The following is a 53,718-nucleotide window of genomic DNA, read 5'->3' as shown; positions in this document are numbered from 1 at the left end:
CGAGGCATTGGAAGAACAGGTGCAGTTCGTCGAGAAACTGGCCCGGACGCTCGAGTTCAACGACTACGACCCGGATGTGGTCAAGGCCGCCGAGGAACTGGAAGAGCGCTATGCCGACCTCGCGGCCGGAGCGGCGGAGAGGCTGAAGCAGCTTTTGGGCTGAGGCGTCGAGCCGGCCGCCGCATCAAATCGCAAGGCGTGCCCCGGGCCGCCCGGCAAGGCTCCCGAGGCAACGCGTATCGGCAGACCTATTTGCGGGTCGCGGCGTCCATCTCGCGAAAACGGTCGACCGCTTCGAGGTCGCCAAAATCCTCCAGCTCGAACAACTGGCGGATCTCGATCTCGCCGTCCCCCATATGCGGGTTGGGAAAGCGGCTTGCCCATTCGCGCGCTTCCTCGACCGAGTTCACATTGATGATCGTGTAGCCGGCGATCAATTCCTTGGTCTCGGTGAAGGGGCCGTCGATCACGGTCTTCCCGCCGCCCGACCATTTTATACGCCAGCCTTTCGAACTGGGCTGCAAGCCGTTGGCGTCCACCAGAACGCCGGCCTGGGCAAGTTGCTCGTGATAAGCCGCCATTGCCGAGAAGAGCTCTTCGCCGGGCATCACGCCAGCTTCCGAATCCTTGCTGGCCTTCACCACGATCATGAAACGCATTCTCATACTCCATCGGTTCGCGTGCCGGCCATCCGGCGCGCCATGCGAGCATGACGAACGATAGTGGCCAAAGCCGACATTCGGGAACGAGAATTCTTCAACGGCTCACACCGCCGTCACGAAACTATCGATCACCCGCTTTTGCCCGGCCTTGTCGAAGTCGATGGTCAGCTTGTTGCCCTCGATTGCCGCGACATTGCCGTTGCCGAATTTCTGGTGGAACACGCGGTCGCCGACCTTGAAGGGCGAGGGCGTGTCGGCCACCGACTTGGCGACGAGTTCGCCGTCGATGGTGCGGCTCTTCACCGAGCCACGGCCGGCGCCATAGCCGGAATCGGTCTCGCCATAGCCGATGCGCTCGACATGGTGGCCGGAGCGCGAGCCCCAGTTGCGGTCGGTCGCCTCGTTGCGGTTTTGTTGCGCGCGCTGCCAGCCGGGCGTGGCATAGGTGTTGGAGAAGGATTTCTGGTCCGAACCTATGCTGTCGAAGCGCGAGGCGCCATAGGGGTTCTGGCGGCCGCCATAGCCACCGCCGTAGCCGCCATAGGAATCGCCGGCCTCGGCCACTTCCACATGCGCTTCCGGCAATTCGTCCAGGAAGCGAGACGGGATGGTGGATTGCCAGAGGCCATGGATGCGGCGGTTGGAGACGAACCAGATGTGCAGGTTCCGCTTGGCGCGGGTGAGCCCGACATAGGCCAACCGCCGCTCTTCCTCGAGCCCGGAACGGCCGCCTTCGTCGAGCGAGCGCTGGTGCGGGAACAGGCCTTCCTCCCAGCCCGGCAGGAACACGGTCTCGAACTCCAGGCCCTTGGCCGAGTGCAGCGTCATGATGGTGACGGCGTCGAGCTCCTCGTTCTGCTCGCTGTCCATGACCAGCGCGACATGCTCCAGGAACGAACGCAGCGACTCGTAGTCCTCCATGGAGCGGATAAGCTCCTTGAGGTTTTCGAGCCGGCCCGGTGCCTCGGCCGAGCGGTCGTTCTTCCACATGTCGGTGTAGCCGCTCTCCTCCAGAATGATCTCGGCAAGCTCGGTGTGCGGCGTGTTGTCGAGCGCCTTCTGCCAGCGTTCGAAATTGGCGACCACTTCGCGAAGAGCGGCGCGCGGCTTGGGCTTCAGCTCGTCGCTCTCGGCAAGATTGGCCGCTGCCTCCAGCATGGGGATGCGCAGGGCGCGTGCCGTGTCGTGGATCTGGCGGATGGCCGCCTCGCCAAGCCCGCGCTTGGGCACGTTGACGATGCGCTCGAAGGCGAGGTCGTCGGCCGGCTGCGCGACGACGCGGAAATAGGCCATGGCGTCGCGGATTTCCTGCCGCTCATAGAAGCGCGGGCCGCCGACGACGCGGTAGTTGAGGCCGAGCGTGACGAAACGGTCTTCGAACTCGCGCATCTGGAAGGAGGCGCGGACCAAAATGGCCATGTCGTTGAGCGCATGGCCCTTGCGCTGCGCCTGCTCGATCTCCTCGCCGACGGCGCGGGCTTCCTCTTCCGAATCCCAGGCGGCGTGGACATGCACCTTGGCGTCGTCCGGGTCGGCGATGTCGGTGAACAGCGTCTTGCCGAGCCGCCCTTCATTGTGCGCGATAAGATGCGAGGCAGCCCCGAGGATATGGGCAGTGGAGCGATAGTTGCGCTCCAGCCGGATCACGACCGCGCCCGGAAAATCCTTTTCGAAGCGCAGGATGTTGTCCACCTCCGCCCCGCGCCAGCCATAGATGGACTGGTCGTCGTCGCCTACGCAGCAGACGTTCTTCTTGCCCGGCGCGCCGGTTTCCTGGGCCAGCAGGCGCAGCCACATATATTGCGCGGTATTGGTGTCCTGGTACTCGTCGACGAGGATGTATTTGAAGCGGCGGTGATATTCCTTCAGCACGTCCGGATGGGCGCGGAAGATGCGGATAGGGTGGCAAAGCAGGTCGCCGAAGTCGCAGGCGTTCAGCGTCTGCAGCCGGTCCTGATATGCCTTGTAGAGTTCGCGGCCCTTGCCGTTGGCGAAGGCGCGGGCGTCGCCTTCGGGGATCTCGGCGGGGCCGAGCCCCTTGTTCTTCCACGCGTCGATCATCATGGCGAACTGGCGCGGCGGCCAGCGCTTGTCGTCCAGCCCCTCGGCCTGGATGAGCTGCTTGATGAGGCGGATGACGTCGTCGGTGTCGAGGATGGTGAAGTCGGAGCGCAGGCCGGCAAGCTCGGCATGACGGCGCAGCATCTTGACCCCAATGGAGTGGAAGGTGCCGAGCCAGGGCATGCCCTCAATGGCTTCGCCCACCAGAAGGCCGACGCGCTGCTTCATCTCGCGGGCGGCCTTATTGGTGAAGGTGACCGCCAGGATCTGCGAGGGGAAGGCACGGCCCGTGGCGAGGATGTGGGCGATGCGGGTGGTCAGCACGCGCGTCTTGCCAGTGCCGGCGCCGGCGAGCACGAGCACGGGGCCCTCGGTGGTCTCGACCGCCAGCCGCTGTTCTTCGTTGAGGCCCTTCAGATAGTCAGGCGCGGATGCCTGGCGTGCGGCCATGGCGCGGGCGGCGATGCCGCCGGGCGCAGGCGCGCCGGCAGGGCGCGGAGCGGGCGCACCAGGCTCGTCGAAGAAGGGGATGTCGTCGGGAAAGTCTGACATTTCCATCGAATGTAGTGATTCGGGGCCGAAAGGCCAGCTATGTTGCCGTTTTGTGCCCATGGTTGGGCGACCGATCCCCCACTGAGGTTGACGGACCCTTGATTGCGGAGGGTTTGCTGCAGCGATACAGTCGCACGGTCAGCTTTGCCAGGGGAGGGGTATGATGAGGACGGTCGACACGATTTTCGGGGTTTTACTGCTGATTGGCGCAATCCTCCACAGCTACGGCACCTTCATTGGCTATCCGCTGGGCTCGGAGGTATTCGTCTGGTCGCTTGCGGGTTCTCTGGCGGCCGGGCTCATCGCCGTGCTCAATATCCTGCGCAGCCGCCGGCCGGGCGACCGGGCGCTCGCCTGGATATGCCTGGTTTCCAGCCTGTGCTGGGCGGGAGTGGCGCTGGCCTTCGGCCGGGCGATCGGCAATGTCGTGGACCCGCGCGTGCTGTGGCACGCCGTCGCCGCACTGGTTCTGGCTGGCTTCAGCCTGCGGACACTGATGATGCGCGCATAGCTCCCCCGTGCCGGGAGCCGGTCGCGGACAAATTTTCAGCTGCACGGCCGAGGGCCGCGCGCGTGCTAGTGGGTCGTCAACCCGAGCTGGCCCTTGAGCCCCGGCACGGCGTCGACGATCTGCTTGATCGTATCGGGACCGGCGGCTTCCTCGGCCTGCTGCAGAAGGGTCTCGCCTGCCTGCTTGATCTGCTCGGCATCTAGGCCGCTGGCCCGCAACTGTGCGAGACCGTTGACCAGCGCGCCGGCCCTTTCGCCCAGCAGTCCACCGAGAACGGAACTGATGGAGCCGAGCAGTCCGCCGCCTCCGCCGCCGGCCTGGCTTGCCGGCATGACGTCGTAGCTGTGGGCGAGGTCCTCGGTGCCGGGGACGCTGCTGAAGAGGCCCGCAACGCGGTCCTCGCCCGCTTCATGCTCCAGCACCGACAGGATGGTGCCCACGGCCATTGCGGTCTTGGTGGAATCGAGACCGGTCTTGGTCGAAACCGAGGTGATGATGTCTTGTGCGTTCATGATTGTGGCCTCACTGGTGGGGATTCAGGCGTATGTTGCAATCCTTCCAATAGTCGCGCCATGTTTCCCTGTCCGATATCTTGCCGGCTGCCTTGTCGGCCTTCCACTGGGCCTTGCATTCGTGCACGCGTTGCCGGAAGCCCATCTTGCGCGGCATGGGCTCGTGGCCGCTGGGGGCTGCCGTCGTTGCCGCGGCGAGGACCAGCGGAGCGCCGGTCATATCGCCGGCAATGCCGCAAGTGGGAAACGTCAGGAATGCCGCGCCGATTGCCAGGGCGCTCGCTGACATCAGGGTCTTGAAGGTCATTGCACTTCTCCTTCGTTGACGTTGTCGCGTTGTCCGGCACGAACAAGCTGAACCAACCCGACACGCATCTGCGGGACATCGGAATACGGCAGTGGTTCGCCGAGGGTGCGGTGCGCTGCCGGCAAGGCGAGCCCGCAATCGAAAGCCTTGTCCTTGAGATGTAGCGATGCCGCCGGGTGGACAGCGATTGACGAAAATTTGATGTGCTGGCCCCTGCCGGTCGCCCGCATATTTGTCCGATGAACGAGAGGAAGGAGGAGCGAAAGTGGACAAGCCGACCATCACACAGGCGATGATCGACGCCTATGACGAATACACGCATCTGACCCTGGACCGCCGCGGCTTCATGGAGAAGCTGACGAAGCTGGCGGGCTCCGGCGCGGCGGCAGTTGCGATCGCGCCGCTGCTGGCGGCGAATTCGGCGCAGGCGGCGATCGTGGCCGAGGATGATGCGCGGGTGAGGGGTGAGGACATCACCTATCCGGGCTCCAAAGGCGAGATGAAGGGCTATCTCGTGCGCCCGGCAGCCGAGAGCGGCAAGCTCGGCGCCGTCATCGTCATCCATGAGAACCGCGGCCTCAACCCGCATATCCGCGATGTGGCGCGACGCATCGCGCTGGAAGGTTTTGTCGCGCTGGCGTCCGACTTCCTCTCGCCGCTCGGCGGCACGCCGGCTGACGAGGACAAGGCACGCGAAATGTTCACCCAACTTGCGCCCGAGCAGACGATAGCCGACGGGCTGGCGACTATCGCCTATCTCAAACGGATCGACGGCGGCAACCGCAAGGTCGGCGCGGTCGGGTTCTGCTGGGGCGGCGGCGTGGTCAACGATCTGGCGGTCAATGCGCCGGACCTCGACGCGGCGGTGGCCTATTACGGCCGCCAGCCGAAGAGCGAGGACGTGGCGAAGATCAAGGCGCCGCTGCTGTTGCACTACGCCGGCAAGGACGAACGCATCGACGCGGGGATCGACGCCTACAAGGCGGCACTTGAGGCAGGCGGCAAGAGCTTCACGATCTATGTCTACGAAGGCGCCCAGCATGCCTTCAACAACGACACCTCGGCGGCGCGCTATGACAAGGCGGCGGCAGATCTGGCCTGGGGTCGCACCACCGCGTTCCTCAAGGAAAAGCTGGACGGGTAGGGTGCGGGCTTCTCAACCTTCGTTAACACGCGGCGAATCGCTTGGTTAACATGAAGGGGCAGGAGAGACGCGATTCTCCCGGCTGCTGTTGCCGCGCCGGACCCGTTTCAGGGCCGGCAGAAGCTGCGTGGGTGCTCGCGCAGCCGTAAGAAGAATTTCAGTTCATCTTCGAGCGGCGCTGGTTTCTTGCAGATGTAATGATGGCGCGTGCGTAGATCATCTTCATAGGTATAGGAAGCTGAAGACGTTCGATGCGGTAAAGCTCGTTGTTTATCGTCTTCAGCGCGCGCCAGAAGTCGTAATCGCTTATCGTATGGTCGGATGCCAGGCGGCTGGACATCTGAGAAACGTCTATCTTCATGCCAATCCTCTAAACGGCGCCGCCCCTCACCGTTCCGGTAATTGAGTCGAGTCGTCTCGGATTTTGCCCGCCAGACCGGTGGGATCAATCCGCCCCTTCGCTCAAACTGTGCAAAAACCCTTAAGGTTAACGTGTCAGTCTCCGTTAAAATTTTAACGATTGGCGCGATTTCCCGGGTAAATGCAGGATGCGGCGGGCATCGAAAAGATGCCCGCCGTCAGCATGCCGCCGGGTGAGCGACGCGGTGTCGCAGCAGGTGTTGGAAGGGGATCAGCCGTTCTTGCGCTTGATGCCGATCGAGCGGCCCGCACGCTCCGGCACCGGCAGGGTGGCGTGTGCCGCGGCCATGCCGTCGACCTGGGCCTGGATATCTTCGGGGAAGGAAGCGACCTTCGGACCCGACATGTCGATATGCAGCGACAGCGTCTCCGAGGTGGCGGCCAGCCAGCCGTCGACATGGCGGATTTCCTGATAGGCGCGCAGGCGCTTCTCGTCGTGGTCGATGAGCTGGAAGCTGACCGTGACCTTGTCGCCCAGATGAAGCTCGCGCACGTAGCAGATGTGCACTTCCGCCGTATAGATCGTGAGCTTGCGGTCGCGGGCGTAGTCCGCCCCCACGCCCAGAAGCTCCAGCGCGCCGTCGGAGCCACGGTCGAAGATCACGTTGTAGTAGGCCATGTTGAGATGGCCGTTGTAGTCGATCCAGTCTTTCTCGATCTCCATCTCCTGGGAGACGAACGGGGCCTGGATGGTCATTGACAGCTTCCTTGTTTGGCGATTGTTGAGTGGGAGTATCCTTAAACCCATCTCGCCGGCCACTCATGGTCCAATAGCGGAGGAAAGCATGGCTCTTAGCGACGTGGCGGCGGTTCAGCGCAACGAGGATGGCATCGCGGCGGTGCTCAGCATCCTCAAGCAGCGTTTCGGCGAGCGCTTCCAGACCGGCGCGGCGATGCGCGAGCAGCATGCGCACACCACCACCTATATCCCCACCCAGGCGCCGGACGGGGTGGTGTTTCCTGAAACCACCGAGGAGGTGCAGGAGATCGTGCGGGCCTGCGCGGCGCTCCGCGTGCCGGTGATCGCCTTCGGCACCGGCACCTCGCTGGAGGGGCATGTGAATGCGCCGGGCGGCGGCATCTCGCTCGACACCTCGCGCATGAACCGCGTCCTCGCCGTCCATGCCGAGGATCTCGATTGCGTCGTGGAGCCCGGCGTGACGCGTGAGGCGCTGAACACACATCTGCGCGACACCGGCCTGTTCTTCCCGATCGATCCGGGCGCCAATGCCAGTCTGGGCGGCATGGCGGCCACGCGTGCTTCCGGGACGAATGCGGTGCGCTACGGCACCATGCGCGAGAACGTGCTGGCGCTGACGGCGGTGATGGCCGACGGCCGCGCGATCACCACCGCCAGGCGCGCCAAGAAGAGCGCGGCCGGCTACGACCTGACGCGGCTTCTGGTCGGGTCCGAAGGTACGCTCGGCATCATCACCTCGCTGACCCTAAAGCTCTACGGCATCCCGCAGGCGATTTCGGGCGGCGTCTGCCCGTTTCCCTCGGTTGAGGCGGCGTGCAACGCGGTGATCGCGACGATCCAGATGGGCATTCCGGTGGCGCGCATCGAACTGGTCAACCAGTTACAGATGCGGGCGATCAAGCAGCATTCGCACCTCGACTATCCCGAGAGCCCGTGCCTGTTCGTGGAGTTCCACGGCAGCGAGGCGAGCGTGGCCGAGCAGGCCGAGAGCTTTGGCGAGATCGCGGCCGAGCATGGCGGCGGGCCGTTCCTGTGGACCAGCGTGGCGGAGGAGCGGGCGAAGCTGTGGAAGGCGCGGCACGAAGCCTATTGGGCCTCGCTGACGCTGCGGCCGGGCGCGAAGGGCCTTTCCACCGACGTCTGCGTGCCGATCTCGCGTCTGGCCGAGTGCATCGCGGAAACCGAAGCCGACATTGCCCGCATGGGGCTGATCGCGCCGATCGTGGGGCATGTCGGCGACGGCAATTTCCACGTTCTGGTGCTGATGGACGCGAGCGACCCGAAGGAAGTCGCGCAGGCCGAGGAATTCGTCGGCAGGCTCAACATGCGCGCCATCTACATGGACGGCACCTGCACCGGAGAACACGGCATCGGCCAGGGCAAGATGGGCTTCCTCGCACACGAGTTGGGTGACGCGGTGGACGTTATGCGCTCGATCAAGGCCGCGCTCGATCCGCAGAACATCCTCAATCCGGGGAAGATCCTGCCGCGCTGACGCCCTTGCCCCTTGACCGCTCCCGCATCGTGCCAAACATTTTCTTTTTCCGGCCCCGAAATCTGGAAGAGCGCACAGCCGAGGAGCAAGCGACATGGCGATTTCACGCAAGGAAGAAGCCCGGGCCCTGAATGCCGACGAGCGCGAGCTGGTGGAAAAATCCCACCACCCCGAAATCCAGCATCTTTCCGACGCGGAACTGCAAGAGCTGGTCAAGCTGATGCGCGACAGGCGCGACAAGGCGCAGACCGATGTGTTTCGTCGCCGCCGCGAGATTCGCGGCAAGGGCGTGCCGAGAGGCGCCAAGCCCGTCACCGGCGATGCGGGTTCGCGCACCAAGCTTGCCGTTCTGGCCATGGCCATGCGCCGGGTGAACACCGAGGTTGAGCGTCGCCAGCAGCTCGCGGCCAGTATGCAGCAGATCGAGAACTCGCGCCGGGCGCTGGCCATTAAGAAGAAGGCGCAGACCAAGGCGGCGGATTTCAACACGCGCCATGCGCATAGCGGCATGCGGGCGGTGGAAAGCAGCAAGACCAAGGACCTGATCCGGCCGATGGAGCTGGGCCGCCAGCGCAAGGCGGGCCAGGTGGCGCAAGCCAAGCGCGACTCGCGCGGACATCACGCGCTCTGAGACCGAGGCGTCGGCAACGAGGCCCGTGGGGGCTGCCGGCACCGCGCGGCCGGAGGGTTTTGTGCATCCGGCCAAGATGCCTCTTTATCGACACGCTCATCCGGGTAGAGTGCAGGCTCTTTTGGGGCGATTTGTCGGAGTGAGATGCTGGCCCGACTCTTTGTATTCGTGGGCGGATTGATCGTGCTGGCGCTGACGGCGGCGCTGGTGGCTCCGTACTTTGTCGACTGGACCTCCTACCGCGCCGATTTCGAGCGCGAGGCGAGCGTCATTCTCGGGCGCAAGGTGACGGTGGAGGGGGCAGCCACGGCGAGGCTGCTGCCATTCCCGTCGGTGACCTTCTCGGATGTGACGGTGGGCGGCTCGGCCGACGGCCAGCCGGCGATGACGGTCGAGAAATTCTCGATGGATGCCGAACTGGCGCCGTTCATGCGCGGCGAACTGCTGATCTTCGACATGCGGCTGGTGCGGCCGAAGGCCGTCATCGACATTGCGGCCGACGGCACGGTCGACTGGGCCATGCGGCCGTCCTCTCCCTTCGATCCCAGGCGCATCGCGCTGGAGAAGCTGACCGTGACCGACGGCCAGGTCGAGATTCGCCATGCCGCCGGCGGGCGGGAGCATCGACTGACCGAGATCAATACCGAGATTTCGGCCAAGTCACTTGCCGGCCCTTGGCGGGCCAACGGCACCGCGCTGGTGGACGGAATGCGCACGGCGATTGCCGCCTCCACCGGAACGCTCGACGAGGAAAACGGCCAGCTGCGCGTGAAGGTGAGGGCCGAACCCGAGCTTTATCCGATTGCCATCGAGGCCGACGGCAATGCGCGCATCGAGAAAGGCGCGGCCCTCTATTCGGGCCAGTTCAAGATCACCGGCCAGGAGCGCGCGGCGGAAAAACTGCGCGGTAGCGACGGCGAAATGGTCAAGGCGGCGGGGCTGAAGGGCGAGCCGGGCTTCCGGCTGAACGGCCAGTTCTCGCTCGACCACCGTAAGCTCGACATCGGCAATTTCCGCTTCGAGACCGGACCGCTCGACGACCCGTATACGGCCGACGGCACCGCTTTCGTCGACATTGGCACCGCGCCGCACTTTGCCGTCGAGGCCAAGGGCGCGCAGGTGCGCTTCGACGAGGCGGTTGCGGGCAGCGACACGAGCGCAGGCCTGACGCTGGCCGAGCGGATTTCCGCGCTTGAGAAGGCGCTTTCCAACCTGCCGAAGCCCGGCATGCCGGGCAGCATCGACGTCAACCTGCCGGCGATCGTGGCCGGCGACACCACAGTGCGCGACGTGCGCCTGGCAGCCGAGCCCACCGAGGGCGGCTGGGCGGTGAAGTCGCTGGCCGCGACATTGCCGGGCCGAACCACGCTGGAAGCCAACGGCCTGCTGCGCACCGAGGGAGATTTCGGCTTCAAGGGCTCGCTGCTGCTCGCCGTCAGCCAGCCTTCCGGCTTCGCCGCCTGGGTGGCGTCCGAAGTGGACGAGGCGATCCGGCGCCTGCCGGCCGCCGGCTTCAAGGCCGATGTCGACATGACCGAGCAGCGCCAGAGCTTCGACCACCTCGAACTGGTTCTGGGCAAGGCGAAATTTTCCGGCCGCATCGACAGCCGGCAGCCGGCCGACATGCGCCCCTCGGTGGAGATCAAGCTCGACGGCGAGGCGCTGGATTTAGACGGGCTTTCGGCCTTCGCCTCGCTCTTCGTCAGCGACAAGGGCGACAACCGCTTCGCGGACCGCGACCTCGACTTCGACATCAAGGCGGGGCCGGTTTCGGCCGGCGGGCTCACCGCCGACAGAATTGACACCGCGCTGAGGCTGCGCAGCGGCCTGCTGGAGATCGACCGGCTGTCGGTCGAGGGGCTGGCGGGCGCGTCGCTGAGCGCGACCGGTCGGATCAAGGATTTTCCAAACAGCCCTACCGGCAATCTGGACGCTTCGATCGTTGCTGTCGACCTCGCGCCGCTGATCGGTCTCGTGGGCGAACGCTATCCGGACAATGCGCTGCTGGCAGGGCTTGCCTCCCGCGCGGCGACGCATCAGGGCCTGTTCGAGGACGCCCGCATCGATGTGGTGGCAAGTGCTGCCGCCAACGATGACGGCAGCACCGGGGTCGCGCTGAGCGTGCAGGGCAATGCCGGCGGTTCGGCTATCTCGGCCTCGCTGAGCGGCAAGGGACGGCCCGAAGAGCTGGACGGCGCGACGCTCGACCTGTCGCTTTCGGCGCGCAACGACGACGCCACCGCACTGATGGCGCTTGCCGGCCTGCCGACACTGCCGCTCGGCCTCACGGGCCCGGGCGAGCTTTCCCTCTCGGCCAAGGGCTCGGCCGCGAACGTGCTCGACACGACGTTCAGCCTGGGCGGAGATGACTTTTCCGCTTCGTTCGAGGGCACGACGGGCTTTGCCGGCGAGCATGCGCGGGCAAAAGGTACGATCAAGCTCGACACGCGCGACATCGAGCCCTGGCTGATCACGGCTGGCTACGGCCTGCCCGGAATGGGCATGGGGACGCGGATGACACTCGCCGCCGAGGCGGATTACGAGGACGGCCTGCTGGTGCTCGACGACATCGCGGGCACCGTCAACGAGGGTGCCGTCTCGGGCGCGATCAATGCCGAGGTCAAGAACGGCGTGTCGGAGCTGACCGGTGCGCTGGAGCTGGACGAGTTGAATCTCGAGCCGGCGATTGCCATGGTGCTCGGCCAGGAAGCGATCGCGCCGGCTGGCAAGGCTTGGTCGGCCATTCCCTTCCAGCCCAAGCCGCTGTCGCCTTTCGCCGCCAATCTCGACCTCACGGTCGGCACACTGACGACGGTCGGCGCGGCGACGGCCCACGATGCGCGGATGCTGCTGAAGCTGGACGGGGAGGGCCTTCGGCTTTCGGACGTGAAGGCCAAGCTCTTCGACGGCGAGCTGGACGGACTGTTCGAGCTCAAGAACGACGGGGGGACCGGCCTGTTCTCCGGCCAGATGAAGCTCGACGGCGTCGACCTTGCGGAGGCTCTGCCCGATACCGGGCTTGCCGGCCGCGCCGACATCGCCACCGCGCTGACGGCGAGCGGCAAGTCGGTGGGCGGTCTCGTTGCTGCGCTGTCCGGCTCGGGCACGGCCACGCTGAAGGGGCTGGTCGTTCCGGGGTTCAACCCCGATGCTCTCCCGGCCCTGATCGAGAAGGCCGACGCGATCGGCCGCGACATCAATGCCGAGCGCACGGCCAGTTTCGGGCCGGGGATCGCCGGTTCCGGCAATTTCCCGGCCGGGGATGCCGACATCGCCTTCACGGTCGCCGGGGGCGTGCTGCGCGCGCCGCCCTTCAACTTCGAGACGCCGGCGGCCAGGCTTTCGAGCGACCTGCGCGCCGACCTCAACGCCGGAACCGTCGCCGCCGACGGCACGCTGGCCTATGCGCCGGGCGACGAGGCGCTGGTGGGCTCGGAGCCGAGCCTGCGCTTCAGCCTTTCGGGCACGCCGTCGGCGCCGGTGCGGACGCTGGACAGCGATCCGCTCGGGCAGTTCCTGACGCAGCGCGCGCTGGAGCGCGAGCAGGCGCGGGTGGAGGCGATGCAGGCGGAGGTGCTGGAGAAGCAGAGGCTGCGTCGCGAAGCGCGCTACTACACCGCGCTTCAGCACGAGCGCGACCGCGCCGCCGAGGAGAAGCGCCGCCGCGACCAGGAAGAAGCACGACTGAAGGCGGAAGCCGAAGCGAAGGCACGCGCTGAAGCGGAGGCGGCGGCCAAGGCGGAGGCGGAAGCGAAGGCTGCGGCAGAGGCGAAAGCCAAGGCGGAAGCAGAAGCCAAGGCCGCCGAGGAAGCGCGCCAGGCTGCCCAGGAGGCCGCGGCGCAGAAGGCGGCGCAGGAGCGCCGAAAGGCCGAAGCCGAAGCCAAGGCGCGGGCCGAGGCTGAAGCGGCCGCCAAGGCCAAGGCCGAAGCCGAGGCAAAGGCCGAAAAGGCGAAAGCCGACGCGGAAAGGGCCAAGGCCGAGGCCCAGAAGAATGCCGAGCCGATGTTCGACGTCGAGCGCGCGCCGCTGCCGCCACCGGCGCGCCCGAACGAGCCGGCTGCCGGTGGGGCAACAAAATTCGACCCTGAATCGATCGAGGAACTGCTGCGCAATCTCGACAGCGGCGGTTAGCCCGAGCCCGTCCGGCGGCTATCGCCTTGCAGAAAAATCCTTCGGCGCTGTCGGGCGGGTGCCGGCCCATGCGTCTTGAGGTGGAAACAAACCATGGAGACGAGAGAATGACCGCCACAGCTGAAACCGCCTCGACCGCCGAGCGCGAACTGGTGCTGACCCGCATCATCGATGCGCCGCGCGAAAAACTTTTCCGCGCCTGGACCGAGCCGGAATTGCTGGTGCAGTGGTTTGCGCCGCAGCCCTGGACCACCGCTTCCGCAAAGCTCGACGTGCGGCCGGGTGGCGGCAACGTGATCGTCATGCGCGACCCCGAGGGCAACGATTACCCGAACAGCGGCGTCTATCTGGAGGTGGTGGAGAACGAGAAGCTCGTCTTCACCGATGCCTATACCGAAGCCTGGGAGCCGTCCCAGAAGCCGTTCTTCACGGTGATCCTGACCTTCGAGGATATCGGCGGCGGCAAGACGAGGTACACGGCCCGCGCCCGCCACTGGAGGGTAGAGGACCGCGATGCGCACGAGAAGATGGGTTTTTATCAGGGCTGGGGCCAGTGCACGGACCAGTTGGCTGCTCTGGTGGCGAGGCTGTAATTTCAGCTCGTGATCAGCACCGGCGTGGTGACGGTACGGTTGTCGAAGCCGGCGATGAGCGGGCGCGCCCGGGCGATCGCCGCCTGCACATGCGGCAACGTCAGCGATGCCTTGTGGCTGGCTTCGTCGTCCCAGACCTCGGTGATCCAGAGGGCGTTTTCGTCGGCCGGGTCGGTTGCGACGATGTAGCTGAGGCAGCCGGGCATGCGCGCCGTGCCTTCCTGCATGATGGCGATGAGTTCGTCGCGCTTGCCGGCCTGCGCGATCATCCTGCCGATCAGTCCGTACATCGTCCTTCCTCCTGCTGACGTCGAGGATTCAGGCGGTTTCCCGGTCGCGTCCGCCGCCGCGCTTTGCCCAGTCCAGCACGTAGAGCCTGAGCGCGGAGGAGAGGTTGGCCTCGCGCGGGCGCGTTCCGTCGATTTCGGCGACGAGTGCCGCCAGCGTCATGCCGCGCTCGGCGGCGATCGTCATCAGGTCATCGAAGAAGGGTTTTTCGAGCGAGTAGCTGGTGCGGTGGCCGCGGATCGTCACCGAATGCTTGAGCACGAGGCTCACTGGTCGTCGTCCGCGGGCGGAGAGGGTGGCCCGGCCCGGTGCTCGCGCCGGTGGCCTTCGACGAAGCGGGCGGTCTGCTCGGCGACCACGCGGTCCCTGGTCTTCTCGGCCTTGCTGCGGCCGTGCAATGCGCGGTTCTGTTCGGCGGCGCGTTCCTTCTCGGCGCGCGCCTTGTTCTTGCGGGCCTGGCGAAGATTGACGATGTCCGCCAAGAGCCGACCCTCCTATTTCTTGCGGAAGGCGTCCAGCGAGACGACGTCGGCGCCCTTGGCGGGGCCGGCATCCGCTTCGGCGTCGGCGGTCTGCGCGACCTTCTTCTTGGCCTCGGCCTTGGCAGGTGCCGCGCGCTTGGCCGGCACCTCGGGCTCCGGCTCTTCCTCGATCGTCTCGATCCCCTCGTCGGCCTTGACGTCGAACTCGAGCTCGAAGTTTACCGACGGATCGTAGAAGCCGCGCACCGCCGAGAAGGGGATTTCCAGCTTTTCGGGGATGTCGGAGAAGGACAGGCCGATCTCGAAGCCGGTCTCGCTGACCTTCAGATCCCAATACTGGAACTGGATGACAATGGTCATCTGCTCGGGATAGCGCTCGCGCAGGCGGCTGGAAATGCGCACGCCCGGCGCACCGGTCAGGAAGGTGATGAAGAAGTGGTGGTTGCCCGGCAGGCCGGTGCGCGCGACTTCTCCGAGAACCTTGCGCATCACGCCGCGCAGCGCTTCCTGGGCGAGAATATCGTAGCGGATAAGGTCTTCGGGCATGCGACTGCGCTTCCGGTGAATCGGGGGCCTAGCTGTAATCAAGCTCGTTTCTATCGTAAACCGCATATAGCGCGCGAGCGCAACAGGGACAGAGCGTGTTGCGGCCGTGCAAAGTTAGCGTGAGGTTAGCGGCTCGTGGCGACCTGGTTGGCCAGGAAGCGCAGACGCTCCTCGACCGGCCAGCGCGGAACCTCCATCAACTCATAGCCGCAGGCGGTGTAGGTCTCGACCATGGCGTCGTAAGTGCGGCGGGCTTCATCGAGATCCTGCCGGCGCTCGGCGTCCTGCCGGAAGATTTCCGGCCAGGGCGGGAGAATGAAGACCTTGCGGTTGTAACGGAAGCGTTCGGCAGCCTTCTCGATGTGGGCCGGTACCGGCAAACCGATGAGGCGAAGATAGCCGGCCACGTCCGGCACGCCGCGGTCGAAGCAGACCGGGCCGGCTTCCGCCCGCGCCGCCTCGTGCGAGCGCATCTCCCAGGCCAGCATCAGCTCGGCGAACAGCGCGGGATCGCGCCAGGGCAGGGCGGGGCCGGAGACGGCGATCTGGTGCTGGATGATGCCGCGACCGGCTTCCGGCGCGGTCGAATGGCCGGCGGCACGGAGCGCGTCGATCAAAGTCGTCTTGCCGGAGCCGGGACCTCCGGTCAGCACGAAATAGCGGTCTGTCAGGGCCAGTGTCATGGGACCTCGCGTGAAAGGATGGCTTGTCGAAAAGGGAAAATCGCCAGGCCGCTGCAGGGCGCGCGCGCAAAGACGCGCCGCACGGAAGCTGGCGGAGGCAGAACTATAGAAGGGAGGGAGAAGTGGAGGTTTCTGTTGCCAGGTACCTCCGAACCCCGCTTAGACCTGCGACGGCCTAAGGCTTGATTTGAAGCTATCGCACCGCATTAAGCAGCGAGACGTGCTTCCGCATAGTTGTCGTTGGCAACTATAAGTTTAGCCCGATAACGGTGGTACAATGCCGAGCAAAAGTACGATCTTTACGCCTTCGTCGATCCTATTTCGCCCCCAGCAAAAGCCGCTCCTCGATCCGAGCGGTTTTTGGTGGAGGCGCCGGGTACCGCCCCCGGGTCCGAACGGTTTATTGCATCGCCTGTTTATTGCCATAGTCAGTCGAGCTGACAGCGCGAATATAGGCAGCGTTCGCGGAAAATGAAAGGCCGCTTTCGACGTTATCCGCTTGCAACAGAGGGTTGATTGTCGCCCGCCCTGCCACAAGTTTCCGGTCGTGGGGAATTGTCTGGAAACGCAAAAGGTTGCGCTTTCGCGAGGCCCCATCGAACGAATGTCATATTGTTCCAGAAGGGGAATACGCATGAGCGACTATCTTGCAGACGTCAAAAAATACGATGCCGGCGCCGATGCGGCTGCGGTCGAGAAGATCGTGAAGCATCTGGGAATTGCGCTGCGCAACCGCGATTCGTCGCTGGTGTCCTGCACCGATCCCAAGGAGCTCGAGCGCGTCAAGGAGAGCTGGATCGCCAAGAAGCTCGGCGTGACCGACGACGCCAAGGCCGAGGCCGTGGTGGAAAAGGTCTGCAAGACGATGGCGGCCGACCACAGCAAACACCGCGTGACCTTCTACTACCTGGCCGCGAAGGAACTCGGCAAGCTGGGCGCGATCTAGGCGCCAGGCGATCAAGCCTGACGGCCTCCAGTTGGGGATGGGCCCGGTTATGCGTGGCGCGGACCGGGGCATGCGCTATGATTGGCAAAATTACCGAATCAAGCGAATCCGATGCGCCAGTACCTCGACCTCCTCAGACATGTGCTCGACAACGGAGTCGATCGCGGCGACCGCACGGGTACCGGCACGCGCTCGGTGTTCGGCTACCAGATGCGCTTCGACTTGGCCGACGGCTTTCCGGTGACGACCACCAAGAAGCTGCACCTGAAGTCGATCATCCACGAGCTGCTCTGGTTCCTGAAGGGCGACACCAACATAAAGTATCTGCACGACCACGGCGTCACCATCTGGGACGAGTGGGCCGACGCTAATGGCGATCTCGGCCCCGTCTATGGCGCGCAGTGGCGTTCCTGGCCGGCCCCGAACGGCGAGCGCATCGACCAGATCGCCAATCTGCTGACGCAACTGCGTACCAATCCCAATTCGCGCCGGCTGATCGTCTCGGCCTGGAACCCGGCCGAGGTGGACGAGATGGCGCTGCCGCCCTGCCACTGCCTGTTCCAGTTCTACGTCTCGGAGGGCAGGCTCTCCTGCCAGCTCTACCAGCGTTCGGGCGACATCTTCCTGGGCGTGCCCTTCAACATCGCCTCCTATGCGCTGCTGACGATGATGGTGGCGCAGGTGACCGGGCTGAAGCCGGGTGACTTCGTTCACACGCTAGGCGACGCGCATATCTACTCGAACCATTTCGAGCAGGCGCGCGAGCAGCTTGCGCGCACGCCGAAGCCATTGCCCACGATGTGGATCAATCCGGAGGTGAAGGACCTGTTCGCCTTCCGCTTCGAGGATTTCAGGCTGGAGAATTACGAGGCCGATCCCACCATCCGCGCCCCGATCGCGGTGTAAGCGGCAGGCGCTGCCCGGGCGGCGCTTCTCTATTGGGCGACAGGAGTCAAGCTGCCCTTCGCGACGAACATCTCAGATGGGTGGTTTGTGCCGACGCTCAAGCGCCAGCGCCATGACACTCCTGACGATATCGACCAATGTGTCGGGCGACGAAGGACGTTCGTCGGAGTCGAATGCGAGTCCAATGACGGCACCCTGACCCACCTCCGTTGCCACTGGCCAAAAGTCGAAGCGCGAGGTGACAGCCGGGTAGATCCCGGCGCGCGTGACAGTTTCCGTCGCCAAAGACGATAGGGCCATCTCAAATTCAGCCTCCTGGGGTTCCACGCCGCTGGCTGCTTTTTTGACGGAAACCACTTTTCCCTCCGCGACAAGTATCACGACGACAGGAACTCGGAAGAGCGCGGCGAGGGCTTCGGAGGTGAGTGAGACGATCGTCTCCGTGTTGCCGGCCGCCAGAATGTCGCGACTGTAGCATTTCAACACTGTCGCCTGCCTTCTCAGGAGTGCCGCATCAGTCGCCCTCCGCCTGGAAGTGTAGGCAACGCCGCTTACGATAAGCCCGATGATAAAAAGCAGTGCAATCGCCCAGATATTTGTCGGGTCCTTGACCATGAGTGAGTAGCGAGGCTCAGTCAGGAAGAAATTATAAGCGAGAGCACCAAGTATGGCCGAGAAGAGGGAGGGGCCCAGACCGAAAGCAACGCCCCCTATAACCACCGGCACGACAAATATGAGGGAGAGGTTTGGGACATTTGCCTCAATGTTGACACTGATAGCCATAAGCGCCGCGACGGCCGTCATCGCAAACGCAACAAGGTAGCCCACTACAGCCGGAGAATTTGATGGTGCCGAGCTCAATAGCGGATCAGCAGGCGGCGTCGGTGTGATGTCTCCCCGAAGCTTGGATTTGGCATCGGTCATTGGTTCAACTCCTGCCGAGCAATATGCCGTGGCGGCATAAAGCTGGCCGAGTATACACCTCTTCCGATCATGCGTGGGCAGTTGCGCGGCGCTGCTCGCGTGCGGGTATTCGATGCTCGCGCCTCGCCCGATGAGGGAGCGAGGCGTTTGGTCGTGCGTTTGCGCCTAGAGGAAGAACCCGACCGCCATATAGCACAGTGCCGAAATCGCGGCCGCGATCGGCAGGGTGATGACCCAGGCGACGACGATGTTGCCGGCGATGCCCCAGCGCACTGCCGACACCCGGCGGGCCGCGCCGACGCCGACGATGGCGCCGGTGATGGTGTGGGTGGTGGACACGGGAATGCCGAGATACGTCGCCAGGAACAGGGTCAGCGCGCCGCCGGTTTCGGCGCAAAAACCCTGCATCGGGTTGAGGCGGGTGATCTTGGAGCCCATCGTGTGGACGATGCGCCAGCCGCCGAACAGCGTGCCCAGCGCCATGGCGCTCTGGCAGGAGATGACCACCCAGAATGGCACGTAGAACTCGCTGCCGAGCTGGCCCTGCGAGTAGAGCAGCACGGCGATGATGCCCATGGTCTTCTGCGCGTCGTTGCCGCCGTGGCCGAGCGAGTACATCGAGGCCGAGATGAACTGCATGACGCGGAAGGTCCGGTCGACCGCAAACGGCGTCTGGCGGATGAACAGCCACGAGACCATCAGGATCAGGCTCAGGGCAAGCAGGAAGCCGATGAGCGGCGACATCACGATGGCCGCCGACGTCTTGAACAGCCCCGACCAGACCACGGCACCGCCGCCGGCCTTGGCCATGCCCGCGCCGACGAGGCCGCCGATGAGCGCGTGCGAGCTGCTCGACGGAATGCCGAACGCCCATGTGATGACGTTCCAGGCGATTGCGCCCATCAGCGCGGCGAAGATCACCTGCGGGTCGACGATGCTGGCGTCGATGATGCCGGTGCCCAGGGTCTGGGCGACATGGAGGCCGAAGAACAGGAAGGCGATGAAATTGAAGAACGCCGCCCAGGCCACCGCAAATTGCGGCCGCAGCACGCGGGTCGAGACGATGGTGGCGATGGAATTGGCGGCGTCGTGCAGGCCGTTGAGGAAGTCGAAGAACAGCGCGACCGCGATCAGGCCGACCAGCAGCGGAAAGGCGAGCGAGGCGTCCATCAGCGGCTACACGTTCTCGACCAAAATGCCGCTGATCTCGTCGGCGACGTCCTCGAAGCTATCCACCACCTTCTCGAGCTGGCCATAGAGTTCCCTGCCGATCATGTAGGCCATGGGGTCGCTGCGGCCGTGCTTGCCGAACAGGTCCTTCAGCCCTTCGTCGTGGAGTTCGTCGGAACGGCCCTCGATGCGCGTGACCTCCATGGCGATGGCGCTGAGGCGCGGCGCCTGGGTGCCGATCTTGTTGAGCAGCGGGATGGCTTCGTGGATCAGATGGGCCGCGGCGACGATCGAGGCGCCCATTTCCTGCATCAGCGGGTCGAAGCTCTTCTGCTCGTAGAGGATGACGGTCTTCACCGTCTTGCGCATCATGTCGATGGCGTCGTCCATCGACTGGATCAGATCCTGGATGTCGCTGCGGTCGAAGGGGGTGATGAAGCTCTTGCGCACCGCCTGCATCACCTCGTGGGTGATGGCGTCGGCCTGGCTTTCCAGCTTGATGATCTGGCGGCAGTATTTCTCGACATCCTCGCCGCCCGCCAGCAGCTTCTGCAGAGCCTCGGCGGCGCTAACCACGATGTGCGAATGCTTCGCGAACAGATCGAAGAAGCGGTCCTCCCTCGGCATCAAAGCCCGAAACCAGCCCAGCATTCCAAAATCCTTGTTTTTCGTTCCTGGTCGAAATCGGACGCAGCCGGCGTTTGCCAAAAGCGTCCGCGCGGCGGTCGAAGGTTAGACGGCCACCGAAATTCAGCTTCCGTCTATTTCACGACGGACCGTATCGCTAGTGCAGAAATGCCGAGATCAACGATGAAATCGCATCAAAAAGCGCGTCGTAGGCGCGCAGGCGGCCGTTCGGAACCCTGCGGAAGCGCTGTCACATGGGTCTAGAGCGCCAGCTTGTAGCCGATATGGCTCGCGCTGAAGCCGAGCTGTTCATAGAAGCGATGGGCGTCGAGGCGGTCCCGGTCGGTGGTGAGCTGGACCAGGTTGCAGCCCCGCGCGCGGCATTCCGCGATCGCCCATTCGAACATCTGCCTTCCCAGCCCGCCGCCGCGGCGGTCGGCGGCGATGCGCACGGCCTCGATCTGGCCGCGCCAGGCGCCCTTGCGGGAAAGCCCCGGAATGAAGCTGAGCTGGAGCGTGCCGACGACGACCTCGTCTTCCGTAACAACGGCAAGGAACTGGTTGGGATCGGCGTCGAGCGCCTTGAAGGCACTTTTGTAGCAGTCGGCCAGCGGATGGCTGGTGTCCTCCCGCTGCCGGCCGAGCTCGTCGTCGGCCAGCAGGGCAATGATTGCGGGAAGGTCGGTTTCCCGGGCCCGGCGGAAACTGATTTGGTTCATTGGGAGAAACTAGCCGGCCGTTCCGGCGAGAGGCAATGCGCCAGCCGGCATTTCGCTGTGGGAGGAGACCGGGCGAGAGGCAAAAAGCCGGATTTGCTTTGCCCGCGATCCGGCAAGCGGGTTACATGCTGCCCATGCCTCGCTGACTCGAACCGGAAGCGGAGGTTCGGCTGAAACCGTCGCGAGGCGGTGGATGCAGGAGCACTTTTGGGGGGACTTCACATGCTTCGACGCCTGCTGCTTGCCTTGATGGTCACCGCCGCCGCTGCACCGGCGCGGGCCAACGATTCCATCGCCGAGCTCGGCACCGGCGGGCTGATCCTGTCGCGCAGCGATGTCGTGGCCATGGAAAAGGAGGACCTGTTCATCTCCCGCGACAAGGTCACGGTCGACTATGTCTTCCGCAACAGCTCCGACAAGGATGTCTCGACCATCGTGGCCTTTCCCATGCCGGACATCGAAGGCAATCTCTACAGCATGCCGTCCATTCCGCGGATGGGGGAGGACAATTTCCTTGGCTTCGAGGTGACGGTCGACGGCCAGCCGGTCAAGCCGGAGCTCGAGCACCGGGCGATTGCCGTCGGCATCGATATTTCCGACGAGCTGAATGCCAATGGCGTGCCCTTCTATCCCTTCGGCGAGACGACGACCCAGGCGCTCGAGAAGCTGCCGCAGGCGGTAGCCGATGCCTGGATCGATCGCGGCATCATCGTGATCGACGAGTATGACGACGGCTCCGGCTGGAAGCGTGTGCGCACGCCCTACTGGCAGCTCCGCTCGAGCTATTGGTGGCGCATGGTGTTTCCGGCGGGCAAGGAGGTCAAGGTCGCGCACAGATACCAGCCGAGCCTCGGCGGCACGGTCGGGCTGAGATTCCTCGACGACGGCAAGCTCAAGGGCCCGACCTACGACGAATACAAGCGGCGCTATTGCATGGACGCGGCCTTCGAGCGGGCGGTGCTGAAGGAGGTCAAGAAGGCCAACGGCTATCCGTCGCTCTATGAAAACCGCATAGCCTATATTCTGAAGACCGGCCGCAACTGGGCGATGGGCAGCATCGGCGATTTCACGCTGACCATCGACAAGGGCGATCCGGACAACCTTCTCAGCGTCTGTGGCACGAATGTCGAGAAGGTTGGTCCGACCACGTTCCGCATGAAGGCCACCGACTTCTATCCCGAGCGCGATCTCGACATCCTGATCCTCACTCGCCCCGGCGATGCAAGCGAAGGCAGCAATTGATGAAACTAACGATCTATGTGGCCATAGCCGAGAACGGCGTGATCGGACGCGAGGGCGGGTTGCCGTGGCGGCTGTCCACGGATCTCAAGCGCTTCAAGGCCGACACGATGGGCAAGCCGATCGTCATGGGCCGCAAGACGTGGCAGAGCTTTCCACGCCGGCCCCTGCCGGGGCGGCTGAACATCGTGGTCACGCGCGACCGGGATTTTCGCGCGGAGGGCGCAGAGGTGGTCGGCTCGCTGGAGGACGCGATCACCCTTGCCACGACGCGTGCCCGCTGCGTGGTCGGCGCGGACGAAATCTGCATCGTCGGCGGCGGCGAGATCTATCGCGAAGCGCTGCCGCTGGCCGACAGGCTGCATGTGACGCATGTGCTGGCCGAGGTGGACGGCGACACCCGTTTTCCCGAAATCGACCCGCAAGTCTGGCGCGTCGTCAGCGCGCTCGACGTGCCGGCGGGCGAAAAGGACAGCCATGCGACACGCTACACCGTTTACGAAAGGCGCGCGGACGTGCATTGAAGTGGCAACGAAAGGTCGTTTCGTAACCAAAACGGCCGGCTCGAGCCGCGGTCGCGTTGAAAGCGCGTGATGGCATCCCTATAGAAGGAAGGCACGAGAGAATTGCTTCTGCCCTCAGTCGCGGAAGATTTTGAACCGAAAGGACATTCATGCCCTGGAACAATCAAGGCGGTGGCGGCGGCGGCCCGTGGGGCGGCGGCGGCAATAGCGGCGGACCATGGGGGCAGGGACCACGCGGCCCGAGCGGCCCGCAAGGAACCCCTCCGGATCTGGAAGACATCATCCGCCGGGGACAGGACAGGCTGAAGAATGTGCTTCCCGGTGGCGGCGGCGGAAGTCCGCTGCTGATCGGGTTCGTCGCGCTGGCGCTGGTGATCTTCTGGGCCTTCCAGGCCGTCTATACCGTGCAGCCGGACGAGATGGCGGTGGAACTGCGCTTCGGCAAGCCGAAGGACGAGCTGTCGGGTCCCGGCCTGCACTTCCACTGGTGGCCGATCGAAACAGTTGAAAAGGTGACCACGGCCGAAAAGCTCATCAATGTCGGCGGCGGTTCCGACCGCGCGAGTTCCGGCCTCATGCTCTCGGGCGACCAGAACATCGTCAACGTGCAGTTCTCCGTCGCCTACCAGGTTTCCGATCCCAGGTCCTATCTCTTCGACGTCTCCGATCCCGACGGCATGCTGCGCCAGGTTTCCGAGAGCGCGATGCGCGAGGTAGTCGGCCGTCGTCCTGCCCAGGACATCTTCCGCGACGACCGCCAGGGCATCGCCGAAGGCGTGCGCGGCATCGTGCAGTCCACGCTCGACGGATATGGCGCAGGCCTGACCGTGAATGCCGTGTCCATCGAGGATGCCGCGCCGCCGCGCGAGGTGGCCGATGCCTTCGACGAGGTACAGCGCGCCGAGCAGGACGAAGACCGCTTCGTCGAGGAAGCCAACCAGTATTCCAACCAGAAGCTCGGCCAGGCTCGCGGCCAGGCGGCGCAGATCCGCGAAGATGCCGCTGCTTACAAGAATCGCGTGACGCAGGAGGCCGAGGGTGAGGCACAGCGCTTCATCTCCGTCCACGACGAATACGCCAAGGCGCCCCAGGTGACGCGCGAGCGTCTCTACCTCGAGACCATGGAGGCGCTACTCAAGGGCACCAACAAGGTCATCGTCGACGAGGGCAAGGGGCTGGGCCAGGGCGTCGTGCCCTATCTGCCGCTCCCCGAACTGCAAAAGCGCGCGCCCGCTGCGGCGCCTGCCGAAGGAAGCAAGTGATGTCCAACCGTTTCCCTATCATCGGCATCATCGTCGCGGTCATCCTGGCATTGCTCTATTCCTCGATGTTCGTGGTGAATGCGCGCCAGCAGGCGATCGTCATGCGCTTCGGCCAGATCGTGGACGTGAAGAGCAAGCCCGGCATCTACTTCAAGCTGCCGTTCTCCATGTTTGACGCCGACACGGTGCAGTTCGTGGACGACCGCATCCTGCGCTTTGATCTCGACGACATCCGCGTCCAGGTTTCGGGCGGCAAGTTCTACGAAGTGGATGCTTTCGTGGCCTACCGCATCAAAGACCCGCGCATATTCCGCCAGGCGGTTTCGGGCAGCGTGCCGCTGGCCGAGCAGCGCCTGAAGACGCGTCTCGACGCGGCGTTGCGCCGGGTCTACGGCGTGCGCGGCTTCGAGGCCGCACTTTCGGAAGAGCGTGCATCCATGATGCGCGACGTGCGCGACCAGCTTCGTCCCGACGCCAACTCGCTCGGGCTCGAGATCGAGGACGTCCGCATCCGTCGCACCGACCTGACGGCGGAGGTCTCACAGCAGACCTACGATCGCATGAAGGCCGAGCGTCTGGCCGAGGCCGAGAGGCTGAGGGCTCGCGGCCGCGAGGCGGCGCAACGCATCCGCGCCCGCGCCGACCGCGAGGTCGTGGAGACCGTGGCCGAAGCGCAGAAGGAGTCGGAGATCCTACGCGGTGAGGGCGAGGCCACACGCAGCGCCACCTTCGCCAATGCCTACCAGCGGGACCCGGAGTTCTTCGAGTTCTACCGCTCGATGAACGCCTACACCAATGCCCTGGGCAGCGCCGACACGACCATGGTGCTGTCGCCGCAGTCGGACTTCTTCCGCTATTTCCGCAATCCATCCGGCAACGCGCCGGCCGGCGCTCCGGCGGCTCCGGCTACCAGCGCGGCGCCGCAGCAGCCCGCCACCAGCGCAAACCAGTAAGTCGCGCCAGTGTCCGACCTGATTGTCGCCATAGGTCTCGTCTTCGTCATTGAGGGCCTGATCTATGGCGGCTTTCCAATTTTCGCCAAGAAACTGGCAGCCGAAGTGCTGTCGATGCCCGAAAATGCATTGCGCTTGGCAGGGCTCGCCGCGATTGCCGCCGGGGTTGGCATCGTCTGGCTGGCGCGTGGATAGCGCCGGCAATGCCAACGCCCGCGCATGTTCCCGACATATACGCAACATATATTCAGTGGCTTGTCTTCCAGGCAGTAGGCAAAGCCGCAAACAGGCCCTATTTCTGCAGAGATGGTGTGATGCTGCCCTGACGGGCGCACACTTTTTCTGTGTTTGACACCGGAGACATCCTTCTCATGACTGCCAAATTCATTTTGCCACGACTGTGCAAGAGCTTCGCCGCCGCCTCGGCCGCATTGGCTGTCGGCGCGATTGCACTGCCGCAGGTCGTCGCCACCCCGGCGCTGGCGCAGCAGGCACAGGAAAAGCCACACCTGCAGGCGCAGGGGCCGGCTTCCGTCGCCGATCTCGCCGAGGGCCTGCTCCCCGCTGTGGTCAACATCTCGACCTCGCAGACCGTCAAGGGCAGCGAAGGGCCCGGCGCGGTGCCGATGCCGCAGCTTCCCGAGGGCTCGCCCTTCCAGGACTTCTTCGACGACTTCTTCAAGAAGCGGCAGGGCAACAAGGACAATGACAGCAATCCGACGCCGCAGAAGGTCCAGTCGCTCGGCTCCGGTTTCGTGGTCGATGCCGAAAAGGGCATCATCGTCACCAACAACCATGTGATCGCCGACGCCGACGAGATCGAGGTCAATTTCTCCGACGGCAGCAAGCTGAAGGCGACGCTGGCGGGCACCGACACCAAGACCGACATTGCCGTGCTGAAGGTCGACCCCAAGGCCAAGAAGTTGACGGCGGTGAAGTTCGGCGATTCCAACAAGATGCGCATCGGCGACTGGGTGATGGCGGTCGGCAACCCGTTCGGGCTTGGCGGAACCGTCACCGTGGGCATCGTCTCGGCGCGCAACCGCGACATCAATTCCGGCCCCTATGACGACTTTATCCAGACGGATGCGGCGATCAACCGGGGCAATTCCGGCGGTCCGCTGTTCAACATGGAAGGCGAGGTCGTGGGCATCAACACCGCGATCATCTCGCCGTCGGGCGGCTCGATCGGCATCGGCTTCTCCATCCCGTCCGAACTGGCAGCCGGCGTCGTGCAGCAGCTTGCCGAATATGGCGAGACGCGGCGCGGCTGGCTCGGCGTGCGCATCCAGCCGGTGACCGACGAGATCGCCGAGAGCCTGGGCATGAAGAGCGCCAAGGGCGCGCTGGTGGCCGGCGTCATCAAGGGTGGACCGGTCGACAACGGCACCATCCAAGCCGGCGACGTGATCACCAAGTTCGATGGCAAGGACGTGCACGAGATGCGCGATCTGCCACGCGTCGTGGCCGAGAGCCCGGTTGGCAAGGCGGTCGACGTCATCATCGTCCGGAAGGGCGTGGAGCAGACCGTCAAGGTCACGCTCGGCCGCCTCGAGGACGGCGAGAAGCTTGCCAAGGGCGAGGACGCCAAGAAGCCGCAGAGCAGCGAAGCCGAGGTGGCGACGGCCTCGGTCCTGGGCATGACCATAGGCGATCTCGACGACGCCGCGCGCAGCAAGTTCGGCATCGGCACCGATGTCTCGGGCGTCGTCGTCCGCGAGGTGGCGCCCAATTCGCCGGCGGCCGAGCGCGGTATCGCGCCGGGCGAGGTGATCACGGAGATCGCCCAGGAATCAGTTTCCTCGCCGAAGGACGTGATGGACCGTATCGCCGCGCTCAAGGAGCAGGGCCGCAAGAACGCGCTGCTGATGCTGGCCTCGAAATCCGGCGAGCTTCGCTTCGTGACGGTGCGGATGGATTGAGTCCGGAAACCCGCGCAAGCTGTTGATAGAAAAGGAAAGGGGCGGCTAGCTGGCCGCCCCTTTTGCTTTTTGCCAGTCCTGGCGGGACAAGCGGTACATCACATGCCGTTTCAGCTGCGGATGCGTGTCCGGCACGCCCGGGTGATCGAAGTCCGACGCGGGATCCGCGCGCATGCCGAGCCGCCGCATGACGGCCGTCGAACGATCGTTGCTGGCGACGGCAAACGAAATGATCTCCGGCTTTGCGAGCCGTTCGAAGCCGAAATCGAGCAGGGCCGAAGCCGCCTCGGTGACGTAGCCGAAGCCCCAGTATTCCGGCGCGAGCCGCCAGCCGATCTCGATCGAGCCGGCAGGCACCACCGGTTCGATCTCGGCGTCGTGCAGCCCGACGAAGCCGATGCATTCGCCGGTCACCGCGATCTCGACCGCCGACCAGCCATAGCCCTGCGCCGCGATCTCCGCACGCATCTCGTCCATCCTCGCATCCGCCTGGGACCTGTTGCGCCGGAACGGGAAGAACTCCATCACCGTCTCGTCGGAGTTGATGCGGAAGAACAGGTCGCGGTCGCGTTCCTCCCAGTTGCGCAGGATCAGGCGTTGCGTGCGGATCGGCGTCATGTTGCAAACTCCGTCTGGCTGTATCCCTGGAGATAGAGAAGGGCGGTGAGGTCGGCGTGATCGATGCGGATCTTGGCCTCGGCCGCAACGGACGGCTTGGCGTGCAGTGCGACGCCGGTCCCGGCAAGCCGGATCATGTCGAGGTCGTTGGCCCCGTCGCCGACCGCGATGGCATCTGCCGGCGAAAGGCCGAAGCGGGTGGAGATGTCGAGCAGGGCCTCGGCCTTGGCGGCGCGGCCGAGGATGGGCTCGACCACCTCGCCGGTGAGACGCCCGTCGGCCTCGATCAGCCGGTTGGCGCGGTTCTCGTCGAAGCCGAGCATGGCGGCGATGCGAGAGGTGAAGACGTCGAAGCCGCCCGAGACCAGAACCGTGTATGCGCCCTTGGCGCGCATGGTCGCCACCAGCGCGCGCCCGCCCGAGGCAAGCGTGAGGCGGCTGTCGATGATACGGTCGATGACGGCCGCGTCGAGCCCCTTGAGCAAGGCCACGCGCTCGCGCAGCGCCGGCTCGAAGGCGATCTCGCCGTTCATCGAGCGCGCGGTTATGGCGGCGACATGCTCCTTGATGCCCACCTCGTCGGCCAGTTCGTCGATGCATTCCTGCTCGATCATGGTCGAGTCCATGTCGGCGAGCAGGATTTTCTTGGCGCGTCCTGCTTCTTCCTGCACGGCCACGTCGATGGGCTCGCTTGCGAGAGCTGCGCGCAGGGCGGCCTGCGCTTCGTCGGCCGGCAGCCCCGTGGGCAGGGCGATGTCGCAGGCGATTTCCTCGCCCAGCCAGCGAACGGAGCTTGCGCCTACCGCCCCTGAGGCCATATTCGCCAGCTGTTGGGAAAGACGGCGCTGGGCCGGATGCGAAATGAGGGTGGCAACGAGCGGCATGCAGAATTCCGGCGAAAGCGAGGGCGGTGAGCGTGTGAAGGACGCGATCCTGATAGCCGGGCCGACCGCCAGCGGCAAGTCGGCGCTGGCGCTCGACCTCGCCGTCCGCAAGGGCGGTGTCATCGTCAACACCGATTCCATGCAGGTCTATTCCGTCCTGGATGTGCTGACGGCGCGGCCAAGCGCCGAGGATCAGGCCCGCGCGCCGCATTATCTTTATGGCCACGTCTCCCCGGCGATCGCCTATTCGACCGGCGCCTGGCTGCGCGACGTCATGAAGCTGATCGCGGACGGGGCGCTGGAGGGCAAGGTGCCGATCTTCGTCGGTGGCACCGGGCTCTATTTCCGGGCCCTGGTGGAGGGCATCTCGCGCATGCCCGACATACCGCCTTCCATCCGCGACTGCTGGCGCGGCCGGCTGATCGAGGAAGGGCCGGAGGCGATGCACCGGATCCTTGCGGAAAGGGACCCGCAGATGGCGGCGCGCCTGAAGCTCGGCGACGGCCAGCGCATCGTGCGGGCGCTGGAGGTCCTCGAGGCCTCCGGCCGCTCCATCCTGGACTGGCAGGGCGAGCGCGGCCGATCGCTGATCGACCCGGCGAACGCTCAATTCTTCGTGATAGACCCGCAGCGCAGCGAACTCGTCCGGCGCATCGACGCCCGTTTCGACCGGATGCTCGAGGCTGGTGCGCTCGACGAGGTGAGGGCGCTGACGAGAATGGAGCTCGATCCCGCCCTCCCGGCGATGAAGGCTATCGGCGTGCGCGAGCTTCAGGCTGCCGATGCCGGCCAGATGGCGTTTTCCGAGGCGATTTTGCGCGCAAAGATTGCAACGCGGCAATATGCCAAGCGCCAGTCCACCTGGTTCCGCAATCAGCTGGGACCGGAATGGAAGCGCATTGAAGGCAATCAAAATCTGGCGTGAGCAGGTTTCCGCGCATCGGCCGGCGCCGCGTCGCGAGCTGGGACGAAAGCGAAGATGCTCGCGTTTTGGTTGATCGGATTAACTGTCCGTAAGGCTGGCCGTGCCAAAAACAAGATGACCATGCTCCCGATTCAGGGCGGGGTATCTCGGCAGCAGGCAGTTCATGCGTTTCCACCAGTCGGAGTCGGCATTTTTTGTACTGATCACCGTCATCCTCACGGCTGGCGTGCTGACCGTGCATGCCTATGACGTGCTGCAGCAATTGCACCAGCTCATGATCGAGCCGGGGCACAGCGAGAGCGTCGTCTATCTTTCCAAGCTGCTATTCTCGACGGGCGTGCTGCTGGCGACGGCTCTGTTCTTCGGAATATTCTTCATCTATCCGCAGATACGCACCCAGGTGAAGGAAGAGGGCAAGCTGCGGGCCATGACCGCCTCGCTGAGCGCGCGTTCGGAAACGCTGGAGCACGCGGCGCTGACCGATGGCCTGACAGGGATGCAGAACCGGCGCTATTTCGACGAAGCGCTGAAGGAATATCTTGCGGAGTTCCGCCGCATCGACAAGCCGGTCGGCCTGATGATCCTGGATCTCGACCACTTCAAGCAGGTCAACGACACGCATGGCCACGATATCGGCGATGATGTGCTGCGCGCGGTGGCCAAGTGCCTTGGCGACATGACGCGCTATCACGACGTGGTCGCGCGCCTGGGCGGCGAGGAGTTCGCCGTGGTGGCGCCGAACATGGACGCAGACACACTGGTCAGGTTTGCCGAGCGCATCCGCAAGGCCATCGCGGCCACGACGGTCTTTTCGGGCAATGTCAGGCTCAAGATCACCGCCAGCGTTGGGCTGGCCGTGTGGGACCGAAAGGAAGCGGCCGAAGAGTTCTTCCGCCGCGCCGACAAGCAGCTCTATCACGCCAAGAGGCAGGGCCGGAACCGCGTCTGCGCCTGAGCGATTGCCGTCTATGGCAACGCATAGCTGGTAGACCGGACGCCGCGCCAATTGCGCCGCCAGCACATCGTCTTGCCGTGGAGCAGGGCCGATTCGATCTCAAGTATCGTGGGGTCATTCCGCCGGAGGACGGGGGCGAGCAGCCCCGCCGCCAATGGCGCAAGGCCGCGACGCATGGCTCTTGGTGGGGCGCTCAGTCCGAGCGCGGGCGGAGGCCGAAGACCGAGGGTTTCAGGCCGAAGCTGACGTCGAGATCATCGGGCACCGGCGGCGCGGTCACCGGCTTACGGTAGCCGGGGTCGCCGGCCTGCCGCTGCATGTCGACGGTTTCGGCCAAGCCGAGCGCCTGTTGCGGACGCGGCACGTTGCGCAGCCGCTCGACGATCTGGGCGAGGTCGATCTCGCCGTCGTTGATAGCCGAAGCCTCGTCGGCCCGGCGCTTGTGGGCGCCGGGGATCAGGCTCGCCGGCAGGCGCTCGAACTTGAGGCGCATGGTGGTGGCCACGCCTTCACCGAAGGCGATCGCCTCGCGCTGGCCCATGGACGACAGGAAGGACAGGGACGAGGCCGAGGAATCCGCAATGGCCGAGCGGATGATCTTCTGGTCCTGGTCGTTGGCGAGCCGCATGGCGAAGATCGTCGAGCATTGCGACAGGATGGTCGGGTCGAGCTCGCCCGGCCGCTGGGTGACGACGCCGAGATAGCAGCCATATTTGCGGCCTTCCTTGGCGATGCGCGACAGCGCATGACGCGTCGGCGCGAAGCCGAGGCGCGGATCGGCCGGCATGTAGCGGTGCGCCTCCTCGCACAGGAGCAGCAGCTTCAGCTTGCCTTCGCTCCACAGCGCCAGATCGAAGGCCAGCCGCGCCAGCACCGAGCAGACCGAATTCACCACCTCGGACGGCAGGCCGGCCATCTCGAAACAGGTGATCGGCCGGCCGCCATGGGGAATGCGGAAGATGTCGCCGATGGTCTGGTGGATCGTGTCCTCGATCAGCCGCGAATTGAACATGAAGCGGTAGCGCGGATCGGCGATGGCCGACTCGATTCGCGTCCTGAGCGCTCGATAGACGGGGCGATCATTCTTGCTCTCCAGCATCCCCATGCGCTCGTCGATCTGCTTGATCAGGTCGGCCATGCGGTAGGGCACGGGCGTGTCAGCTGTCAGCGCGTCAGCGCCGCGGCGCAGGAACGTCCCCGCATTGGGGTTGCGGTAGAGGTTCTTGGCGTGGGGAATGAGATCGCGCAGGACGTCGATCTCCTCGGGAACGACCTCGCGCCCGCGGAACAGCACTTCGGCGAATTCTTCGAGGCGGAACAGCCAAAAGGGCAGGTCGAGGGTGGATGTGTCCACCTTGACGCTGTGCTCGGGCAGGGCGTCGGCGAATTCGTTGTGCGGATCCAGGATCAGCACGCGCAGCTCGGGCCGGGTTTCGATGGCCTTGCGCAGCAACAGCGACACCGCCGTCGACTTTCCGACGCCGGTGGTGCCGACGACGGCGAAATGGCGCGACAGCGTGTCGTCGACGGCGATGCAGGCGTTGATGGTCTCGTCCTGCGAGAGCTGGCCGATGGTGGCTGAGGGGCGCCCGGCGAGGTCGTAAACAGCCTGCAGGTCGCGCCCGCGAATGCGATGGGCGACCGCACCGATATGCGGATAGACGTTGATGCCACGGTCGAAGACGGGGGCGCTGTTGGCAGGCCCATCGCGCACCTCACCGACCAGCTCGACGCTGACCTCGATGGGATTGCGGCCGTCCTCGTTCCAGATGCGATCCGGCCGGCCGATCGCATAGACCAGGCCGACGGTGCGCGCTACGCCCAGATTGATCGAGATCAGCCGGCCGACGGTCCAAAGGCCGGTGACAGTCCCTTCGTCGACGTCGGCGAACGCGGCGATCGTGGCGCGCGCGCCGTCGCATTGCACGACATGGCCCAGCACCCGGGTTTCCGGCTGAGTCTCGTCGCGGCGCTCCTGTGAAATGGCTTCTCCGCCGGACCTTTCCCGATCGACAAACATTTGACGGTCTTGCCCCCTTGGAATCCTGCGCGGCATGATAGCGGGGCCCGGTTAAGCGCCGGTGAGACGGAATGGTGCAGAAAATCCTAAGAAAGCAGGTAAATTTCTAGCGAAAGCGGGTACATGGCCGCCAAGCTTGGTACCTGTACTGAAAATTGTGCGTTGACACCTGGCCGAATCCACCCTTAATGTCCGCCCCCATGAATAAGTTGGCACTCATTCTCGTAGGAAAGCGCGTGGGCAAGGCGGTGTAACCGCCGGGCAAAGTCCTCCCATGCGCAAACACAGGCTCCCTCGGGGGCCTTTTTTATTGGCAAAAATACCGATACGACGGCAAAGCTGAAGCGGAAGAGACGGGACCAGACCGATGAGCAACGGACAGAACGAAACCGGCCGGCGCGAAATGACAGGCGCCGAAATGGTGGTGCAGGCGCTGAAGGACAACGGCGTCGAGCATATCTTCGGATATCCGGGCGGTGCGGTCCTACCCATCTATGACGAGCTTTTCCAGCAGGAAGATGTCGAGCACATTCTGGTACGCCATGAGCAGGGCGCCGGCCACGCGGCCGAAGGCTATGCCCGCTCGACCGGCAAGGCCGGCGTCATGCTGGTCACCTCCGGCCCCGGCGCGACAAATGCAGTGACGCCGCTGCAGGATGCGCTGATGGACTCGATCCCGCTGGTCTGCATCACCGGCCAGGTACCGACGACGCTGATCGGCTCCGACGCCTTCCAGGAATGCGACACCGTCGGCATCACGCGCCCCTGCACCAAGCACAACTGGCTGGTGAAGGACGTCAACGATCTGGCCCGCACCCTGCACGAGGCCTTCCATGTCGCCACGACCGGTCGGCCCGGCCCGGTGGTTGTCGACATTCCCAAGGACGTGCAGTTCGCCCGCGGCGTCTACACGCCGCCGCAGACGTCGCCGCGCACCAGCTACCATCCGCAGGTTCAGGGCGACCTCGAGAAGATCAAGGAAGCCGTCGCGCTGCTGGCGAGCGCCAAGCGGCCGATCATCTATTCGGGCGGCGGCGTCATCAATTCCGGCCTGGAAGCCAGCCAGCTGCTGCGCGAGCTGGTGGAGCTCTCCGGCTTCCCGATCACCTCGACGCTGATGGGACTGGGCGCCTATCCGGCTTCGGGCAAGAACTGGCTGGGCATGCTGGGCATGCACGGCACCTACGAAGCCAATATGGCCATGCATGACTGCGACGTCATGCTGTGCGTCGGCGCGCGCTTCGACGACCGCATCACCGGTCGCCTCGACGCCTTCTCGCCCGGCTCGAAGAAGATTCACATCGACATCGACCCGTCCTCGATCAACAAGAACGTTCGCGTCGACATCCCGATCATCGGCGATGTCGGCCACGTGTTGGAGGACCTGGTGCGACTGTGGCGGGCGACCGTCAAGGCCGACAAGAAGGCGCTCTATCCGTGGTGGGAGCAGATCGCCAAGTGGCGCGCGCGCGACTCGCTGGCGTTCAAGATGAACGACGAAGTGATCATGCCGCAATATGCGATCCAGCGCCTCTACGAGCTGACCAAGCATCGCGAAACCTACATCACCACCGAGGTCGGCCAGCACCAGATGTGGGCGGCGCAGCACTTCCACTTCGAGAAGCCCCACCACTGGATGACCTCCGGCGGCCTCGGCACGATGGGCTACGGCCTGCCGGCGGCACTCGGCGTGCAGATCGCGCATCCGGACGCGCTGGTCGTCGATATTGCCGGCGACGCCTCGATCCAGATGTGCATCCAGGAGATGTCGGCTGCTGTCCAGTACGATGCGCCGATCAAGATCTTCATCCTGAACAACCAGTACATGGGCATGGTAAGGCAGTGGCAGCAGCTTCTGCACGGCAACCGGCTGTCGCATTCCTACACCGAGGCGATGCCGGACTTCGTCAAGCTCGCCGAGGCCTATGGCGGCCACGGCATCCGCTGCGAGAAGCCGGGCGACCTCGACGACGCGATCAAGGAGATGATCTCGGTGAACAAGCCGGTGATCTTCGACTGCCGCGTGGCAAACCTGGCCAACTGCTTCCCGATGATCCCCTCCGGCAAGGCGCACAACGAGATGCTGCTGCCCGACGAAGCCACCGACGAGGCGGTTGCCAACGCGATCGACGCCAAGGGCCGGGAGCTGGTTTAAGGCGGAAGTTTCCTATCGTCGCGCGGCTTGCAAGGGCCGCGCGAAAGCAAAGAGTTAAGCGAGACGCTTGAAAACGGGATCCATATGAACGCACATCTACAGGCGACCGGCTCCGCCTACTTCATCTCCAAGGAGACGCAGCGGCCGGAAATTCACACGCTATCGGTGCTTGTCGACAACGAGCCGGGCGTTCTCGCCCGCGTCATCGGCCTGTTCTCCGGCCGCGGCTACAACATCGAGAGCCTGACGGTCTCCGAGACCGAGCATGAGAAGCACCTGTCGCGCATCACCATCGTGACAAGCGGCACGCCGCATGTGCTGGAGCAGATCAAGCACCAGCTCGAGCGCATCGTTCCGGTGCATCGCGTGGTCGACCTGGCGGTGCGGGCGGCCGAGCTGGGGCAGGACCGTCCGCTGGAGCGCGAGCTGGCGCTGGTCAAGGTGGCCGGCACCGGCAACGCGCGTGTGGAGGCGCTGCGGCTGGCCGACGCCTTCCGCGCCAAGGTGATCGACGCCAATACCGAGCATTTCATCTTCGAGATCACCGGCAAGGTGTCGAAGATCGAGCAGTTCATCGCCATCATGAAGCCGCTGGGGCTGGTCGAGATCTGCCGCACCGGCGTGGCGGCCATGAACCGCGGCCCGCAAGGCATGTAATCCAAAAAGAAAGCCGCCCGCGGGTCGAACGAACCGGGGCGGCAATGCAAAGGCAGACTGGACGGGCAACGCCCGTCCGGCGATCAGAAGCCGACGTTTTCGTTGATATAGAAGGTGTTGAGCAGGGTGACGCGCGGTTGCTCGATCGGCGTGTGGATCTTCGGGCGCCCGTGCCAGCTCATCTTCATCAGCGAATGATAGGCCTTCAGCACCACGAAGGCATAGCCGACATTGGGCAGGAACGGCAGCGTCTTGACCGGTTCCAGCCCGTAGGAGCCGACATGCAGCAGGCCTTTCAGAGAAGCCTGATAGAGGGTCGTGCCGAGCTCCCGCTGGCTTTCGTCGGCGGGGCAGTAGAGCTGCATGGTCACCACCTTCTTGCGCGCGTCGGGATGCGGCTTGATCTGGTAGCCGTCCTTGTCGCTGTAGAGCACGGGCTTGGCCACCAGCCGCAAGTCGTCGGGGCTGGCGACCTTGTCGCCGCGCGCACGGATTTCCAGCCCCTCGTGAAGCTGCCGGCGGATGGCGTTTTCGACCTCGGGAGAGGTGAACATCGCAGACACCGCGCCCCACATCTCCTGCAGGCTCTTGTCGATCTTGCCGACATTGTCGCCGTAGAGCCGCAGCGCCATGCGCGTGCCGTCGCCCTTGATCGGGTCGTAGCCCTCCGTCGGGATCGACTTGATCATGTCGGCGTAAAAATCCTTCGGAAAGAAATCGCGAAAGAAGATGTGGGGAAAGGGAAGCGAGAACCGGTCGGCCGCCTCGATGCTCGCGACCGCGTGGTCGATGAGCTCATTGGCCAGGCTGCTGGTCTCGACTTTGGCAACTGCGGACATTTCTCACCTGAATTTTGCGGGATTTTCGAGATCAGATCTTTATCGGAACGATCGTGGAAGAAGATATGGTCGACCCCGATAAAAATAGAAAAAGTTAACCGAATATATCCCTTTCTCCCTCCCGTTCAATCCAGCGCCCGGCGAGCCCGCTCGTTATTCTGGGCTCGCACAGCGGCGCGGCGTTCCGATGCCGGCCGCGCGGCGCATATCTCCAGACAGGTCCAAAGATGACAGCCGACGCATTTCTCGCCCTCCTGGTCTATGCCCTGGTCACCTCGATCACACCGGGGCCGAACAACTTCATGCTGCTCGCTTCAGGCGTGAATTTCGGCTTTATGCGCACTATCCCGCACATGCTGGGCATCGGCATGGGTTTTCTCTCGCTGCTGCTGGGCGTGGGCTTCGGGCTGGGCGCGGTGCTGACGGCTTTTCCGGCACTGCACACCGCACTTAAGGTCGCCGGCGGCGCCTATCTGGCCTATCTCGCTTGGCGCATCGCCATGTCGCGCTCGATGGGCAAGGACGGTGACGCCAAGACCCGGCCGATGACCTTCCTCGAGGCTGCCGCCTTCCAGTGGGTCAACCCGAAGGCCTGGGTGATGGCGCTTACGGCCATGGCCGTCTACACCAACCCGGAATCGCCGTTCCTCTCGGTGCTGTCGATTTCCTTCGCCTTTGCGCTGGTCAACCTGCCCAGCGTCTCGTCCTGGGCGGGCTTCGGCATGGCGCTGCGCGGCTTCCTGTCGGACCCGGCGCGGCTAAAATGGTTCAACATCTGCATGGGCCTGCTTCTGGCGGCCACGCTCTGGCCGATGCTGCGCTAAGCGCTAGCGCTTGCGCGCGGGCAGGACGCAGCATAGCCTGCCTCACATGTCGCACGATCATGACCACGACCACCATCACGACAACGAACTCGACCCGATGACCGCGCGGGTGCGGGCGCTTGAGACCATCCTGACGCAGAAGGGTCTGATAGACCCGGCCGCGATCGACGTGATCGTCGAGACCTACGAGACCAAGGTCGGCCCGCGCAACGGCGCCCGCGTGGTGGCCAAGGCCTGGAACGATGCGGAATTTGCCGAATGGCTGAAGCGCGATGCCACCGCGGCGATCGCTTCTCTGGGCTACACCGGCCGCCAGGGCGAGCACATGGAGGCGGTGTTCAACACGCCCGACCAGCACAACATGGTCGTCTGCACCCTGTGCTCCTGCTATCCGTGGACGGTGCTCGGCCTGCCGCCGGTCTGGTACAAGTCGCCGCCTTATCGGTCGCGTGCGGTGATCGATCCGCGCGGCGTGCTGGCCGAATTCGGCGTGACGCTGCCAGCAGAGACAAAAATCCGCGTGTGGGATTCGACCGCCGAGCTTCGCTATCTCGTCGTGCCGATGCGCCCGTCTGGCACAGAGGGCTGGAGCGAGGAGCAACTCGCCGATCTGGTGACGCGGGATTCGATGATTGGCACCGGCCTTGCCAAGGAGGCTGCATGAACGGTCCGCAGGATCTTGGCGGCCAGATGGGGTTCGGGCCCGTCGCGCCTGAAAAGGACGAGCCGTATTTCCATGACGAGTGGGAAAAGCACGCGCTGGGCGTGACGCTTTGTGCCGGCGCCATGGGCCACTGGAACATTGACGAGAGCCGGCACGCGCGCGAAAGCCTGCACCCGGCCGACTACTATTCCTCCAGCTATTACGAGATCTGGATCAAGGCGCTGGAGACGCTTCTCAGGCAGCACGGTTTCGTCACGCAGGACGAGCTGCTGGTGGGGCACGCGCTGGGTGGCGACGTGAGGCCGAAGCGCGTGCTGCAGGCAGAAGACGTGCCGGCCACGCTGGCGCGTGGCGGCCCGTGCAACCGTCCGGTCGCTGCCCCGGCACGCTTCAAGGCCGGCGACCGCGTGCGGACGAAGAATTTCAACCCTGAAGGCCATACCCGCCTGCCGCGATATGCGCGGGACAAGGTGGGGGTGATCGATGCCGTGCGCGAAGGTTTTGTCTTCCCCGACACCAACGCCCATGGCCGGGGCGAGCAGCCGCAATGGGTCTACACGGTCGTCTTCGGTGGCCGCGAGATCTGGGGCGAGGGGGTAGACCCGACGCTTTCCGTCAGCATCGACGCCTGGGAGAGCTATCTTGAGCCGGCATGAAAAGGGACGTCCGCTGCCGCCAGGTATGGACGAGCCCGCGTTTGCAGAGCCGTGGCAGGCCGAAGCCTTCGCGCTGACGGTGGCTCTGCACGAGAAGGGTTTTTTCTCCTGGGGCGAGTGGGCCGAAAAGCTGTCCGCCGAAGTGAAAGCGCCGGGCGTGGCGGAGGACGGCAGCGACTATTACGATTGCTGGTTGCGCGCGCTGGAAAAGCTGCTGGCCGCCAAGGGTCTCGCGCCTCAGCATGACGTCGACCAACTCGCCGCCGCCTGGCAGCGCGCAGCCCACGCCACGCCGCACGGCAAGCCGATCCTGCTGGAGAATGATCCGCAGCGGGCTGGATAGGCCGCTTCGATCGCCACCCTCACTCCAGCGGATTCAGCTCGCCCAAAATCGTCGGGATGAGTTCCGACACTGTCGGATGGATGTGCACCGCGCGCTGGATCGTCGTGTAGGGCGCCTTGGCATACATGATATCCAGAATGCAATGGACCGCCTCGTCGCCGCCGGTGCCGAGGATCGAGGCGCCGAGGATTTCGTTGCTGTCGGCATCGACCAGCACCTTCATGAAGCCCTGTGTCTCGCCTTTCTCGACGGCCCGGTTCACGCGCGTCATGGGTCTTGACCCGACCAGCACGCTTCGACCGGACTTGCGCGCCTCCGCCTCCGTCATGCCGACGCGGCCGAGCGGCGGATCGGTATAGAGCGCATAAGCGGTGATGCGGTCGCTGACGCGGCGCGGGTCGTCGCCGAACAGGTTGGCCGCCACGATCTCGAAATCGTTGTAGGCGGTGTGGGTGAACGCGCCCTTGCCGTTGCAGTCGCCGAGCGCCCAGATGCCCGGCACGCTGGTGGACAGCTGGTCGTCGACGGTGATGTAGCCGCGCTTGTCGGTCGCCACGCCGGCATTCTCCAGGCCGAGGTCGTCGGTGTTGGGGCGTCGCCCGACCGCGAGCAGCACATGCGAGCCGAGCGCTTCCGGTTCGCCTTCGACGCATTTGACGCCGACCACGATGTCCTCGCCATGCGGCGAGAAGCTGATGCATTCGGCGTTGCAACGCACCGTGATGCCCTCGTTCTCGAGAATCCCGCGGATCGCTTCGGAAACGTCGGGGTCCTCACGATGGACGAGCCGCGAGGCTTTCTCGACGACGGTGACCTCGCTGCCGAAGCGGCGGTACATTTGTGCGAATTCGAGCCCGACATAGCTGCCGCCGACGACGACAAGGTGGCGCGGCAGGATGTCGAGATCGAGGATCGTGCTGTTGGTCAGGTAGTGCACCTTGTCGACGCCGGGCATGTCGGGCACCGCCGCGCGGCCACCGACATTGATGAATATGCGTTCGGATACGAGGGTTTCGCCATTCACGCTGATTTCGTTCGCCGAGACGAAGCGGGCGTGGCCTTGCAGGACCGTGCAGCCCTTCATGCCCCTGAGCCAGTTTTCCACGCTGCGGCGCGAATTCCCCGAAATGGCGTCCTTGCGCGCTTTGACCGCCTTCATGTCGACGCCGACGGCGCCGCCGAGCGTCACGCCATAGTCGGCGGCACGGCGCGCCAGATGCGCGGCATGGGCGTTGGCAATGAGCGTCTTGGTGGGCGTGCAGCCGGTGTTCACGCAGGTGCCGCCGAACAGCTTGCGCTCGACGATGGCAACGTTCATTCCCGCCGCGGTGAGACGGCCGGCAAGCGGCGGCCCCGCCTGACCGGCGCCGATGATGATGGCGTCGAAGCGGCCGCTCATACCGCGTACCGGACGATCAGATAGGCGCCGACGATGGCGATGGCGTCCTCCAGGATCGCGATCGGCGTGTCCTTCCCGCCCGTGGCCGCCACGAGCCGCGTCCTGGCTTGATAGCCGCCGAGCGTACCGATCACCGCACCGACCACGCCGGCGATGAGCCCACCTATCCAGGGGCCGCCCGCGGCGCCGATGACGGCGCCGCAAAGCGCGCCGCTGAAGATGCGCGCGCTGAACTGCTGCGGCACCGTACGTGCCGGCGTGCTCGGGAACTGGTCGGTGATCACCTCGACGACCGCAAGGAGGGTGAAGACGTAGGGCGTGTAGCGGTAGCCCATGAAGGCCGCCCAACCGTCCTGCACCGGAAGCCAGCCGAGCCAGGCGGCCCAGCTGACGGCGGCCGGTGCGGTCAGCGCGCGCAGTCCGGCGATGACGCCGATGAGAAGCGCGAAAACATAGATCGACATGCCCACTCTCCGCCTGGCGGTTTGCGAAGACCGGCGGTTGTTGACGCCGGCCGCCGATAATTACCGCAACCCATTAGGTTCGGCGCCCAGCGCGTTGTCTTGTCAGGAAAAGCCCGCAGGCAAAGGAATAGGTAGATTTTGTTCTTCTTGTGTTCTACATTTATATAAGATAGAATACCGCTTACATAACTTATTTTTGGTTGTGCATCATATGGTAATACACGTTAAAGACGAAGAGACGGATATGCTGGTCCGGCGACTGGCTCGTTCGCGCGGAATCGGTATCACCGAAGCAATCAAGGAAGCGGCTCAGGAAGCCCTTGCTGCGGATGCTGTCCAGGAGGACCAACTCCGCGATATTCCGTTACGCGAGCGACTTCGTCCGCTGCTGGACAGGCTGGACAAGCTGCCTCGCTCGGAAGTGGCCACCGATAAGAAGTTCTTTGACGACCTTTGGGGGGAGGGAGACTAAGGGCATGGCGGGGGGCAGTTCGTTGTATGTCGAAACATCGGCAATCGTGGCTGTTCTGAAAAATGAGCCTGAGCGGGAGAGCTTGATCGAAAAGATTGCACAGAGCGAAGGCTGCATCACGTCGCCCGTGTCGGCTTTTGAGGCATCGATTGCGCTCTCCGAACTTACCGGCAGTTGTTCGTCGGCCTTGAGCGAAGTGCTTCGTTTCCTCCGGCTCGCCAAAGTTGCGATCCATGAAATTGGCGAGGATTTATTGCCAGAAATGGCTCTGGCCCGCGATCGTTACGGCAAGGGCTCGGGCCATCCTGCGCATCTGAACATGGGCGACTGCTTTTCCTACGCCATGGCCAAGCAGGCCGGGGTGCCTTTGCTCTACAAAGGTGACGATTTCGCCGCTACCGATCTGGCCTGACCGGCCGCAACGCTCAAATGCCTTGCCCTTCGGGCGCGAATCCTGTCTGTCGAAACCATGGAATTCTCTCCGCAACAAGACGATGCGCTGCAGGCGGTAGCGCGCTGGCTGAAGGGCGGCAGGACGCCGGTGTTCCGGCTGTTCGGCTATGCCGGCACCGGCAAGACGACGCTTGCGCGCTACTTCGCCGAGCATGTCGACGGCCAGGTGCAGTTCGCCGCCTTCACCGGCAAGGCCGCGCAGGTGCTGCGCTCCAAGGGGGCGGTGAACGCCCGCACCATCCATTCGCTGATCTACCGGCCCAAGGGCGAGGAAGCGGTGGAGGACGAGACGACCGGCAAGACCTCGATGTCGCCGACCTTCTCGCTCAACCGCCAGAGCCCGATCGCCAAGGCCAAGCTGGTGGTGATCGACGAGTGCTCGATGGTGGACGAGGAACTCGGCCGTGACCTGTTGAGCTTCGGCACGCCGATCCTGGTGCTGGGCGACCCCGGCCAGCTGCCCCCGATTTCGGGCGGCGGTTTCTTCACCGAGCACGAGCCGGATTTCCTGCTGACGGAAATTCACCGCCAGGCGCGCGACAACCCGATCATCCGGCTGGCGCTCGACGTGCGCGAGGGCCGCGAATTCATGCACGGCGACTATGGCACCGCCCAGGTCATCGGCAGGGAGCAGGTGAACCAGGATCTGGTGCTGTCGGCCGATCAGGTTCTGGTGGGCACGAACCGCACGCGCCGCCGCTACAATACGCGCCTGCGCGAGCTGAAAGGTTTTAATGCCAGCTATCCGCAGGCCGGCGACAAGCTGGTTTGCCTGCGCAACGACCCGGCCAAGGGTCTTCTCAACGGCTCGCTATGGAAGGTCATGACCTCATCGCGCGAGACGGTGAAGCCGGGCATCAACCTTCTGGTCTCGCCGGAGGAGGACGATCCTGACCGCGGCGTCGCCAAGATCAAGCTGCTCAAGGCCGCGTTCGAGAACCCGGACGAGGACATTCCCTGGCAGCAGAAGAAGCGCTTCGACGATTTCGACTACGGCTATGCGCTCACCGTGCACAAGTCGCAGGGCTCGCAGTGGAACAATGTCGTCCTGTTCGACGAAAGCTGGGCCTTCAAGGAAACCCGCCAGCGCTGGCTCTACACAGCCATCACCCGCGCGGCCGAGCGGCTGACGGTCGTGCGCTAGCCGCGCGGGCGGTGCAGCCGCGAAGTGACGCTGCGCGACTGGCTGCCTCGTTGCCTACTCTAAGATTTCGAACAGCACGGCAGTCGCGTCGTCGCTCATCTTGAAGCGTGGATATTTCAGGCCGTCCGGGTCCTCGACGCGCTCGATGCGGCGCAATTCGTCGAGCAGCACCGAAAGGCCGCCGTCGCGGGCGGCGGCGACAAACTCGCCGGCGCTGTAGCGCTGATACTGGTCGACCAGCGCGGCGAAGCCGTCCGTACACAAAAGCCCGACGGCGGGCACGGCGCATTGCAGCCGTTCGGTGGCAAGGTGGGCGCCGGCCTCGGGCTCGATCCCCAGGGTCCAGATTCCCGAGGCGGGGCTGTTGTAGGCGGCGCGGCGCCGGCGCAACTCATCGCGCACCATCGGTTCCTCGACCAGCGCCTGATGGGCGGAAAAGCCGCCGGCATGGGCGAGCGCAAGCCGTGCCCCTTCGCGCTCCGCCGCAGCCGCTTCCTTGAGCGCCGTGGTTTCGAAGGTGAAGCCGTCGTCGCCGAGCAGGAACAGCCGGCAGTCGCCCAGCCCGTGCGTGAAAACATCGCCGTCCTCGATCCGCACCATCTGAAAACCCGCCACCGGCAGGTTCCACGGCTCGATCGGCAGCGCATGCGCGGCCTCGTGCACGACATTGGCTGCGCATTCGTTGAAGTCGCGCACGATCTCGGCCATCGGCCGGCCCGGGCGCACCATCTGCTCGAACGAGCTGCCCGCGAACTGCGCCAGCCAGGCGGCGTCGGAGCCGTGAAGGCCGACGATGCTCTTGCCGCCAAGGCCGGTCGCGCCGTCGATGACGAATGCGCAGGTTGCGTTGCCGCCGCCCGCATCCTCATTGGGGCGCGAAGCGGAACCGGCGTCGGAGATCGAATCGATGATGCGAATGTTCGGCATGATGGATACGGTCTTGCGTGGTGCCGTGACGGCAATGTGACCGTAGCCTGGATGGGACGCCACCGCTATCGGCCGTCCACAGGAACCGCATCGATCCATGCCCAGGCTTCCTGCTCTTCGCGCGCGTCGAAATGCCGAAGCTCGAGAGGCAGCGGGGGCGCAAAAATTCCGTTGGCATAGATGGTCCAGTCCGGCTCGCCCACCGCCGCGCAGCGTCGGATGTGCTTCAGCGCATGGCGGCGGCCCTCGTTGCGAGTGATTCTGGAAACGTGCTCCCAGTCGACACCGTCGTAGTCGACGATGCGGATGAGCAGGTCGATCCGGTCATGAAGCTCGTAGGCTCCTTCAAGCAGCCCGTAGAGGTTTTCGATGTCAGACGCGGTGATATGCCCCGAAAGCTCGAAAGCGTATGCGTCCGCACGATCGGTCTCTATGCGGCGAATGGCTGGGACGAAGTCGGCCATGCCCATGAAAGACACTCCTTTCGGTGTAAGTTAGTGCTTGAACACATAAAGTCGCTGCCTGTTCCTGCCAGACGCGCTATAGAACGGCCGGATGAGGATGAGGTCTTAGGCATGCCTGCAAAACTTTCCGTCAACCTGAACGCGGTCGCCATGCTGCGAAACCGCCGCGATCTGCCCTGGCCGAGCGTCACAGGCCTCGGGCGGGCGGCGTTGGCTGCCGGCGCACATGGGCTGACGGTGCATCCGCGTCCTGATCAGCGCCACACGCGCTTCTCGGACCTGCCGGAGTTGCGCGCGCTGATCGACGACGAGTTCCCGAAGGCCGAGTTCAACATCGAGGGCTATCCGAACGAGGAATTCCTGCAACTCGTCGAGAAGCACCAGCCCGACCAGGTCACGCTGGTCCCGGACGATCCGACGCAGGCCACTTCGGACCATGGCTGGAACTTCGTGGAACACCACGCGTTTTTGTCAGCGACCGTCAAAAGGCTGAAAAAGGGTGGGTTCCGCGTGTCGTTGTTTTCCGATCCCGACCCCTTGCAGGTGTCGGCCGCGCGAGACACGGGGACAGACCGCATCGAGCTGTACACCGGGCCTTACGGCAGTTGCCATTCCGATCCCGAAAAGGCTGTCAACGAGCTGGAAAAGCTCGGGAAAACGGCCGACGCTGCGTTGGCGGCGGGGCTGGCGGTCAATGCCGGCCACGACCTGGTCGTCGCCAATCTGCCGCCGCTGGTCCAGCGCATTCCGAACCTTGCCGAGGTCTCCATCGGGCACGGGCTGACGGCCGATGCGCTGGAATATGGCATGGCCGAAACGACGCGGCGGTTTCTGAAAGCGTGCGGCTGGTAGCCGGCGCGAAGACCAAGGGCCCAGTTGCCATCGTGCAGCAGTAGGAGTAGAGGGCGCGCCTTCACCGGAGTGTCATGCATGGCCCAAACGGAAATTGGTACTGAGGCGGAAGCGGGCCAGCACGCTGAGATTCTGACGTCTCAAAACGCCAAGCTTCTCATGCTCGGTGCGCTCGGTGTCGTCTATGGCGACATCGGCACCAGCCCCATTTATGCGTTTCGCGAGGCGCTGGTCGCCTCATCCAGCGGCGGGACTGTCGCGTCCGAGGAGGCGGTCTATGGCGTCCTCTCGCTGATCATCTGGGCGCTGACCCTCATCGTCACGATCAAATATGTGGTCTTCGTGCTTCGAGCCGACAACCGGGGCGAGGGCGGCACGCTGTCGCTGATGGCGCTCGCCCGGACGGCGTTCCGCAAACAGGGGGACCTGCTCCTGGCGGCCGGAATTTGCGGAGCGGCGCTGTTTTTCGGCGACTCCCTGATCACCCCTGCGATCTCGGTGCTGTCGGCGGTCGAGGGCATGGAGGTCGTGACGCCGACCTTCAACCCCTATATCGTGCCGCTCACGCTGGTGATCCTGGCGGCGCTGTTTGCGGTCCAGCGCTACGGCACGGGCCGCGTCGCCACGGTATTCGGCCCCATCATGCTGGTCTGGTTCCTGTTCATCGGTCTGTCGGGCCTGCGGCATATCCTCGATGCGCCGTCCATCCTGACGGCGCTCAATCCTGCCTGCATCATCTACCTGCTGTCGGACTCTCCCGGCGTCGCCTTCGTGACCGTCGGGGCGATCTTCCTGGCGGTAACCGGCGCGGAAGCGCTGTATGCCGATCTCGGCCATTTCGGCCGCCGGCCGATCGTGATGGCGTGGCTTGCGATCGTGTTTCCGTGCCTGCTGCTCAACTATTTCGGCCAGGGCGCCTATGTGCTCGCCAATGGCGGCAAGATCGGCCGCCCCTTCTTCGAGATGACCGAGGGCTGGGCGCTGCTGCCAATGGTGTTGCTGGCGACGGTGGCGACGGTGATCGCCAGCCAGTCGGTGATCTCCGGTGCCTATTCACTGACCCGTCAGGCGGTGCAACTCAACGTTCTGCCCCGTCTGACGATCCTGCATACGTCGGAAACGCAGCTCGGGCAGATCTATATGCCGCGCGTCAATTTCCTGCTGGCGGTTGGCGTCATGCTTCTGGTCGTCGGTTTCCAGCAGTCGAGCAACCTGGCCTCCGCATACGGCATCTCGGTCACCGGCAACATGGTGGTGACCACCGCCTTGCTGTTTGCAGTGATGTGGCGCCTGTGGAAGTGGCCGCTGCCCGTCGTGATCGGCCTGACGCTGGTGTTCGGCCTGGTCGATCTGGGCTTCTTCGCGTCCAACGTCGTGAAGGTCAGGGAAGGCGGCTGGGTTTCGCTGGTGGTGGCGGCGATCGTCATCACGGTGATGTGGACCTGGGTACGCGGCAGCCGGCTGCTCTTCGAGAAGACCCGCAAGAACGAGGTGCCGCTCGACTTCCTGGCCGAGAACCTGGTCAAGAAGCCGCCGCAGATCGTGCCCGGCACGGCCGTCTTCCTGACCAGCGATCCGACCAGCGCGCCGACCGCCCTGATGCACAGCCTCAAGCACTACAAGGTGCTGCACGAAAACAACGTGATCTTGTCGGTCGTCACAGCGCCGCAGCCCTATGTTCCGCCGCGCGAGCGGGTGAAGATGGAGAGGGTCAACGACCTGTTCATGCGCGTGTCGCTGACCTTCGGCTTCATGGAACACCCGAATATCCCGAAGGCGCTGGCGATCTGCCGCAAGCTGGGCTGGAAGTTCGACATCATGGAGACGTCGTTCTTCCTGTCGCGGCGCGCGCTGAAGCCTTCGCCCAACTCGGGCATGCCGGCCTGGCAGGACCGGCTGTTCGTCAGGATGGCCCGCACCGCCTCCGACGCCACCGAGTATTTCCAGATCCCCACCGGACGCGTGGTGGAAATCGGCACGCAGGTGACAGTCTAGCGATCATTTGGCGCCACAAGCGCTGTGGCCCGGTTTGCGACCGGGCCCTTGGCGGCCGGTCGCCAACGCCGGTCGCTATGGTGCCGCACGCAATCGCGGCCTGGGCATTCGTCAATGCGTGGCGGGTGCCATGCGTCCTCATGTGCTAGTCTCCAGAGTGTTGAAGCCCAGAAAGGCGCTTGCCAAAGGACCGGCACTTCGCCATAACAATCGCGAACCGTAACGTACGGTACGGCATAGGCCGTAGCGGCGGCGACGGCCTTTCGGCAGGCGGAACAGGCGATGCAACCAGCGCCCGAAATCGGCGGCGGCGACGAGTTGACGGAACGTCAGAAGGACGTTCTGAACGCCGTGCTGCGCCTGCTGGTGGAGGAGGGCGACAGGCTGACCATGACCGCGGTGGCGCGGCGGGCGAGCTGTTCCAAGGAAACCCTCTACAAATGGTTCGGCGACCGCGACGGCCTCTTGACCGCAACGGTGCAGTGGCAGGCCTCCAAGGTGCGCGTCGCCCCGGTGGACCGCGCCCGGCTCGACATGGCGTCGCTCAGGACGAGCTTGGAGCGCTACGCATCGGACTGGCTGCACGTCATCTCCAGCGACACGTCGGTCGCGCTCAATCGCGTGGCCGTGGCGCATGCCGGCTCCGACAAGCGCGACCTGGGGGCGATCGTGCTCGAGAACGGGCGCTTCGCCATGGGCCGGCGCCTGAAGCCGGTGCTTCTGGCCGGCCGTGAGGCCGGCTTGCTTGCCTTCGACGACGAAGAGCAGGCGTTCAGGACCTTTTTCGGGCTCGTCGCCCGGGATGTGCAGATCCGGTTGCTGCTTGGCGACCGGCTGAAACCGACTGACGCGGAGATCGGCCGGGACGCGGCCGAGGCGACGCGGCAGTTTCTCGCTCTTTACGGAGCTCAAACCGGGGCGGCCAAGGCCGGCCTCTGAAACACCCAAAGGGAAGGAAGACCGCAATGCGCGTTTATTACGATCGTGACGCCGATCTCAATCTGATCAAGGGCAAGAAGGTTGCCATCATCGGCTATGGCAGCCAGGGCCGTGCGCACGCGCTGAACCTCAAGGATTCGGGCGCCAAGGAAATCGCCATCGGTCTCAAGGCCAGCTCGGCGACCGCCAAGAAGGTCGAGGCCGACGGCCTGAAGGTCATGACGGTTGCCGAGGCCGCCAAGTGGGCCGACCTGATGATGATGGCGACCCCGGACGAGCTGCAGGCCGACATCTACAAGAACGAGATCGCCCCGAACATCCGCGACGGCGCCGCGATCGCCTTCGCCCACGGCCTCAACGTGCACTTCGGCCTGATCGAGCCGAAGGCAACCGTCGACGTCATCATGATCGCGCCGAAGGGCCCCGGCCACACCGTGCGCGGCGAATACCAGAAGGGCGGCGGCGTGCCGTGCCTCGTTGCTGTGCATCAGGACGCTTCGGGCAACGCGCTCGACCTCGCGCTCTCCTATGCCTGCGGCGTCGGCGGCGGCCGTTCGGGCATCATCGAGACCAACTTCCGCGAAGAGTGCGAAACCGACCTGTTCGGTGAGCAGGTGGTCCTGTGCGGCGGTCTTGTCGAGCTCATCCGCGCCGGCTTCGAGACGCTGGTGGAAGCCGGCTACGCTCCTGAAATGGCCTATTTCGAGTGCCTGCACGAAGTGAAGCTGATCGTCGACCTGATCTATGAAGGCGGCATCGCCAACATGAACTACTCGATCTCCAACACCGCCGAGTGGGGCGAGTATGTCTCGGGCCCGCGCATCATTACCGCCGAGACCAAGGCCGAGATGAAGCGTGTTCTGAACGACATTCAGACCGGCAAGTTCACCTCCGAGTGGATGCAGGAGTACCGTTCGGGTGGGGCCCGCTTCAAGGCCACCCGCCGCCTCAACGACGAGCACCCGATCGAGCAGGTCGGCGAGAAGCTGCGCGGCATGATGCCGTGGATCTCGAAGAACAAGCTGGTCGACAAGGCCAAGAACTAAGCCGGTCAGGGCGTGTTGCGGCTCTGCCTGCAGGCGAGCCGCAGCAAGCCCGATCGCGGATTTGACAAAAAGGCCGGCGGAGCGATCCGCCGGCCTTTTGGTATTGTTCTCTTTTTGCGAGCGATCCCGGCTAGCCGTAGTGCCAGCTCGGCTTCGGCCTGGTTCCGGTGAACTGGACGCCGATGCGATCCTGCTTGCGCCAGCGCACGACCGCATCGTAACCGATGCCGTCGACCGGGACGTAGAGCAGGAATTCCTGCGGCACATGCGTGTCGATCGAAACCTTAAGTTCCGCGCCGTCCTTGTGCATGTTGCGGATGGTGCATTTGACCTCGGAATTCGCGATGCCCGTCAGGATCGAGGCGCCCTTCAGCACGCGCTGGCGATGCTGTCGTCGCTGTTCGGCAGCTTCCGGATCGGTCATAAGGCACTCCCTCGGCGCTTGCCTGAGGCAAGTGATGCGGCACACATAGGGACTGCAGGCTTAAAAAAATGCTTAACCGAGGGGTGCAAGTCTTCTCGATTTCGGAATTGGAAAGGGCGCCGCAAGGCGCCCTTCCGCAATGTTCCGCTGCTGGCTCTGCCGCTCAAGGCGAGATGCACTCCTGACGCGGGCCGTAGTACGGCTGGAAAGTGTTGTCGGAGGGCCGATACGACCGATAGCGGGCGGCACACCAAGCGATGTGCGAGTTCGTCACTCCGTAGCCAGGCGACGCGTAATAGCCTGGGTTGTAGATCCCGTAGTAGTCGCTGGAATAGTAGTCGTCATAATAGGGATAGCCTAGGCCGAAGCCGTACCAGCCATCGCCGCCGCCGCCGTTGCCAAAACCGCGGCGGAAGAAGCCTTCGTTACCGAAGCGCCCCATTCCGTGGAAGCCGCCGAAGCCATGGCCGCCGAAGCCGCCAAAGCCGCCGCCACCATGCCCGCCGAAGCCGCCACCAAAGCCGCCGCCACCGAAGCCGCCGCCGCCATGGCCACCGCCGCCGCCGTGGCCACCGCCACCGCCACCGCCGCCGCCGTGGACGAGCTGTACGCCGCCGGGATCGGCCGGCAACGGGTCATTTTGCCTGTGTATGAGGACGCCCGGCTGCAGGACGCCCTGGTCGCAGCGCGCCGCGGTGCCGCAGCTTAGATGAAAAACGCCGCCGTCCACCACGCCTGGCGGAATGGTGCGGAAAGCCTGGCCGGCAGCGTCGACCGTCGGAGCGATGTCGGGAATAGAGGCGCTGGCAATGCTTCCGGCAAACGCAGGTGCGCCGGACAGCGCTCCAATGCTCAGCAATCCCGACCATGCGAGTGTTGTGAGATAGCGTCTCATTTTCATCTCCAAGGAAACGGTCCGTGCGGCTCAAGGCCTGCGATTGGCGTGGGCCACAAAGTTGGGCCACTATCGGACGTCGCGAGTGAACGCATGGCGAACGGGAAAGTTCCTCCCGTTCCCCTTCACTTGGAGATCACGACGTTGCGTAGGGGGCTTGTTATTGGCGGCGCTTGGAGGCAATGCTCCGGCCATGTCGCTGCGTCTTGCCACCTTCAATGTCGAGAACCTGATGAACAGGTTCGACTATTCCGGTTTCCGCAACCAGCTCAACCAGGACCGCACCTTGGCCCTGTTCGAGATCAAGGATGAGGCCGAATACAGGCCGCTGGAGCAGGCGCGCGCCATCGCCTATGCCGACGACATGCGCCAGATGACCGCGCTTGCCATTGCCGAGACGCGGGCTGACATCGTGTGCATGCAGGAGGTCGATAACATCCAGGCGCTGAATGCGTTCGAATATGGCTACCTGTTCAAGATGGTCGGGCAGGGCTACCGCCAGAAATACATCGCCTCCGGCAACGACACGCGAGGAATCGACGTGGCCGTGATGATGCGCAACGAAACCCGCGACGGCGAGCCGATCGAGTTCGTGCGCATGACCAGCCACGCCCACCACACCTTCCAGGAGTTCGACCTCCATACGCCGGAGCTGGCGACGATCGGGATCGAGCCCTATGAGCGCATATTCCGGCGCGACTGCCTGGAGATCGACGTGAAGATCGGCGGCCGGCCGCTCACCATCTATTCCGTGCACTTCAAGTCGATGAGCGGGTTTCGCAACGGCTTGACGGGCCGCGAAGCATCCAGGCCCATCCGCATCGCCGAGGCAAGCGCGGTGCGCCGCATCATCGAGAACCGCTTCGGCAAGGACCATGCCGGCGACAGGCGCTGGGTGATCTGCGGCGACTTCAACGACTACCGCCAGCGTGTGGTGATCGCCGGCGAGGCCTATACGGGCTATGACTTCCGGGTTGTCGACGAGATCGGTTCCTGCCTGGATATCCTGCTTGAGGACGGCTTTGCCGTGAACGTGGTGGAACGGCGGCCCGAACTCGACCGCTGGACGCTCTTCCACACGCGCGGGCCGGAAGAACGCCATCTTTGCCAGCTGGACTATATTCTGCTGTCGCCGGCGCTGGCGCGCGAGAATGCCGCCGCCGTGCCCGACATCGTCCGGCGCGGACAGCCCTGGCGCACTATATTCCCGCCCGGTCAGGAGGTGGAACGCTACCCCCGGGCCGGCTGGGATCGGCCGAAGGCCTCCGACCACTGTCCCGTGGCGGTCACACTGAACATCAGGTAGGCCATGAGCTTCAACATCCCACGCAACGTCATCCTGCCGGTCGACACGGTGGACGTGCGCCTGGAGCCGGGTCCGCATCCGTTCGAGACCGACAACAGCGAAGCGATCAGGCGCAACTGGCTCCTGGAAAAGGCCGCCAACCCGGCGCTGTTCGACGGAACGGTGGTGCTCCTGTCGCAGCTGTCCTATGCCGGCGGCAGGCTAGAAGGGCGCTGCCATGCCGTGCGCTTCGCCACCTTCCTGCTCTGGCGGCGCAGCGAGAACGTGCCGAATGCCGAGCATACCTACGCCCATGCCGTGCTGGTTTCGCGCGATAATGCGCTGATCGCGATCCGCATGGGCAAGCATACCATCAATGCCGGCAGCGTCTATTTCGCGGCCGGCTCCTTCGAGCCGGGCGACTTCGTGGACGGGGTTGCCGACGTCGATTTCAACATGATCCGCGAGGTGCGCGAGGAAACCGGCCTCGACCTTGGCCAAGTACGACGCGGCCGTCGCTATTATGCCCTGTCGACGCCGAGCGGCACGACGATCTTCCGCCGCTATTTCCTCGATGCCGACGCCGACGAGATCGCCGCCGGCATCCGCGACTTCGTGGCCGGCGATCCCGATCCCGAGATCGAAGGGCCCATTGTCATCCGCAGCCAGGGCGACCTGCCCGAAGGGCTGAAGGGACACATGCCGCCGATCATCGCCTGGCATTTTTCCGGCGCGGAGTAGGCCCGGAAGCCTATTCGTGCCGCAGGGCGTCGATGGGGTCGAGGCGGGCGCCGCGCAGCGCCGGGAAGAAGCCGAACACCATGCCTATCAGCGCCGAGAAGCCGACCGCCAGCAGGATGATCGGGATGCTCGGCGCGAAGGGGATGGACAGCGTCAGCGAAGCCACGCCCGCCAGCGTCAGCCCGATCGCGATGCCGATGAGCCCGCCCAGCAAGGACAGCACCGTCGCCTCGACCAGAAACTGGATCAGGATGTGCTTTTCATGCGCGCCGATGGCCAGCCGGATGCCGATCTCGCGCGTGCGCTCGGTGACCGACACCAGCATGATGTTCATGATGCCGATGCCGCCCACCAGCAGGCTGACGGCGGCAACCGCGCCCAGCATGCCGGTCATGGTGGCAGTGGCGCTCGCCATGGCGTCGGCGATCTGGGTCATGTCCCGCACCTCGAAATTGTCGTCGGCGTCGGGGGCGATGCGGCGGCTGTCGCGCATGATCGCCTCGATGCTTTCCTGCACGGCGGAGGTGGCTACGCCGTCCTGCGCGGCGACATAGATCGCGTCGATGTTGCGGTTGCCCGAGATGCGGCGCTGGAACGCGCCGAGCGGCATCATCACCACATTGTCCTGGTCCTGGCCGAAGCCGGAAGTGCCCTTGCTTTCCAGCACGCCGATGATCTTGCAACTGGTGCGGTTGACGCGGATTGCCTGCCCCTCGGGATCGCCGGTGCCGAAGAACTGCTTGCGAACCGTCTCTCCCAGCAGGCAGACGCTGGCGCCGCCGCGAACTTCCGATTCGGTGAAGATGCGGCCGGACGACAGGTTCCAGTCACGCGCGGTGAAAAACTCGATGTCGGTGCCAGTCACGCTGGCGGCGGTGTTTTCGGAGCCATAGACGACCCGCACGGTACTCTGGGAGGCCGCCGACACGGCCTTGGCGCTGGTGAGACCCTTGCGCAGGCCAAGCAGCTCCTTTTCCTCCAGCTGGCGCGGGGTGAAGGAGGCGGGGCCGCCACGCTCGGGCCGCGCCGCGCGCACCACCAGAAGATTGCTGCCGAGCTTGGAGATGTCGCCCTTCACCTTCTCGGTCGTGCCCGAGCCGATCGTGATCATGGCGATAACGGCGGCCACGCCGATGACGATGCCGAGCAGCGTCAGGAAGGAGCGCAGCACGTTGCGGCGGATCGAGCGCAGTGCCAGCCGGACCGTTTCCCAAAGCATCAGGCGGCCTCCTCGTTCAGCGTGTCGGAGGCGATATTGCCGTCGAGGAAGCCAATCGTGCGCTTGGCATAGGCCGCGATGTCGGGCTCGTGCGTGACCATGACGATGGTGAGCCCGAGGTCGCGGTTGAGCCGGGTCATCAGTTCCATGATCTCGTGGCTGCGCGCGGTGTCGAGATTGCCGGTCGGCTCGTCGGCCACCAGCAGGGTCGGCGTGGTGACGATGGCGCGCGCGATCGCCACACGCTGCTGCTGGCCGCCCGAAAGCTCGGCCGGCGTGTGGTTCTGCCGGCCCGAAAGCCCGACCTGATCCAGCGCTTCCAGCGCCCGCTCGCGCCGCTCGCCATGTGCCACGCCGCGATAGATCAGCGGCAGCTCGACATTTTCGGCCGCCGTGGTGCGCGGCAGCAGGTTGTAGCCCTGGAAGACGAACCCGATGTAGAGGTTGCGCAGCACAGCGCGCCGGTTGCGATCCAGCCGCCCGGCATCGACGCCGAGGAAGCCGTAGCGGCCGGAAGTCGGCGTGTCGAGGCAGCCGATGATGTTCATG

Annotated in this window: 59 protein-coding genes and 1 other RNA gene (2 of these 60 only partly in view); 32 read left to right on the top strand and 28 right to left on the bottom strand. The window is 64.6% G+C overall.

The genetic code is table 11. From position 1 onward, the window contains the following. Positions 1-163 carry the 3' portion of a hypothetical protein gene (locus tag ABLE85_RS06785; protein WP_348791930.1) on the top strand. The gene continues 119 nt to the left of window position 1, outside the view, so only the last 163 of its 282 coding nucleotides appear in the window; its start codon lies off the left edge, out of view; it ends in the stop codon at positions 161-163. Positions 164-248: 85 nt separating this feature from the next. Here ABLE85_RS06785 and ABLE85_RS06780 read toward each other — a convergent pair whose 3' ends face one another. Next, positions 249-659: a YciI family protein gene (locus tag ABLE85_RS06780; protein WP_348791929.1), complete on the bottom strand. Its 411-nt coding sequence runs from the start codon at positions 657-659 to the stop codon at positions 249-251. A 105-nt stretch (positions 660-764) separates the two neighbouring features. Beyond that, positions 765-3,275: a UvrD-helicase domain-containing protein gene (locus tag ABLE85_RS06775; protein WP_348791928.1), complete on the bottom strand. Its 2,511-nt coding sequence runs from the start codon at positions 3,273-3,275 to the stop codon at positions 765-767. A 163-nt stretch (positions 3,276-3,438) separates the two neighbouring features. Between ABLE85_RS06775 and ABLE85_RS06770 the strand changes: the two genes are divergently transcribed. Continuing rightward, on the top strand, positions 3,439-3,786 hold the full coding sequence (locus ABLE85_RS06770; RefSeq protein ID WP_348791927.1) for a hypothetical protein: 348 nt from the start codon (positions 3,439-3,441) through the stop codon (positions 3,784-3,786). A gap of 65 nt (positions 3,787-3,851) precedes the next feature. Here ABLE85_RS06770 and ABLE85_RS06765 read toward each other — a convergent pair whose 3' ends face one another. Together ABLE85_RS06765 and ABLE85_RS06760 are read right to left on the bottom strand one after the other, a co-directional pair. Further along, positions 3,852-4,298 carry a hypothetical protein gene (locus ABLE85_RS06765; protein ID WP_348791926.1) on the bottom strand — a complete coding sequence of 149 codons (447 nt, stop codon included), beginning with the start codon at positions 4,296-4,298 and terminating at the stop codon, positions 3,852-3,854. Between the two features lie 10 nt (positions 4,299-4,308). Continuing rightward, the gene (locus tag ABLE85_RS06760; protein ID WP_348791925.1) at positions 4,309-4,605 is read right to left on the bottom strand and encodes a hypothetical protein; all 297 of its coding nucleotides are present in this window, start codon (positions 4,603-4,605) and stop codon (positions 4,309-4,311) included. A gap of 292 nt (positions 4,606-4,897) precedes the next feature. Here ABLE85_RS06760 and ABLE85_RS06755 point away from each other — a divergent pair, with 292 nt between their 5' ends. Further along, positions 4,898-5,749 carry a dienelactone hydrolase family protein gene (locus ABLE85_RS06755; protein WP_348792122.1) on the top strand — a complete coding sequence of 284 codons (852 nt, stop codon included), beginning with the start codon at positions 4,898-4,900 and terminating at the stop codon, positions 5,747-5,749. 157 nt (positions 5,750-5,906) lie between these two features. Here the strand turns inward: ABLE85_RS06755 and ABLE85_RS06750 are convergent, their stop codons facing one another. After that, the gene (locus ABLE85_RS06750; RefSeq protein WP_348791924.1) at positions 5,907-6,110 is read right to left on the bottom strand and encodes a hypothetical protein; all 204 of its coding nucleotides are present in this window, start codon (positions 6,108-6,110) and stop codon (positions 5,907-5,909) included. A gap of 270 nt (positions 6,111-6,380) precedes the next feature. Further along, positions 6,381-6,866 (bottom strand): thioesterase family protein, encoded by a 486-nt coding sequence (locus tag ABLE85_RS06745; RefSeq protein ID WP_348791923.1) that lies wholly within the window; start codon positions 6,864-6,866, stop codon positions 6,381-6,383. An 88-nt stretch (positions 6,867-6,954) separates the two neighbouring features. Here ABLE85_RS06745 and ABLE85_RS06740 point away from each other — a divergent pair, with 88 nt between their 5' ends. The 4 genes from ABLE85_RS06740 (at position 6,955) to ABLE85_RS06725 (ending at position 13,719) form a co-directional block, all read left to right on the top strand. Then, positions 6,955-8,364: an FAD-linked oxidase C-terminal domain-containing protein gene (locus ABLE85_RS06740; protein WP_348791922.1), complete on the top strand. Its 1,410-nt coding sequence runs from the start codon at positions 6,955-6,957 to the stop codon at positions 8,362-8,364. 94 nt (positions 8,365-8,458) lie between these two features. Continuing rightward, positions 8,459-8,995 (top strand): hypothetical protein, encoded by a 537-nt coding sequence (locus ABLE85_RS06735; protein ID WP_348791921.1) that lies wholly within the window; start codon positions 8,459-8,461, stop codon positions 8,993-8,995. Between the two features lie 144 nt (positions 8,996-9,139). Further along, positions 9,140-13,126 (top strand): AsmA-like C-terminal region-containing protein, encoded by a 3,987-nt coding sequence (locus ABLE85_RS06730; RefSeq protein ID WP_348791920.1) that lies wholly within the window; start codon positions 9,140-9,142, stop codon positions 13,124-13,126. Positions 13,127-13,233: 107 nt separating this feature from the next. Further along, positions 13,234-13,719 carry an SRPBCC family protein gene (locus ABLE85_RS06725; protein ID WP_348791919.1) on the top strand — a complete coding sequence of 162 codons (486 nt, stop codon included), beginning with the start codon at positions 13,234-13,236 and terminating at the stop codon, positions 13,717-13,719. A 2-nt stretch (positions 13,720-13,721) separates the two neighbouring features. Here the strand turns inward: ABLE85_RS06725 and ABLE85_RS06720 are convergent, their stop codons facing one another. From ABLE85_RS06720 to ssrA, 6 genes are all read right to left on the bottom strand, one after another. Then, positions 13,722-14,009: a putative quinol monooxygenase gene (locus ABLE85_RS06720; RefSeq protein ID WP_348791918.1), complete on the bottom strand. Its 288-nt coding sequence runs from the start codon at positions 14,007-14,009 to the stop codon at positions 13,722-13,724. A gap of 28 nt (positions 14,010-14,037) precedes the next feature. After that, a complete protein-coding gene (locus tag ABLE85_RS06715; RefSeq protein ID WP_348791917.1) occupies positions 14,038-14,277 on the bottom strand; it encodes a ribbon-helix-helix domain-containing protein in 240 nt (79 codons plus the stop codon). After that, positions 14,274-14,489, bottom strand: a complete 216-nt coding sequence (locus tag ABLE85_RS06710) for a DUF4169 family protein (RefSeq protein WP_348791916.1) — start codon at positions 14,487-14,489, stop codon at positions 14,274-14,276. The genes ABLE85_RS06715 and ABLE85_RS06710 overlap by 4 nt, the downstream gene beginning before the upstream one ends. 12 nt (positions 14,490-14,501) lie before the next feature. Next, a complete protein-coding gene (locus tag ABLE85_RS06705; protein WP_348791915.1) occupies positions 14,502-15,035 on the bottom strand; it encodes an SspB family protein in 534 nt (177 codons plus the stop codon). 125 nt (positions 15,036-15,160) lie between these two features. After that, on the bottom strand, positions 15,161-15,718 hold the full coding sequence (locus ABLE85_RS06700; RefSeq protein WP_348791914.1) for an AAA family ATPase: 558 nt from the start codon (positions 15,716-15,718) through the stop codon (positions 15,161-15,163). 121 nt (positions 15,719-15,839) lie between these two features. Then, positions 15,840-16,199: a transfer-messenger RNA gene (gene ssrA / locus ABLE85_RS06695) on the bottom strand. Positions 16,200-16,352: 153 nt separating this feature from the next. On the opposite strand from ssrA, the gene ABLE85_RS06690 reads away from it, so the two are divergent. Together ABLE85_RS06690 and ABLE85_RS06685 are read left to right on the top strand one after the other, a co-directional pair. Beyond that, a complete protein-coding gene (locus ABLE85_RS06690) occupies positions 16,353-16,664 on the top strand; it encodes a DUF2853 family protein (RefSeq protein WP_348791913.1) in 312 nt (103 codons plus the stop codon). Positions 16,665-16,775: 111 nt separating this feature from the next. Continuing rightward, the gene (locus ABLE85_RS06685) at positions 16,776-17,570 is read left to right on the top strand and encodes a thymidylate synthase (protein WP_348791912.1); all 795 of its coding nucleotides are present in this window, start codon (positions 16,776-16,778) and stop codon (positions 17,568-17,570) included. A 72-nt stretch (positions 17,571-17,642) separates the two neighbouring features. Here ABLE85_RS06685 and ABLE85_RS06680 read toward each other — a convergent pair whose 3' ends face one another. The 4 genes from ABLE85_RS06680 to ABLE85_RS06665 all read right to left on the bottom strand — a co-directional run bounded on the left by ABLE85_RS06680 (position 17,643) and on the right by ABLE85_RS06665 (position 21,010). Continuing rightward, the gene (locus ABLE85_RS06680) at positions 17,643-18,494 is read right to left on the bottom strand and encodes a DUF4118 domain-containing protein (RefSeq protein ID WP_348791911.1); all 852 of its coding nucleotides are present in this window, start codon (positions 18,492-18,494) and stop codon (positions 17,643-17,645) included. Positions 18,495-18,659: 165 nt separating this feature from the next. Further along, complete coding sequence (locus ABLE85_RS06675) at positions 18,660-19,664, bottom strand: inorganic phosphate transporter (RefSeq protein WP_348791910.1); 1,005 nt, start codon at positions 19,662-19,664, stop codon at positions 18,660-18,662. A gap of 6 nt (positions 19,665-19,670) precedes the next feature. Further along, positions 19,671-20,315 carry a DUF47 domain-containing protein gene (locus tag ABLE85_RS06670; protein WP_348791909.1) on the bottom strand — a complete coding sequence of 215 codons (645 nt, stop codon included), beginning with the start codon at positions 20,313-20,315 and terminating at the stop codon, positions 19,671-19,673. Positions 20,316-20,551: 236 nt separating this feature from the next. Beyond that, positions 20,552-21,010: a GNAT family N-acetyltransferase gene (locus ABLE85_RS06665; RefSeq protein ID WP_348791908.1), complete on the bottom strand. Its 459-nt coding sequence runs from the start codon at positions 21,008-21,010 to the stop codon at positions 20,552-20,554. Between the two features lie 222 nt (positions 21,011-21,232). Between ABLE85_RS06665 and ABLE85_RS06660 the strand changes: the two genes are divergently transcribed. From ABLE85_RS06660 to ABLE85_RS06635, 6 genes are all read left to right on the top strand, one after another. After that, positions 21,233-22,252: a DUF4424 domain-containing protein gene (locus ABLE85_RS06660; RefSeq protein ID WP_348791907.1), complete on the top strand. Its 1,020-nt coding sequence runs from the start codon at positions 21,233-21,235 to the stop codon at positions 22,250-22,252. After that, the gene (locus tag ABLE85_RS06655; RefSeq protein ID WP_348791906.1) at positions 22,252-22,773 is read left to right on the top strand and encodes a dihydrofolate reductase; all 522 of its coding nucleotides are present in this window, start codon (positions 22,252-22,254) and stop codon (positions 22,771-22,773) included. The genes ABLE85_RS06660 and ABLE85_RS06655 overlap by 1 nt, the downstream gene beginning before the upstream one ends. 149 nt (positions 22,774-22,922) lie before the next feature. Then, a complete protein-coding gene (gene hflK / locus ABLE85_RS06650) occupies positions 22,923-24,035 on the top strand; it encodes an FtsH protease activity modulator HflK (RefSeq protein ID WP_348791905.1) in 1,113 nt (370 codons plus the stop codon). After that, positions 24,035-24,988 (top strand): protease modulator HflC, encoded by a 954-nt coding sequence (locus tag ABLE85_RS06645; protein ID WP_348791904.1) that lies wholly within the window; start codon positions 24,035-24,037, stop codon positions 24,986-24,988. Before hflK ends, ABLE85_RS06645 begins: the two co-directional genes overlap by 1 nt. Positions 24,989-24,997: 9 nt before the next feature. Then, entirely contained in the window at positions 24,998-25,183 is a 186-nt protein-coding gene (locus tag ABLE85_RS06640; protein ID WP_348791903.1) for a DUF2065 family protein, read from the top strand. 176 nt (positions 25,184-25,359) lie between these two features. Next, a complete protein-coding gene (locus tag ABLE85_RS06635) occupies positions 25,360-26,910 on the top strand; it encodes a DegQ family serine endoprotease (RefSeq protein ID WP_348791902.1) in 1,551 nt (516 codons plus the stop codon). Positions 26,911-26,955: 45 nt separating this feature from the next. On the opposite strand, the gene ABLE85_RS06630 is transcribed toward ABLE85_RS06635, so the two are convergent. Both ABLE85_RS06630 and serB read right to left on the bottom strand, forming a co-directional pair. Further along, entirely contained in the window at positions 26,956-27,528 is a 573-nt protein-coding gene (locus ABLE85_RS06630) for a GNAT family N-acetyltransferase (protein WP_348791901.1), read from the bottom strand. Further along, positions 27,525-28,412: a phosphoserine phosphatase SerB gene (gene serB / locus ABLE85_RS06625; protein WP_348791900.1), complete on the bottom strand. Its 888-nt coding sequence runs from the start codon at positions 28,410-28,412 to the stop codon at positions 27,525-27,527. Before serB ends, ABLE85_RS06630 begins: the two co-directional genes overlap by 4 nt. Between serB and miaA the strand changes: the two genes are divergently transcribed. After that, complete coding sequence (miaA, locus tag ABLE85_RS06620; RefSeq protein ID WP_348791899.1) at positions 28,390-29,337, top strand: tRNA (adenosine(37)-N6)-dimethylallyltransferase MiaA; 948 nt, start codon at positions 28,390-28,392, stop codon at positions 29,335-29,337. The two genes, serB and miaA, sit on opposite strands and share 23 nt — an antisense overlap. Before the next feature lie 163 nt (positions 29,338-29,500). Next, positions 29,501-30,292 (top strand): GGDEF domain-containing protein, encoded by a 792-nt coding sequence (locus ABLE85_RS06615; protein ID WP_348791898.1) that lies wholly within the window; start codon positions 29,501-29,503, stop codon positions 30,290-30,292. A gap of 193 nt (positions 30,293-30,485) precedes the next feature. Here the strand turns inward: ABLE85_RS06615 and ABLE85_RS06610 are convergent, their stop codons facing one another. Then, positions 30,486-32,312, bottom strand: coding sequence for an ATP-binding protein (locus ABLE85_RS06610; protein WP_348791897.1), 1,827 nt, complete (start codon positions 32,310-32,312; stop codon positions 30,486-30,488). Positions 32,313-32,679: 367 nt separating this feature from the next. Here ABLE85_RS06610 and ABLE85_RS06605 point away from each other — a divergent pair, with 367 nt between their 5' ends. Continuing rightward, on the top strand, positions 32,680-34,467 hold the full coding sequence (locus ABLE85_RS06605) for an acetolactate synthase 3 large subunit (protein ID WP_348791896.1): 1,788 nt from the start codon (positions 32,680-32,682) through the stop codon (positions 34,465-34,467). Between the two features lie 84 nt (positions 34,468-34,551). Beyond that, positions 34,552-35,124 carry an acetolactate synthase small subunit gene (gene ilvN, locus ABLE85_RS06600; protein WP_348791895.1) on the top strand — a complete coding sequence of 191 codons (573 nt, stop codon included), beginning with the start codon at positions 34,552-34,554 and terminating at the stop codon, positions 35,122-35,124. 83 nt (positions 35,125-35,207) lie between these two features. On the opposite strand, the gene ABLE85_RS06595 is transcribed toward ilvN, so the two are convergent. Then, positions 35,208-35,963: a hypothetical protein gene (locus ABLE85_RS06595; protein ID WP_348791894.1), complete on the bottom strand. Its 756-nt coding sequence runs from the start codon at positions 35,961-35,963 to the stop codon at positions 35,208-35,210. Positions 35,964-36,190: 227 nt separating this feature from the next. Here ABLE85_RS06595 and ABLE85_RS06590 point away from each other — a divergent pair, with 227 nt between their 5' ends. The 4 genes from ABLE85_RS06590 to ABLE85_RS06575 are packed head-to-tail and all read left to right on the top strand — an operon-like array spanning position 36,191 to position 38,450. Continuing rightward, positions 36,191-36,787: a LysE family translocator gene (locus tag ABLE85_RS06590; protein WP_348791893.1), complete on the top strand. Its 597-nt coding sequence runs from the start codon at positions 36,191-36,193 to the stop codon at positions 36,785-36,787. Positions 36,788-36,833: 46 nt separating this feature from the next. Next, positions 36,834-37,451: a nitrile hydratase subunit alpha gene (nthA, locus tag ABLE85_RS06585; protein ID WP_348791892.1), complete on the top strand. Its 618-nt coding sequence runs from the start codon at positions 36,834-36,836 to the stop codon at positions 37,449-37,451. Then, positions 37,448-38,107, top strand: coding sequence for a nitrile hydratase subunit beta (gene nthB / locus ABLE85_RS06580; RefSeq protein ID WP_348791891.1), 660 nt, complete (start codon positions 37,448-37,450; stop codon positions 38,105-38,107). The genes nthA and nthB overlap by 4 nt, the downstream gene beginning before the upstream one ends. Beyond that, the gene (locus ABLE85_RS06575) at positions 38,094-38,450 is read left to right on the top strand and encodes a nitrile hydratase accessory protein (RefSeq protein ID WP_348791890.1); all 357 of its coding nucleotides are present in this window, start codon (positions 38,094-38,096) and stop codon (positions 38,448-38,450) included. Before nthB ends, ABLE85_RS06575 begins: the two co-directional genes overlap by 14 nt. 19 nt (positions 38,451-38,469) lie before the next feature. Here the strand turns inward: ABLE85_RS06575 and ABLE85_RS06570 are convergent, their stop codons facing one another. After that, positions 38,470-39,849, bottom strand: a complete 1,380-nt coding sequence (locus ABLE85_RS06570) for an FAD-containing oxidoreductase (RefSeq protein WP_348791889.1) — start codon at positions 39,847-39,849, stop codon at positions 38,470-38,472. Further along, positions 39,846-40,313 carry a DUF4126 family protein gene (locus ABLE85_RS06565; RefSeq protein ID WP_348791888.1) on the bottom strand — a complete coding sequence of 156 codons (468 nt, stop codon included), beginning with the start codon at positions 40,311-40,313 and terminating at the stop codon, positions 39,846-39,848. Before ABLE85_RS06565 ends, ABLE85_RS06570 begins: the two co-directional genes overlap by 4 nt. On the opposite strand from ABLE85_RS06565, the gene ABLE85_RS06560 reads away from it, so the two are divergent. From ABLE85_RS06560 to ABLE85_RS06550, 3 genes are read left to right on the top strand one after another with little or no spacing between them, the layout of a single operon-like run. Further along, a complete protein-coding gene (locus ABLE85_RS06560) occupies positions 40,312-40,785 on the top strand; it encodes a type II toxin-antitoxin system VapB family antitoxin (RefSeq protein WP_348791887.1) in 474 nt (157 codons plus the stop codon). The two genes, ABLE85_RS06565 and ABLE85_RS06560, sit on opposite strands and share 2 nt — an antisense overlap. A 4-nt stretch (positions 40,786-40,789) precedes the next feature. Continuing rightward, positions 40,790-41,197, top strand: a complete 408-nt coding sequence (locus ABLE85_RS06555; protein WP_348791886.1) for a type II toxin-antitoxin system VapC family toxin — start codon at positions 40,790-40,792, stop codon at positions 41,195-41,197. Positions 41,198-41,254: 57 nt separating this feature from the next. Then, positions 41,255-42,382: an ATP-dependent RecD-like DNA helicase gene (locus ABLE85_RS06550; protein ID WP_348791885.1), complete on the top strand. Its 1,128-nt coding sequence runs from the start codon at positions 41,255-41,257 to the stop codon at positions 42,380-42,382. 54 nt (positions 42,383-42,436) lie between these two features. Here ABLE85_RS06550 and ABLE85_RS06545 read toward each other — a convergent pair whose 3' ends face one another. After that, positions 42,437-43,372 carry a hypothetical protein gene (locus tag ABLE85_RS06545; RefSeq protein ID WP_348791884.1) on the bottom strand — a complete coding sequence of 312 codons (936 nt, stop codon included), beginning with the start codon at positions 43,370-43,372 and terminating at the stop codon, positions 42,437-42,439. Between the two features lie 2 nt (positions 43,373-43,374). Beyond that, positions 43,375-43,779, bottom strand: coding sequence for an STAS/SEC14 domain-containing protein (locus ABLE85_RS06540; protein ID WP_348791883.1), 405 nt, complete (start codon positions 43,777-43,779; stop codon positions 43,375-43,377). A 105-nt stretch (positions 43,780-43,884) separates the two neighbouring features. Here ABLE85_RS06540 and ABLE85_RS06535 point away from each other — a divergent pair, with 105 nt between their 5' ends. The 4 genes from ABLE85_RS06535 (at position 43,885) to ilvC (ending at position 48,605) form a co-directional block, all read left to right on the top strand. Next, on the top strand, positions 43,885-44,625 hold the full coding sequence (locus ABLE85_RS06535; RefSeq protein ID WP_348791882.1) for a pyridoxine 5'-phosphate synthase: 741 nt from the start codon (positions 43,885-43,887) through the stop codon (positions 44,623-44,625). 78 nt (positions 44,626-44,703) lie between these two features. Continuing rightward, entirely contained in the window at positions 44,704-46,620 is a 1,917-nt protein-coding gene (locus tag ABLE85_RS06530) for a potassium transporter Kup (protein ID WP_348791881.1), read from the top strand. Between the two features lie 282 nt (positions 46,621-46,902). Then, positions 46,903-47,559: a TetR/AcrR family transcriptional regulator C-terminal domain-containing protein gene (locus ABLE85_RS06525; RefSeq protein WP_348791880.1), complete on the top strand. Its 657-nt coding sequence runs from the start codon at positions 46,903-46,905 to the stop codon at positions 47,557-47,559. A gap of 26 nt (positions 47,560-47,585) precedes the next feature. Further along, positions 47,586-48,605: a ketol-acid reductoisomerase gene (ilvC, locus tag ABLE85_RS06520; RefSeq protein WP_348791879.1), complete on the top strand. Its 1,020-nt coding sequence runs from the start codon at positions 47,586-47,588 to the stop codon at positions 48,603-48,605. 130 nt (positions 48,606-48,735) lie between these two features. On the opposite strand, the gene ABLE85_RS06515 is transcribed toward ilvC, so the two are convergent. Together ABLE85_RS06515 and ABLE85_RS06510 are read right to left on the bottom strand one after the other, a co-directional pair. Further along, complete coding sequence (locus tag ABLE85_RS06515) at positions 48,736-49,029, bottom strand: PilZ domain-containing protein (RefSeq protein ID WP_348791878.1); 294 nt, start codon at positions 49,027-49,029, stop codon at positions 48,736-48,738. 163 nt (positions 49,030-49,192) lie between these two features. After that, complete coding sequence (locus ABLE85_RS06510; protein ID WP_348791877.1) at positions 49,193-49,924, bottom strand: BA14K family protein; 732 nt, start codon at positions 49,922-49,924, stop codon at positions 49,193-49,195. Between the two features lie 193 nt (positions 49,925-50,117). Between ABLE85_RS06510 and ABLE85_RS06505 the strand changes: the two genes are divergently transcribed. Continuing rightward, positions 50,118-51,230, top strand: a complete 1,113-nt coding sequence (locus ABLE85_RS06505; RefSeq protein WP_348791876.1) for an endonuclease/exonuclease/phosphatase family protein — start codon at positions 50,118-50,120, stop codon at positions 51,228-51,230. Between the two features lie 3 nt (positions 51,231-51,233). Continuing rightward, positions 51,234-51,950 carry an NUDIX hydrolase gene (locus ABLE85_RS06500; RefSeq protein ID WP_348791875.1) on the top strand — a complete coding sequence of 239 codons (717 nt, stop codon included), beginning with the start codon at positions 51,234-51,236 and terminating at the stop codon, positions 51,948-51,950. A gap of 10 nt (positions 51,951-51,960) precedes the next feature. On the opposite strand, the gene ABLE85_RS06495 is transcribed toward ABLE85_RS06500, so the two are convergent. Both ABLE85_RS06495 and ABLE85_RS06490 read right to left on the bottom strand, forming a co-directional pair. After that, positions 51,961-53,169 (bottom strand): ABC transporter permease, encoded by a 1,209-nt coding sequence (locus ABLE85_RS06495; RefSeq protein WP_348791874.1) that lies wholly within the window; start codon positions 53,167-53,169, stop codon positions 51,961-51,963. Then, positions 53,169-53,718, bottom strand: partial view of an ABC transporter ATP-binding protein gene (locus ABLE85_RS06490; protein WP_348791873.1) — the 3' portion only. 155 nt of this gene lie beyond the right edge of the window; 550 of the gene's 705 nt are visible here — the last part of the coding sequence; its start codon lies beyond the right edge, outside the window — the gene reads right to left on this strand; its stop codon occupies positions 53,169-53,171. Before ABLE85_RS06490 ends, ABLE85_RS06495 begins: the two co-directional genes overlap by 1 nt.

The sequence above is a fragment of the Mesorhizobium sp. KR1-2 genome (genome assembly GCF_040045035.1).
Lineage (GTDB): Bacteria > Pseudomonadota > Alphaproteobacteria > Rhizobiales > Rhizobiaceae > Pseudaminobacter.
This window is presented reverse-complemented; position numbering and strand designations above follow the sequence as displayed.

Coding starts and splice junctions, on each gene's coding strand:
- ABLE85_RS06780 (WP_348791929.1), bottom strand. CDS start 659: ATGCGTTTCATGATCGTGGTGAAGGCCAGCAAGGATTCGGAAGCTGGC.
- ABLE85_RS06775 (WP_348791928.1), bottom strand. CDS start 3,275: ATGTCAGACTTTCCCGACGACATCCCCTTCTTCGACGAGCCTGGTGCG.
- ABLE85_RS06770 (WP_348791927.1), top strand. CDS start 3,439: ATGAGGACGGTCGACACGATTTTCGGGGTTTTACTGCTGATTGGCGCA.
- ABLE85_RS06765 (WP_348791926.1), bottom strand. CDS start 4,298: ATGAACGCACAAGACATCATCACCTCGGTTTCGACCAAGACCGGTCTC.
- ABLE85_RS06760 (WP_348791925.1), bottom strand. CDS start 4,605: ATGACCTTCAAGACCCTGATGTCAGCGAGCGCCCTGGCAATCGGCGCG.
- ABLE85_RS06755 (WP_348792122.1), top strand. CDS start 4,898: ATGATCGACGCCTATGACGAATACACGCATCTGACCCTGGACCGCCGC.
- ABLE85_RS06750 (WP_348791924.1), bottom strand. CDS start 6,110: ATGAAGATAGACGTTTCTCAGATGTCCAGCCGCCTGGCATCCGACCAT.
- ABLE85_RS06745 (WP_348791923.1), bottom strand. CDS start 6,866: ATGACCATCCAGGCCCCGTTCGTCTCCCAGGAGATGGAGATCGAGAAA.
- ABLE85_RS06740 (WP_348791922.1), top strand. CDS start 6,955: ATGGCTCTTAGCGACGTGGCGGCGGTTCAGCGCAACGAGGATGGCATC.
- ABLE85_RS06735 (WP_348791921.1), top strand. CDS start 8,459: ATGGCGATTTCACGCAAGGAAGAAGCCCGGGCCCTGAATGCCGACGAG.
- ABLE85_RS06730 (WP_348791920.1), top strand. CDS start 9,140: ATGCTGGCCCGACTCTTTGTATTCGTGGGCGGATTGATCGTGCTGGCG.
- ABLE85_RS06725 (WP_348791919.1), top strand. CDS start 13,234: ATGACCGCCACAGCTGAAACCGCCTCGACCGCCGAGCGCGAACTGGTG.
- ABLE85_RS06720 (WP_348791918.1), bottom strand. CDS start 14,009: ATGTACGGACTGATCGGCAGGATGATCGCGCAGGCCGGCAAGCGCGAC.
- ABLE85_RS06705 (WP_348791915.1), bottom strand. CDS start 15,035: ATGCCCGAAGACCTTATCCGCTACGATATTCTCGCCCAGGAAGCGCTG.
- ABLE85_RS06700 (WP_348791914.1), bottom strand. CDS start 15,718: ATGACACTGGCCCTGACAGACCGCTATTTCGTGCTGACCGGAGGTCCC.
- ABLE85_RS06690 (WP_348791913.1), top strand. CDS start 16,353: ATGAGCGACTATCTTGCAGACGTCAAAAAATACGATGCCGGCGCCGAT.
- ABLE85_RS06685 (WP_348791912.1), top strand. CDS start 16,776: ATGCGCCAGTACCTCGACCTCCTCAGACATGTGCTCGACAACGGAGTC.
- ABLE85_RS06680 (WP_348791911.1), bottom strand. CDS start 18,494: ATGACCGATGCCAAATCCAAGCTTCGGGGAGACATCACACCGACGCCG.
- ABLE85_RS06675 (WP_348791910.1), bottom strand. CDS start 19,664: ATGGACGCCTCGCTCGCCTTTCCGCTGCTGGTCGGCCTGATCGCGGTC.
- ABLE85_RS06670 (WP_348791909.1), bottom strand. CDS start 20,315: ATGCTGGGCTGGTTTCGGGCTTTGATGCCGAGGGAGGACCGCTTCTTC.
- ABLE85_RS06665 (WP_348791908.1), bottom strand. CDS start 21,010: ATGAACCAAATCAGTTTCCGCCGGGCCCGGGAAACCGACCTTCCCGCA.
- ABLE85_RS06660 (WP_348791907.1), top strand. CDS start 21,233: ATGCTTCGACGCCTGCTGCTTGCCTTGATGGTCACCGCCGCCGCTGCA.
- ABLE85_RS06655 (WP_348791906.1), top strand. CDS start 22,252: ATGAAACTAACGATCTATGTGGCCATAGCCGAGAACGGCGTGATCGGA.
- hflK (WP_348791905.1), top strand. CDS start 22,923: ATGCCCTGGAACAATCAAGGCGGTGGCGGCGGCGGCCCGTGGGGCGGC.
- ABLE85_RS06645 (WP_348791904.1), top strand. CDS start 24,035: ATGTCCAACCGTTTCCCTATCATCGGCATCATCGTCGCGGTCATCCTG.
- ABLE85_RS06635 (WP_348791902.1), top strand. CDS start 25,360: ATGACTGCCAAATTCATTTTGCCACGACTGTGCAAGAGCTTCGCCGCC.
- ABLE85_RS06630 (WP_348791901.1), bottom strand. CDS start 27,528: ATGACGCCGATCCGCACGCAACGCCTGATCCTGCGCAACTGGGAGGAA.
- miaA (WP_348791899.1), top strand. CDS start 28,390: ATGAGGGTGGCAACGAGCGGCATGCAGAATTCCGGCGAAAGCGAGGGC.
- serB (WP_348791900.1), bottom strand. CDS start 28,412: ATGCCGCTCGTTGCCACCCTCATTTCGCATCCGGCCCAGCGCCGTCTT.
- ABLE85_RS06615 (WP_348791898.1), top strand. CDS start 29,501: ATGCGTTTCCACCAGTCGGAGTCGGCATTTTTTGTACTGATCACCGTC.
- ABLE85_RS06610 (WP_348791897.1), bottom strand. CDS start 32,312: ATGTTTGTCGATCGGGAAAGGTCCGGCGGAGAAGCCATTTCACAGGAG.
- ABLE85_RS06605 (WP_348791896.1), top strand. CDS start 32,680: ATGAGCAACGGACAGAACGAAACCGGCCGGCGCGAAATGACAGGCGCC.
- ilvN (WP_348791895.1), top strand. CDS start 34,552: ATGAACGCACATCTACAGGCGACCGGCTCCGCCTACTTCATCTCCAAG.
- ABLE85_RS06595 (WP_348791894.1), bottom strand. CDS start 35,963: ATGTCCGCAGTTGCCAAAGTCGAGACCAGCAGCCTGGCCAATGAGCTC.
- ABLE85_RS06590 (WP_348791893.1), top strand. CDS start 36,191: ATGACAGCCGACGCATTTCTCGCCCTCCTGGTCTATGCCCTGGTCACC.
- nthA (WP_348791892.1), top strand. CDS start 36,834: ATGTCGCACGATCATGACCACGACCACCATCACGACAACGAACTCGAC.
- nthB (WP_348791891.1), top strand. CDS start 37,448: ATGAACGGTCCGCAGGATCTTGGCGGCCAGATGGGGTTCGGGCCCGTC.
- ABLE85_RS06570 (WP_348791889.1), bottom strand. CDS start 39,849: ATGAGCGGCCGCTTCGACGCCATCATCATCGGCGCCGGTCAGGCGGGG.
- ABLE85_RS06560 (WP_348791887.1), top strand. CDS start 40,312: ATGCCCACTCTCCGCCTGGCGGTTTGCGAAGACCGGCGGTTGTTGACG.
- ABLE85_RS06565 (WP_348791888.1), bottom strand. CDS start 40,313: ATGTCGATCTATGTTTTCGCGCTTCTCATCGGCGTCATCGCCGGACTG.
- ABLE85_RS06555 (WP_348791886.1), top strand. CDS start 40,790: ATGGCGGGGGGCAGTTCGTTGTATGTCGAAACATCGGCAATCGTGGCT.
- ABLE85_RS06550 (WP_348791885.1), top strand. CDS start 41,255: ATGGAATTCTCTCCGCAACAAGACGATGCGCTGCAGGCGGTAGCGCGC.
- ABLE85_RS06540 (WP_348791883.1), bottom strand. CDS start 43,779: ATGGGCATGGCCGACTTCGTCCCAGCCATTCGCCGCATAGAGACCGAT.
- ABLE85_RS06535 (WP_348791882.1), top strand. CDS start 43,885: ATGCCTGCAAAACTTTCCGTCAACCTGAACGCGGTCGCCATGCTGCGA.
- ABLE85_RS06530 (WP_348791881.1), top strand. CDS start 44,704: ATGGCCCAAACGGAAATTGGTACTGAGGCGGAAGCGGGCCAGCACGCT.
- ABLE85_RS06525 (WP_348791880.1), top strand. CDS start 46,903: ATGCAACCAGCGCCCGAAATCGGCGGCGGCGACGAGTTGACGGAACGT.
- ilvC (WP_348791879.1), top strand. CDS start 47,586: ATGCGCGTTTATTACGATCGTGACGCCGATCTCAATCTGATCAAGGGC.
- ABLE85_RS06515 (WP_348791878.1), bottom strand. CDS start 49,029: ATGACCGATCCGGAAGCTGCCGAACAGCGACGACAGCATCGCCAGCGC.
- ABLE85_RS06510 (WP_348791877.1), bottom strand. CDS start 49,924: ATGAGACGCTATCTCACAACACTCGCATGGTCGGGATTGCTGAGCATT.
- ABLE85_RS06505 (WP_348791876.1), top strand. CDS start 50,118: ATGTCGCTGCGTCTTGCCACCTTCAATGTCGAGAACCTGATGAACAGG.
- ABLE85_RS06500 (WP_348791875.1), top strand. CDS start 51,234: ATGAGCTTCAACATCCCACGCAACGTCATCCTGCCGGTCGACACGGTG.
- ABLE85_RS06495 (WP_348791874.1), bottom strand. CDS start 53,169: ATGCTTTGGGAAACGGTCCGGCTGGCACTGCGCTCGATCCGCCGCAAC.